The sequence below is a fragment of the Priestia sp. JSM ZJ58 genome (assembly GCF_044383985.1).
Taxonomy (GTDB): Bacteria; Bacillota; Bacilli; order Bacillales; family Bacillaceae_H; genus Priestia; species Priestia zanthoxyli.
Map to the genome: position 1 here is coordinate 1 of NZ_JBISEM010000002.1, position 55,043 is coordinate 55,043.

66 protein-coding genes, 1 rRNA gene and 1 riboswitch (1 of these 68 running past the window's edge) are annotated in these 55,043 nt (G+C 38.0%); of the genes, 28 read left to right on the top strand and 39 right to left on the bottom strand.

Annotated features, from left to right (window positions below):
• Nucleotides 1-219 (bottom strand): 16S ribosomal RNA (locus ACH6EI_RS21340); the annotation flags it as partial.
• A 352-nt stretch (nt 220-571) separates the two neighbouring features.
• On the opposite strand from ACH6EI_RS21340, the gene ACH6EI_RS21345 reads away from it, so the two are divergent.
• The 3 genes from ACH6EI_RS21345 (at nt 572) to ACH6EI_RS21355 (ending at nt 3,393) form a co-directional block, all read left to right on the top strand.
• Nucleotides 572-766, top strand: a complete 195-nt coding sequence (locus tag ACH6EI_RS21345) for a hypothetical protein (protein WP_013059575.1) — start codon at nt 572-574, stop codon at nt 764-766.
• A 243-nt stretch (nt 767-1,009) separates the two neighbouring features.
• Nucleotides 1,010-2,596, top strand: a complete 1,587-nt coding sequence (locus ACH6EI_RS21350; protein WP_033580479.1) for an AMP-binding protein — start codon at nt 1,010-1,012, stop codon at nt 2,594-2,596.
• A gap of 119 nt (nt 2,597-2,715) precedes the next feature.
• Entirely contained in the window at nt 2,716-3,393 is a 678-nt protein-coding gene (locus ACH6EI_RS21355) for an MgtC/SapB family protein (RefSeq protein WP_013059577.1), read from the top strand.
• A gap of 27 nt (nt 3,394-3,420) precedes the next feature.
• Here ACH6EI_RS21355 and ACH6EI_RS21360 read toward each other — a convergent pair whose 3' ends face one another.
• The 7 genes from ACH6EI_RS21360 to ACH6EI_RS21390 all read right to left on the bottom strand — a co-directional run bounded on the left by ACH6EI_RS21360 (nt 3,421) and on the right by ACH6EI_RS21390 (nt 9,290).
• The gene (locus tag ACH6EI_RS21360; RefSeq protein WP_047749626.1) at nt 3,421-4,029 is read right to left on the bottom strand and encodes an NAD(P)-binding protein; all 609 of its coding nucleotides are present in this window, start codon (nt 4,027-4,029) and stop codon (nt 3,421-3,423) included.
• Nucleotides 4,010-4,777, bottom strand: a complete 768-nt coding sequence (locus ACH6EI_RS21365; RefSeq protein ID WP_028412599.1) for a sirohydrochlorin chelatase — start codon at nt 4,775-4,777, stop codon at nt 4,010-4,012. The genes ACH6EI_RS21360 and ACH6EI_RS21365 overlap by 20 nt, the downstream gene beginning before the upstream one ends.
• Nucleotides 4,778-4,790: 13 nt before the next feature.
• The gene (gene cobA / locus ACH6EI_RS21370) at nt 4,791-5,570 is read right to left on the bottom strand and encodes a uroporphyrinogen-III C-methyltransferase (protein WP_028412600.1); all 780 of its coding nucleotides are present in this window, start codon (nt 5,568-5,570) and stop codon (nt 4,791-4,793) included.
• A 91-nt stretch (nt 5,571-5,661) separates the two neighbouring features.
• Nucleotides 5,662-6,261, bottom strand: coding sequence for an adenylyl-sulfate kinase (gene cysC, locus ACH6EI_RS21375; protein WP_028412601.1), 600 nt, complete (start codon nt 6,259-6,261; stop codon nt 5,662-5,664).
• A 12-nt stretch (nt 6,262-6,273) separates the two neighbouring features.
• Complete coding sequence (gene sat, locus ACH6EI_RS21380) at nt 6,274-7,425, bottom strand: sulfate adenylyltransferase (RefSeq protein WP_014457931.1); 1,152 nt, start codon at nt 7,423-7,425, stop codon at nt 6,274-6,276.
• 52 nt (nt 7,426-7,477) lie between these two features.
• Nucleotides 7,478-8,557, bottom strand: a complete 1,080-nt coding sequence (locus ACH6EI_RS21385) for a sulfate permease (RefSeq protein WP_028412603.1) — start codon at nt 8,555-8,557, stop codon at nt 7,478-7,480.
• Between the two features lie 19 nt (nt 8,558-8,576).
• Nucleotides 8,577-9,290: a phosphoadenylyl-sulfate reductase gene (locus ACH6EI_RS21390; protein WP_028412604.1), complete on the bottom strand. Its 714-nt coding sequence runs from the start codon at nt 9,288-9,290 to the stop codon at nt 8,577-8,579.
• Nucleotides 9,291-9,544: 254 nt separating this feature from the next.
• Nucleotides 9,545-9,647, bottom strand: a riboswitch (SAM riboswitch).
• 313 nt (nt 9,648-9,960) lie between these two features.
• On the opposite strand from ACH6EI_RS21390, the gene cdaS reads away from it, so the two are divergent.
• The 3 genes from cdaS (at nt 9,961) to ACH6EI_RS21405 (ending at nt 11,924) form a co-directional block, all read left to right on the top strand.
• Nucleotides 9,961-10,587 carry a sporulation-specific diadenylate cyclase CdaS gene (gene cdaS, locus ACH6EI_RS21395; protein WP_028412605.1) on the top strand — a complete coding sequence of 209 codons (627 nt, stop codon included), beginning with the start codon at nt 9,961-9,963 and terminating at the stop codon, nt 10,585-10,587.
• A 97-nt stretch (nt 10,588-10,684) separates the two neighbouring features.
• Nucleotides 10,685-11,068, top strand: coding sequence for a VOC family protein (locus ACH6EI_RS21400; protein WP_014457927.1), 384 nt, complete (start codon nt 10,685-10,687; stop codon nt 11,066-11,068).
• A 67-nt stretch (nt 11,069-11,135) separates the two neighbouring features.
• A complete protein-coding gene (locus ACH6EI_RS21405; RefSeq protein ID WP_014457926.1) occupies nt 11,136-11,924 on the top strand; it encodes a potassium channel family protein in 789 nt (262 codons plus the stop codon).
• 9 nt (nt 11,925-11,933) lie between these two features.
• Here ACH6EI_RS21405 and ACH6EI_RS21410 read toward each other — a convergent pair whose 3' ends face one another.
• The 3 genes from ACH6EI_RS21410 to ACH6EI_RS21420 all read right to left on the bottom strand — a co-directional run bounded on the left by ACH6EI_RS21410 (nt 11,934) and on the right by ACH6EI_RS21420 (nt 14,282).
• Nucleotides 11,934-12,338 carry a YugN-like family protein gene (locus ACH6EI_RS21410; protein ID WP_099000353.1) on the bottom strand — a complete coding sequence of 135 codons (405 nt, stop codon included), beginning with the start codon at nt 12,336-12,338 and terminating at the stop codon, nt 11,934-11,936.
• A gap of 100 nt (nt 12,339-12,438) precedes the next feature.
• Nucleotides 12,439-13,788: a glucose-6-phosphate isomerase gene (locus ACH6EI_RS21415; RefSeq protein ID WP_028412606.1), complete on the bottom strand. Its 1,350-nt coding sequence runs from the start codon at nt 13,786-13,788 to the stop codon at nt 12,439-12,441.
• A 245-nt stretch (nt 13,789-14,033) separates the two neighbouring features.
• Nucleotides 14,034-14,282 (bottom strand): hypothetical protein, encoded by a 249-nt coding sequence (locus tag ACH6EI_RS21420; protein WP_014457923.1) that lies wholly within the window; start codon nt 14,280-14,282, stop codon nt 14,034-14,036.
• Between the two features lie 214 nt (nt 14,283-14,496).
• On the opposite strand from ACH6EI_RS21420, the gene ACH6EI_RS21425 reads away from it, so the two are divergent.
• From ACH6EI_RS21425 to mnhG, 7 genes are read left to right on the top strand one after another with little or no spacing between them, the layout of a single operon-like run.
• A complete protein-coding gene (locus tag ACH6EI_RS21425) occupies nt 14,497-16,902 on the top strand; it encodes a Na+/H+ antiporter subunit A (protein ID WP_098112215.1) in 2,406 nt (801 codons plus the stop codon).
• Nucleotides 16,899-17,321: a Na(+)/H(+) antiporter subunit B gene (locus ACH6EI_RS21430; protein WP_013085301.1), complete on the top strand. Its 423-nt coding sequence runs from the start codon at nt 16,899-16,901 to the stop codon at nt 17,319-17,321. The genes ACH6EI_RS21425 and ACH6EI_RS21430 overlap by 4 nt, the downstream gene beginning before the upstream one ends.
• Entirely contained in the window at nt 17,321-17,662 is a 342-nt protein-coding gene (locus tag ACH6EI_RS21435; protein ID WP_013059592.1) for a Na(+)/H(+) antiporter subunit C, read from the top strand. Before ACH6EI_RS21430 ends, ACH6EI_RS21435 begins: the two co-directional genes overlap by 1 nt.
• Nucleotides 17,652-19,136, top strand: a complete 1,485-nt coding sequence (locus ACH6EI_RS21440) for a Na+/H+ antiporter subunit D (protein ID WP_098112216.1) — start codon at nt 17,652-17,654, stop codon at nt 19,134-19,136. Before ACH6EI_RS21435 ends, ACH6EI_RS21440 begins: the two co-directional genes overlap by 11 nt.
• Before the next feature lie 6 nt (nt 19,137-19,142).
• Nucleotides 19,143-19,619 carry a Na+/H+ antiporter subunit E gene (locus ACH6EI_RS21445; protein ID WP_013059594.1) on the top strand — a complete coding sequence of 159 codons (477 nt, stop codon included), beginning with the start codon at nt 19,143-19,145 and terminating at the stop codon, nt 19,617-19,619.
• Nucleotides 19,620-19,904 carry a Na(+)/H(+) antiporter subunit F1 gene (locus ACH6EI_RS21450; protein ID WP_013059595.1) on the top strand — a complete coding sequence of 95 codons (285 nt, stop codon included), beginning with the start codon at nt 19,620-19,622 and terminating at the stop codon, nt 19,902-19,904.
• Entirely contained in the window at nt 19,888-20,250 is a 363-nt protein-coding gene (mnhG, locus tag ACH6EI_RS21455) for a monovalent cation/H(+) antiporter subunit G (protein WP_013085304.1), read from the top strand. The genes ACH6EI_RS21450 and mnhG overlap by 17 nt, the downstream gene beginning before the upstream one ends.
• A 44-nt stretch (nt 20,251-20,294) precedes the next feature.
• Here the strand turns inward: mnhG and ACH6EI_RS21460 are convergent, their stop codons facing one another.
• Nucleotides 20,295-21,458 (bottom strand): iron-containing alcohol dehydrogenase, encoded by a 1,164-nt coding sequence (locus ACH6EI_RS21460; RefSeq protein WP_013085305.1) that lies wholly within the window; start codon nt 21,456-21,458, stop codon nt 20,295-20,297.
• Between the two features lie 220 nt (nt 21,459-21,678).
• On the opposite strand from ACH6EI_RS21460, the gene ACH6EI_RS21465 reads away from it, so the two are divergent.
• The gene (locus ACH6EI_RS21465) at nt 21,679-21,909 is read left to right on the top strand and encodes a DUF378 domain-containing protein (protein WP_013059598.1); all 231 of its coding nucleotides are present in this window, start codon (nt 21,679-21,681) and stop codon (nt 21,907-21,909) included.
• Between the two features lie 35 nt (nt 21,910-21,944).
• On the opposite strand, the gene yugI is transcribed toward ACH6EI_RS21465, so the two are convergent.
• From yugI to ACH6EI_RS21480, 3 genes are all read right to left on the bottom strand, one after another.
• The gene (gene yugI, locus ACH6EI_RS21470) at nt 21,945-22,346 is read right to left on the bottom strand and encodes a S1 domain-containing post-transcriptional regulator GSP13 (protein ID WP_013059599.1); all 402 of its coding nucleotides are present in this window, start codon (nt 22,344-22,346) and stop codon (nt 21,945-21,947) included.
• A 207-nt stretch (nt 22,347-22,553) separates the two neighbouring features.
• On the bottom strand, nt 22,554-23,714 hold the full coding sequence (locus tag ACH6EI_RS21475; RefSeq protein WP_013059600.1) for an aminotransferase: 1,161 nt from the start codon (nt 23,712-23,714) through the stop codon (nt 22,554-22,556).
• On the bottom strand, nt 23,714-24,214 hold the full coding sequence (locus ACH6EI_RS21480) for an Lrp/AsnC family transcriptional regulator (RefSeq protein WP_013059601.1): 501 nt from the start codon (nt 24,212-24,214) through the stop codon (nt 23,714-23,716). Before ACH6EI_RS21480 ends, ACH6EI_RS21475 begins: the two co-directional genes overlap by 1 nt.
• Nucleotides 24,215-24,372: 158 nt before the next feature.
• On the opposite strand from ACH6EI_RS21480, the gene ACH6EI_RS21485 reads away from it, so the two are divergent.
• Nucleotides 24,373-25,221 carry an alpha/beta fold hydrolase gene (locus tag ACH6EI_RS21485; protein WP_048021850.1) on the top strand — a complete coding sequence of 283 codons (849 nt, stop codon included), beginning with the start codon at nt 24,373-24,375 and terminating at the stop codon, nt 25,219-25,221.
• A gap of 169 nt (nt 25,222-25,390) precedes the next feature.
• Nucleotides 25,391-26,563: a MalY/PatB family protein gene (locus ACH6EI_RS21490; protein WP_099000355.1), complete on the top strand. Its 1,173-nt coding sequence runs from the start codon at nt 25,391-25,393 to the stop codon at nt 26,561-26,563.
• Between the two features lie 35 nt (nt 26,564-26,598).
• Here ACH6EI_RS21490 and ACH6EI_RS21495 read toward each other — a convergent pair whose 3' ends face one another.
• Nucleotides 26,599-27,123, bottom strand: a complete 525-nt coding sequence (locus ACH6EI_RS21495; RefSeq protein ID WP_033580466.1) for a superoxide dismutase family protein — start codon at nt 27,121-27,123, stop codon at nt 26,599-26,601.
• Nucleotides 27,124-27,226: 103 nt separating this feature from the next.
• Nucleotides 27,227-27,424, bottom strand: a complete 198-nt coding sequence (locus ACH6EI_RS21500; protein ID WP_033580465.1) for a hypothetical protein — start codon at nt 27,422-27,424, stop codon at nt 27,227-27,229.
• Between the two features lie 85 nt (nt 27,425-27,509).
• Here ACH6EI_RS21500 and kapB point away from each other — a divergent pair, with 85 nt between their 5' ends.
• The gene (gene kapB / locus ACH6EI_RS21505; RefSeq protein ID WP_034264171.1) at nt 27,510-27,890 is read left to right on the top strand and encodes a kinase-associated lipoprotein KapB; all 381 of its coding nucleotides are present in this window, start codon (nt 27,510-27,512) and stop codon (nt 27,888-27,890) included.
• A 36-nt stretch (nt 27,891-27,926) separates the two neighbouring features.
• Here the strand turns inward: kapB and kapD are convergent, their stop codons facing one another.
• On the bottom strand, nt 27,927-28,541 hold the full coding sequence (gene kapD, locus ACH6EI_RS21510; protein WP_013085312.1) for a 3'-5' exonuclease KapD: 615 nt from the start codon (nt 28,539-28,541) through the stop codon (nt 27,927-27,929).
• 345 nt (nt 28,542-28,886) lie between these two features.
• Nucleotides 28,887-29,270 carry a hotdog fold thioesterase gene (locus ACH6EI_RS21515; protein ID WP_033580463.1) on the bottom strand — a complete coding sequence of 128 codons (384 nt, stop codon included), beginning with the start codon at nt 29,268-29,270 and terminating at the stop codon, nt 28,887-28,889.
• 106 nt (nt 29,271-29,376) lie between these two features.
• Between ACH6EI_RS21515 and ACH6EI_RS21520 the strand changes: the two genes are divergently transcribed.
• The 3 genes from ACH6EI_RS21520 (at nt 29,377) to ACH6EI_RS21530 (ending at nt 30,766) form a co-directional block, all read left to right on the top strand.
• Complete coding sequence (locus ACH6EI_RS21520; RefSeq protein ID WP_098627019.1) at nt 29,377-29,745, top strand: YuzC family spore coat inner layer protein; 369 nt, start codon at nt 29,377-29,379, stop codon at nt 29,743-29,745.
• A gap of 176 nt (nt 29,746-29,921) precedes the next feature.
• On the top strand, nt 29,922-30,458 hold the full coding sequence (locus ACH6EI_RS21525) for an HD domain-containing protein (protein ID WP_013059610.1): 537 nt from the start codon (nt 29,922-29,924) through the stop codon (nt 30,456-30,458).
• 116 nt (nt 30,459-30,574) lie between these two features.
• Complete coding sequence (locus tag ACH6EI_RS21530) at nt 30,575-30,766, top strand: hypothetical protein (protein WP_033580461.1); 192 nt, start codon at nt 30,575-30,577, stop codon at nt 30,764-30,766.
• Nucleotides 30,767-30,820: 54 nt separating this feature from the next.
• Here the strand turns inward: ACH6EI_RS21530 and ACH6EI_RS21535 are convergent, their stop codons facing one another.
• Complete coding sequence (locus tag ACH6EI_RS21535) at nt 30,821-32,140, bottom strand: Na+/H+ antiporter family protein (RefSeq protein ID WP_033580460.1); 1,320 nt, start codon at nt 32,138-32,140, stop codon at nt 30,821-30,823.
• A 268-nt stretch (nt 32,141-32,408) separates the two neighbouring features.
• The gene (locus tag ACH6EI_RS21540; RefSeq protein WP_033580459.1) at nt 32,409-33,902 is read right to left on the bottom strand and encodes a leucyl aminopeptidase; all 1,494 of its coding nucleotides are present in this window, start codon (nt 33,900-33,902) and stop codon (nt 32,409-32,411) included.
• A gap of 245 nt (nt 33,903-34,147) precedes the next feature.
• On the opposite strand from ACH6EI_RS21540, the gene ACH6EI_RS21545 reads away from it, so the two are divergent.
• Nucleotides 34,148-34,624, top strand: a complete 477-nt coding sequence (locus ACH6EI_RS21545; RefSeq protein ID WP_013085319.1) for a divergent PAP2 family protein — start codon at nt 34,148-34,150, stop codon at nt 34,622-34,624.
• Between the two features lie 42 nt (nt 34,625-34,666).
• Here the strand turns inward: ACH6EI_RS21545 and ACH6EI_RS21550 are convergent, their stop codons facing one another.
• The 3 genes from ACH6EI_RS21550 to ACH6EI_RS21560 form a co-directional block, all read right to left on the bottom strand.
• Nucleotides 34,667-35,314 (bottom strand): 3D domain-containing protein, encoded by a 648-nt coding sequence (locus ACH6EI_RS21550; RefSeq protein WP_034264182.1) that lies wholly within the window; start codon nt 35,312-35,314, stop codon nt 34,667-34,669.
• An 81-nt stretch (nt 35,315-35,395) separates the two neighbouring features.
• Complete coding sequence (locus tag ACH6EI_RS21555) at nt 35,396-35,719, bottom strand: YuiB family protein (protein ID WP_033580457.1); 324 nt, start codon at nt 35,717-35,719, stop codon at nt 35,396-35,398.
• 123 nt (nt 35,720-35,842) lie between these two features.
• The gene (locus tag ACH6EI_RS21560) at nt 35,843-37,057 is read right to left on the bottom strand and encodes an NAD(P)/FAD-dependent oxidoreductase (RefSeq protein WP_033580456.1); all 1,215 of its coding nucleotides are present in this window, start codon (nt 37,055-37,057) and stop codon (nt 35,843-35,845) included.
• A 469-nt stretch (nt 37,058-37,526) separates the two neighbouring features.
• On the opposite strand from ACH6EI_RS21560, the gene ACH6EI_RS21565 reads away from it, so the two are divergent.
• On the top strand, nt 37,527-38,519 hold the full coding sequence (locus tag ACH6EI_RS21565) for an NAD(P)/FAD-dependent oxidoreductase (protein ID WP_013059618.1): 993 nt from the start codon (nt 37,527-37,529) through the stop codon (nt 38,517-38,519).
• A 27-nt stretch (nt 38,520-38,546) separates the two neighbouring features.
• Here the strand turns inward: ACH6EI_RS21565 and ACH6EI_RS21570 are convergent, their stop codons facing one another.
• The 4 genes from ACH6EI_RS21570 to ACH6EI_RS21585 all read right to left on the bottom strand — a co-directional run bounded on the left by ACH6EI_RS21570 (nt 38,547) and on the right by ACH6EI_RS21585 (nt 41,052).
• Nucleotides 38,547-39,065: a hypothetical protein gene (locus ACH6EI_RS21570; RefSeq protein ID WP_033580455.1), complete on the bottom strand. Its 519-nt coding sequence runs from the start codon at nt 39,063-39,065 to the stop codon at nt 38,547-38,549.
• A gap of 149 nt (nt 39,066-39,214) precedes the next feature.
• The gene (locus ACH6EI_RS21575) at nt 39,215-39,580 is read right to left on the bottom strand and encodes a HesB/IscA family protein (protein WP_025752687.1); all 366 of its coding nucleotides are present in this window, start codon (nt 39,578-39,580) and stop codon (nt 39,215-39,217) included.
• A 74-nt stretch (nt 39,581-39,654) separates the two neighbouring features.
• Nucleotides 39,655-40,509, bottom strand: a complete 855-nt coding sequence (gene dapF, locus ACH6EI_RS21580; protein WP_063248452.1) for a diaminopimelate epimerase — start codon at nt 40,507-40,509, stop codon at nt 39,655-39,657.
• A gap of 303 nt (nt 40,510-40,812) precedes the next feature.
• Complete coding sequence (locus tag ACH6EI_RS21585; protein ID WP_033580454.1) at nt 40,813-41,052, bottom strand: YuzB family protein; 240 nt, start codon at nt 41,050-41,052, stop codon at nt 40,813-40,815.
• Nucleotides 41,053-41,433: 381 nt separating this feature from the next.
• Here ACH6EI_RS21585 and ACH6EI_RS21590 point away from each other — a divergent pair, with 381 nt between their 5' ends.
• On the top strand, nt 41,434-42,498 hold the full coding sequence (locus ACH6EI_RS21590; RefSeq protein ID WP_028412619.1) for an NAD(P)/FAD-dependent oxidoreductase: 1,065 nt from the start codon (nt 41,434-41,436) through the stop codon (nt 42,496-42,498).
• A 43-nt stretch (nt 42,499-42,541) separates the two neighbouring features.
• Here the strand turns inward: ACH6EI_RS21590 and ACH6EI_RS21595 are convergent, their stop codons facing one another.
• Nucleotides 42,542-42,868 (bottom strand): YuzD family protein, encoded by a 327-nt coding sequence (locus ACH6EI_RS21595; RefSeq protein WP_028412620.1) that lies wholly within the window; start codon nt 42,866-42,868, stop codon nt 42,542-42,544.
• Nucleotides 42,869-43,061: 193 nt separating this feature from the next.
• Here ACH6EI_RS21595 and ACH6EI_RS21600 point away from each other — a divergent pair, with 193 nt between their 5' ends.
• Nucleotides 43,062-43,292: a NifU family protein gene (locus tag ACH6EI_RS21600; RefSeq protein ID WP_013059625.1), complete on the top strand. Its 231-nt coding sequence runs from the start codon at nt 43,062-43,064 to the stop codon at nt 43,290-43,292.
• Nucleotides 43,293-43,381: 89 nt separating this feature from the next.
• Here the strand turns inward: ACH6EI_RS21600 and thrB are convergent, their stop codons facing one another.
• The 5 genes from thrB to yutH all read right to left on the bottom strand — a co-directional run bounded on the left by thrB (nt 43,382) and on the right by yutH (nt 49,002).
• A complete protein-coding gene (thrB, locus tag ACH6EI_RS21605) occupies nt 43,382-44,296 on the bottom strand; it encodes a homoserine kinase (protein ID WP_251440654.1) in 915 nt (304 codons plus the stop codon).
• On the bottom strand, nt 44,290-45,351 hold the full coding sequence (thrC, locus tag ACH6EI_RS21610; protein ID WP_025752680.1) for a threonine synthase: 1,062 nt from the start codon (nt 45,349-45,351) through the stop codon (nt 44,290-44,292). Before thrC ends, thrB begins: the two co-directional genes overlap by 7 nt.
• Nucleotides 45,351-46,652 (bottom strand): homoserine dehydrogenase, encoded by a 1,302-nt coding sequence (locus tag ACH6EI_RS21615; protein WP_013059628.1) that lies wholly within the window; start codon nt 46,650-46,652, stop codon nt 45,351-45,353. The genes thrC and ACH6EI_RS21615 overlap by 1 nt, the downstream gene beginning before the upstream one ends.
• A gap of 241 nt (nt 46,653-46,893) precedes the next feature.
• Nucleotides 46,894-47,883: a 2-hydroxyacid dehydrogenase gene (locus tag ACH6EI_RS21620; protein WP_251440657.1), complete on the bottom strand. Its 990-nt coding sequence runs from the start codon at nt 47,881-47,883 to the stop codon at nt 46,894-46,896.
• 117 nt (nt 47,884-48,000) lie between these two features.
• Entirely contained in the window at nt 48,001-49,002 is a 1,002-nt protein-coding gene (gene yutH / locus ACH6EI_RS21625) for a spore coat putative kinase YutH (protein ID WP_028412623.1), read from the bottom strand.
• A 176-nt stretch (nt 49,003-49,178) separates the two neighbouring features.
• On the opposite strand from yutH, the gene ACH6EI_RS21630 reads away from it, so the two are divergent.
• Nucleotides 49,179-49,679, top strand: coding sequence for a phosphatidylglycerophosphatase A family protein (locus ACH6EI_RS21630; RefSeq protein ID WP_251440659.1), 501 nt, complete (start codon nt 49,179-49,181; stop codon nt 49,677-49,679).
• 37 nt (nt 49,680-49,716) lie between these two features.
• Here ACH6EI_RS21630 and ACH6EI_RS21635 read toward each other — a convergent pair whose 3' ends face one another.
• Together ACH6EI_RS21635 and ACH6EI_RS21640 are read right to left on the bottom strand one after the other, a co-directional pair.
• A complete protein-coding gene (locus tag ACH6EI_RS21635) occupies nt 49,717-50,487 on the bottom strand; it encodes a TIGR01457 family HAD-type hydrolase (protein ID WP_013059632.1) in 771 nt (256 codons plus the stop codon).
• 74 nt (nt 50,488-50,561) lie between these two features.
• The gene (locus ACH6EI_RS21640) at nt 50,562-50,999 is read right to left on the bottom strand and encodes a DUF86 domain-containing protein (RefSeq protein WP_251440662.1); all 438 of its coding nucleotides are present in this window, start codon (nt 50,997-50,999) and stop codon (nt 50,562-50,564) included.
• Nucleotides 51,000-51,161: 162 nt separating this feature from the next.
• Here ACH6EI_RS21640 and ACH6EI_RS21645 point away from each other — a divergent pair, with 162 nt between their 5' ends.
• Complete coding sequence (locus ACH6EI_RS21645) at nt 51,162-51,428, top strand: DUF3055 domain-containing protein (protein WP_033580450.1); 267 nt, start codon at nt 51,162-51,164, stop codon at nt 51,426-51,428.
• 48 nt (nt 51,429-51,476) lie between these two features.
• Here the strand turns inward: ACH6EI_RS21645 and ACH6EI_RS21650 are convergent, their stop codons facing one another.
• On the bottom strand, nt 51,477-51,752 hold the full coding sequence (locus ACH6EI_RS21650) for a YutD family protein (protein ID WP_013059635.1): 276 nt from the start codon (nt 51,750-51,752) through the stop codon (nt 51,477-51,479).
• A gap of 196 nt (nt 51,753-51,948) precedes the next feature.
• Between ACH6EI_RS21650 and ACH6EI_RS21655 the strand changes: the two genes are divergently transcribed.
• Complete coding sequence (locus ACH6EI_RS21655; RefSeq protein WP_033580449.1) at nt 51,949-52,590, top strand: YhcN/YlaJ family sporulation lipoprotein; 642 nt, start codon at nt 51,949-51,951, stop codon at nt 52,588-52,590.
• A gap of 120 nt (nt 52,591-52,710) precedes the next feature.
• Here ACH6EI_RS21655 and lipA read toward each other — a convergent pair whose 3' ends face one another.
• On the bottom strand, nt 52,711-53,610 hold the full coding sequence (gene lipA / locus ACH6EI_RS21660) for a lipoyl synthase (RefSeq protein ID WP_394530488.1): 900 nt from the start codon (nt 53,608-53,610) through the stop codon (nt 52,711-52,713).
• A gap of 316 nt (nt 53,611-53,926) precedes the next feature.
• Between lipA and ACH6EI_RS21665 the strand changes: the two genes are divergently transcribed.
• Nucleotides 53,927-54,928: a M23 family metallopeptidase gene (locus tag ACH6EI_RS21665; protein WP_394530490.1), complete on the top strand. Its 1,002-nt coding sequence runs from the start codon at nt 53,927-53,929 to the stop codon at nt 54,926-54,928.
• A gap of 30 nt (nt 54,929-54,958) precedes the next feature.
• Here the strand turns inward: ACH6EI_RS21665 and ACH6EI_RS21670 are convergent, their stop codons facing one another.
• On the bottom strand, nt 54,959-55,043 hold the 3' portion of the coding sequence (locus ACH6EI_RS21670) for a methionine/alanine import family NSS transporter small subunit (protein WP_141483520.1). Its footprint extends 32 nt past the window's final position; 85 of the gene's 117 nt are visible here — the last part of the coding sequence; the start codon falls outside the window, past its right edge — the gene reads right to left on this strand; the stop codon is at nt 54,959-54,961.

Sequence of the window (55,043 nt, forward strand, 5' to 3'; positions counted from 1 at the left end):
AAACCATCTTTCAATCATCTCCCATGAAGGAGAAGATCCTATCCGGTATTAGCTTCGGTTTCCCGAAGTTATCCCAGTCTTACAGGCAGGTTGCCCACGTGTTACTCACCCGTCCGCCGCTAACGTCATAGAAGCAAGCTTCTAATCAGTTCGCTCGACTTGCATGTATTAGGCACGCCGCCAGCGTTCATCCTGAGCCAGGATCAAACTCTCCGAAGAAATGTTTGACTTGCTCATTTAAAAAATAAAAATTAACGTTGACGTTTGTCGCTTTGTTCAGTTTTCAAAGTTCAACCGCCGCTCTTAAGCGACTTTACCATCATAACAAGTTGCAATCTAGTTGTCAACAAGTTTTTTATTTGTTTATCACTTCGATGTTTGCTTTAGCAGTTCATCTTAGCGACATTTAATAATATACCATGCCTTCTTTTATTGTGCAATAGTTTTTCGATATATTTTTAAAAACTATTTTCTTGTACACGAAACGTTAGCCAATTAATAGATACTAGCATATCTAGACCTAAGCTAGCATAATGTCTATTAAATCATTATCCGCCAAGGAGGCGTTCACTTGGATACCTTAATTGCAGCTGCACTCTATTTGTCCTTTTGTATGTCTATTCTCTTAATTTCACTTGCTTATTGGGAATCAATTCAAATGTCTAATAAGGAAGGCAAAGTCAACGGCCTTTCATTTATTTCACTTTCAACATTCAGCATGATTTTTTGTTTGTTTACTTCATATTTTTATACCATTCTTTATTAACATGATGTTACGTTGTCTTCTTATAATAAGGAGACATTTCTTTATTTTATTACAATATTCGCATTCGGTATACTTACTTATTGAAATCAATACGATAAACTCAGCTCCCCCCTTCTTCATACGTGCGATGGACAGTGAAGGAATTTGTCGAATGATTTTTTGGAACACTTTCTTTAAATTTGATAAACTACTTTTAGAAAACGCTTTCATATATACTTTAACATTATTCAAGGAGGAAACCAAATGAAACCATTGCTTGAAGTAACGGTTGGAGAACTTTTAAAAGAAAGTACAAAAAAGTTTGGGCATCAAGAAGCGGTTATCTACTCTGAACAAAATATTCGCTATACGTACGCAGAGTTTTATCAAGAAACCTCTCGAGTTGCAAAGGCACTTCTAGCCACCGGTCTCAAAAAAGGCGATCATATCGCTATCTGGGCTACAAATGTGCCGGAATGGTTACTTCTGCAATTCGCAGCAGCTAGAATAGGCGCTGTTTTGGTTACCCTTAATACAAGCTACCAATCCTCTGAATTAGAGTATGTATTGAGGCATTCTGATACAGCAGCGCTATTTTTCATTGATGAATTTAAAAGCACTTCTTATACGTCTATTATCACCGGTATTGAACATAATCTTCCCAATCTAAAACATCTTATAAACTTAAGTGAATCAAGCGAACATACTTCTTGGAACGAGTTCTTAATGAGTAGCTCAATGGTATCGGATGAGGTGCTCGATAAGTATGAGCAATCCCTACATATCCATGAAGTTATCAATATGCAATATACTTCCGGAACAACAGGTTTTCCAAAAGGAGTTATGCTAAGTCACCATAATATAGTAAATAACGGCTTTTTAGTTGCTCAGTCTATGAAACTGACTAACGAAGACCGCTTATGCATCCCAGTTCCTTTCTTTCATTGTTTTGGATGTGTACTGGGCGTTCTAGCATGCGTATCCGTAGGTGCTACTATGCTACCGATTATTGAATTTCAGCCTTCCTCTGTTTTACGCACCGTAGAGAAAGAAAAATGTACAGCGCTTCACGGTGTACCAACTATGTTTATTGCGGAATTAAATGCACTTGAGTTTAATCAATATGACTTATCTACTCTTCGCACAGGAATCATGGCTGGTTCTAATTGTCCAGCAGAAGTAATGAAACGAGTCATAAATGACATGGGTATCAGCGAAATTACCATCGCCTATGGTCAAACCGAAACATCTCCTGTAATCACCCAAACAACCCCAACTGATTCTATCGAGCGGCGAGTACAAACGGTTGGCAAAGTACATGATCATGTACAGATTCAAATTATTAATCCAATTACAGGTAAACAAGCTTCTTTTGGAGAACAAGGAGAACTTTGTGCAAAAGGATATTTAACAATGAAAGGATATTACAAAATGCCGGAAGAAACAGAAAAAACAATTGTAGAGGGCTGGCTACATACAGGAGATTTAGCTACCATCGATAAAGATGGCTATGTAAAAATTACAGGACGTCTAAAAGATATGATTATTAGAGGTGGAGAAAACATTTACCCAAGAGAAATTGAAGAGTTTTTATATAGATTACCCGAGGTAGAAGATGTGCAAATTGTCGGTATTCCTGATCCAAAGTATGGAGAACGAGTTGCTGCATGCATTAAACTCAAGCAAGATTCTTTTCTTACCGCTCAAGAAATCAAAGACTTTTGCAAAGGTAAGCTTGCTCATTTCAAAATTCCCGAACATATTTATTTTATAGACGACTTTCCCATGACGGCATCCGGCAAGATTCAAAAATATAAATTAAAAGAAACGATCGTAGCGCTTTATAAATAATCAGATTTTTTCGAATTTCACCTGTCATTATGAAGAAAAGTTTACTATACTGATACATATCTGTTTTTCTTCTTTCATACAGATATAAACAACAATGTCTATTGAAATAGGTGAAAATAATGGAAAATGAAATGTTGCTCAAATTAGGTATTTCTGCTGTACTTGGTCTTATTATTGGAATTGAAAGGGAACTAAAACGAAAGCCTGTTGGTTTAAAAACATCTCTCGTAATTTCCATTATTAGCTGTTTACTCACGATTGTTTCGATTGAGTCTTCTCAAATTTTTAATAAAGGTGATCATATCACAATGGACCCGCTTCGTCTGGCTGCTCAAATTGTTTCTGGAATTGGTTTTTTAGGAGCGGGTGTTATTTTACGAAAAGAAAATGACAGCATCTCTGGGCTTACAACAGCCGCTATTATCTGGGGGGCAGCAGGTATAGGTATTGCTGTAGGTGCAGGGTTTTATCCCGAAGCTATTACCGGAGTTGTACTGCTCATCATCAGCGTTGAACTTCTCCCTTTCCTTATTACTATTCTAGGGCCTAGGCAACTGCGCGAGAAAGAGCTTATTCTTCAACTTAAGCTGGCTGATAAGCACAATATTTTTGATACAACTAACAGCATTAGAGAAAAGAATATTACAATAAAAAATATTCGAATCAAAGATTTAGACACCAATGAATTATATATACGTATGAAAGTGTCAGTTAATAATCAGCGTCCTACTACAGAAGTGTATTACGAGATTCAAAAAATCAGCGGTATTCGTAGCATTGAAGTTGAAAATGTATAAATGAAAAACGGCCAATTGGCCGTTTTTTTATTTATATTTTTCAATCTGTTGTAAAAATTCCCTCTGTTTTACTAGAGACAGCCGGTATTGATCATCGATAATTTCTGTTAACAACTCATGTTTACGGCTCTTTGACACATTCAATCTGTGGATAAGAACTCTGCATTCGTACAAAAACTGTGTATACTGTGTGTAACTCTCATCATAATTCGAAGATAATTCTTCTTTTATTCGTTTTGTCAACAAAGGACTAGCGCCATCTGTGGATATTGCTAGCGATAATCTCCCTCTAGAAAACTGTGCAGGAATTTGAATATTTCCATCGGAAAAACCGCTGGCCATATTAACCAACTGATCATTTTTAATATGCTGCTTAACGAACTTATTCACAGCTTTATCATTTGTAGCTACAACAATAAAAAAAACATTAAGTAAGTCTTCTTCTCCTACTTTTTTTCTTTTTACACACAGCTGATTCTTAGCTTCCCACTCATTTATTTCAGCTGAAACAGTTGGAGCAACCACTGTAATGGCTGCTCCTTCTTGTAAAAAACCTTTAATTCTACGAGTTGCGATTGTTCCGCCTCCAACTACTAAGACCGAACGATCCTTTAAATCAAGCATAACGGTATACATCGTATTGATTTCCTCTGCTCGATAATAACGTTTTTACTTGATGACTTAAAATGTGTGCAAGTCCATCATGATAACCTAGGTAGTTTGCTAAGATAAACTGCTGGTCATCTGTTGATAACTGCTCCAATTCTTCCTTAATTTCGTTCATTAAAATACCGGTAAACAAAAGGTACGGGAGAACGAATACTTGCTTATACGAAGTTTGTTTAGCAAGGTGCAGCCCTTCTTTTAAATTAGGGTCAGCGGCAGCTAAATAGCATGTGCTCACTTCTTTAAAAGCTCCTTTACCTTTTAGCAGTTGAGCTATTTCGTTAAAATCTTTTTTTACAGCAGGATCACTGCTTCCTCTGCCGACCAGCAATACCATCGAATCTTCATGCTTATCCACATTAGTTTCATTGATTCTCTCTACTAAGATATCAACAATTCGTTCGTCTACGCCGAACGGTTCTCCGTACAGTACTTCTACTTGTGGATAGCGTTCATATACTTTGTGTATTTCTTCAGGTATATCATGTTTTGCATGGGCAGCTGTTAATAACAGCAGCGGCACAATGGCAATACGAGTAGCACCTTGTTCAATACACGCTTCAAATCCTTGTTCAATAGTAGGGTAAGCTAGCTCTAGGAAACAAACTTCTTGAATCGGTACATCTAGATTTTTTTTACATCTTTCAATAAAAGCAACTGCCTGATCAGCGCCTTCTTTTACGCGGCTGCCATGGCAAACATATAAAACTGCATCCATATAATCAACCTCTTTAGTAAGCTTCTTGTGCATACGAATAGTAATGCTGTCCAGTCTTCTCAAACCAATTCAATCGGTCATGAAAATTTACAACTTCACCAACGATAATCATACTGGGATTTTCAATTTGTTCTTCTTTAACAATATCAACAATTGTACCAAGAGTTCCAGTTACAGTGCGCTGGTCCGCACATGTGCCCCAGTGAATCAAGGCAATTGGCGTAGCTGAGGTTTTTCCATGTTCCATTAACTGTTGGCAAATGTACGGTAAGTTCCTCACTCCCATATAAATGGCAAGAGTATCTACACCTTTGGCTAGGCTATCCCATTTGATTGCATCATGCTCGCTGTCTTTACGGTGTCCTGCTACAAAAGCAAAGCTTGCGCTGTATTCCCGGTGAGTGACAGGGATTCCTGCATAAGCAGCAGCTGCGATACCTGATGTAATTCCTGGAACAATTTCAAATGAAATGCCCTGTTGCACGAGAGCTTCTGCTTCTTCCCCTCCGCGTCCGAAAACAAATGGATCTCCGCCTTTTAAGCGCGTTACAATTTTCCCCTTTTTAGCGAATTTCACTAAAAAGTTATTGATTGTTTCTTGCTTGAGGGTATGGTAGTTTGGAAGCTTTCCGCAGTAAATAATATCAGCATTACTTTTAGCATACTCCAGCAGGTCCTTATTCACTAAACGATCATATAAGATAACATCTGCTTGCTGAATTGCTTTCAACCCTTTTAATGTAATTAAATCTGGATCTCCTGGTCCTGCACCGACTAGATATACTTTCCCCATGAATGCCTTTCACCCTTCCATCATTTCCACGTCTCCGCAGCGCTCCCAAATTTTAATTTGAATTAGAACAGCGGACAAAGTCCGCTGTCATTTAGATGAATTTTCGGTTAGATAAATATTCAATAACAGTTTGTACACATTCTTCTACAGACTGTGTGCTTGTATTAATTGTTACTTCAGGATTAGCAGGTGACTCATAGGGAGAATCAATTCCTGTAAAATCACGGATTTCTCCGCTTCTTGCTTTTTTGTAAAGGCCTTTTGGATCTCTTTTTTCACATTCTTCTAACGGACACTCTACGTATACTTCCAAAAATTCATTCCCCTCTAAGATCTCACGCACTTGAGCGCGATCTTCTTGGAATGGAGAGATAAATGCTGTTAGTACCACTTGACCGCTGTCTACGAACAGCTTAGAAACCTCACCGATACGGCGAATATTTTCTGTACGATCTTCAGCAGAAAACCCTAAATTCTTGTTTAAGCCAAAACGAACATTGTCACCATCTAATACATAATTGCGAATATTTTTATCAAAAAGCGCTTTTGCCACTGCGTTTGCTACGGTAGATTTACCTGAACCCGAAAGGCCCGTAAACCATAATACAAAACTGTGATGATTATTTTGCTCGCGTCTTTCCTGTTTTGTAATTCCAGCATCATGCCACGTAATGTTTGTTGATTTACTCACTTCAACCGCTCCTTATTTTGAAGATACTTTTTGTTTTGCTAATCCCTTAATTAACACTTCAATTACTTCTTTACGGCTGAATGTGCTTGGTGGCACTTCTCCGTTACGAAGCATTTCACGTACCTTGGTACCAGATAGAATCATATGATCTTCCTTGCTGTGAGGGCATGTTTTCGTTGATGCCATCGCTTCACACTTCTTGCAGTAGAAGCTGTGTTCAAAAAATAAAGGTGTAATTCCTAATTCATCTGCCGTAAAGTTACTGAAGATTTTTTGTGCATCATATGTTCCGTAGTAGTCACCAACACCAGCGTGGTCACGGCCTACAATGAAATGCGTGCATCCAAAGTTTTTTCGAACCATTGCATGGAAAATAGCTTCTCTAGGTCCAGCATAGCGCATTGCAGCAGGGAAAACTGCCAAAGCTACACGATCGCTAGGATAATAGTTCTCTAAAAGTACTTCATAACTTTCCATACGGATATCTGCTGGGATATCATCTGACTTTGTTTCTCCTACAAGTGGATTTAAAAACAGGCCGTCTACAATTTCTAATGCTGTTTTTTGAATATACTCATGCGCACGGTGAACAGGGTTACGAGTTTGGAATCCAACAACCGTTTTCCAACCGCGCTCTTCAAATGCTGCTCTTGTTTCAGTTGGATCTAGGTAATACTTTTCAAAACGCGTTTTAGGTGTACGTTCTACAAGTACGATTGGACCTGCTACATATACATTTGGGCGTTCCATCATTTTCTTCACACCAGGGTGGGCAAGTTCTGCTGTGCGGTACACATTTTCCGCTTCTTTTTCTTTATTTGGCGTATATACTTCAGAAACTTCTAAAACACCATATGTCACACCGCTTTGAACTAGTTTTACTTTGTCGCCAATGTTTAATTCTTTAGCCTGCTCTTCTGTTACGGGAAGAGTAATAGGAATACTCCATACAGTTCCATCTGCTAGACGCATATTTTCAACAACTGATTGATAATCTTTTTCTCCTAAAAACCCCGTAATTGGGCTGTAAGCACCAATCCCAATTAGTTCTAAATCACTTAGAGCCATGTTGTCTACTTCAATTTCTTTTGTTAGTGAAGTGTAGTCATATGTTGGTTGATATAAATTAATTAATTCTCCACCGTGTGCTTGAATTGTTGTCATTTTGTAAAATCCTCCTTAAGTAATTAACACAATATAATAAAAAGCAATTGAATCACGCAGTCATTTTTTCTTTTTCCGACTGCAAGCTTGCTCTTTTTCTTCTAGTCGTTCTAGCTAAGCTTAGAACACCTGCTGTGGCAATGCAGCCACTAGCTAGCACCACAAATGAATATAAGTCGCTTTCAAGTACTAATTTCACAAGAACATATGAGATTACGAGTGAAAATACAGGGGATACCACCCAAACCTTTAACATTTGAATGACCACTTCGCGCTGTTCTTTCGTAAATCCCGTTTTCGCTGCGCCTATCCCAATAATAGAAGACGTAGTGACCTGTGTAAGCGGTACTGGCAAACCAAACAGTGAAGCTGCTGTAACAAGAGAAGCACCAGTACCTGAAATAATGCAGCCTTCCCCTACAGAATAGCGAGTAATTTTTTTTCCGTTTGTTTCAATAACTCGGCCTCCTAGTAAAAGAGCTCCGAGTGCCACCGCCAATCCTCCTGCTATGACACCCGTTGTAGCATCCATTAACCCAGCTCCTACTAGAGGACCGACAGCATTTGCCACATTATTCATTCCAGCTGAGAAGGCTTCAAAGAATCCCGTCGCTATAACTAAAATCGTTAAAACTCTTTTCCACTTTCCCTCTGCTTCTTTTTTATGCGCTCTGCGTTTTATCACTTTCCCAATCAAAAAAGCAATGACAAATGAAACTAGCGGAACAATAATCCAAAAAGACATGACAATTAAAAGTTTTTCTACATACAGAGATTGATAAGCTACTCCTACTCCAACAACTGAGCCAACTGTTACTTCACTTGTTGATAGAGGGATACCAATCAAATTCGCGAAAAAGAGTGACAGCGTTGCAGCAGCCAGAATGATAATAACTAATTCTACTGACAGCAGTTTTTCAGGTATGATACCTGAACTGATGGTTTTTACCACCTCACCGCCTCCGGTAACAGCTCCGAGCACAATTCCTACAGCACAGATGAACAGGGCCACTCTTCGCTTTTTAATTGCACCGGAGCCGTATGAAACGCCCATAGCAGCTGCTGCACCGCTTGCCCCAATATTCATTGCAAAAAAAAGCGCAATGATAAAGGCAACATATAAAAGCATCATTTATTCAGCTCTTTCGTATTTAAGATTCGTGTAATCCGCACTCAACTTTTTGTGTACCTGCCCATCTTCCTGAACGTAAATCGTCTACATTATAGGCAGGTGCGGTACAGGGCTCACAGCCGATACTTGGGTAGCCTTGATCATGAAGTTTGTTGTACGGCAAATCATGCTTATACACATAGCGCCAAATTTCTTTCCATGACCAATGAATTAACGGACAAACTTTCACCTTCTTGAATTTCTCATCTTTATTAAAATAATTCGTGTTGGCACGAGACTCAGACTGCTCGCGTCTCAAACCAGAAATCCACGCATCATAAGGAGCAAGGGATTCTCTTAGCGGAATGATTTTTCGAATTTGACAGCATAAGTTAGGCTGACTCTTCCAAAGCTCATCTCCATGTTTTTCAGCTTGTTCTGCAAGAGTTAAATCCGGCTTTTTCATATGAATACGTAAATCAGGGAAGCGTTCTTTAATTGCATCAATCACTTCATATGTTTCTTTAAAATGAACGCCTGTATCTAAAAAGACAATTTCAGCGTCTTTTTTCACTTTTGAAATTAAATCAATTAACACGATTCCTTCGATCCCAAAGCTTGACGCATAAATAATTGAATCTCCGTAGGTATCATACGCCCACTGCAATGCTGAAAGGGCTCCTTTTGTTTCATCTTTACTGTCGAACTCTGGAAATGTATCGCTCCAGTTTTCGTACGTATATAAGTCTGCCATTTTCTCCACTCCAATTCTTAGTTATCCGCGTTATCCAATAAAAAAAGACGGTTTTACCCACTAGAATTGGATAAAACCGCCTCTAGTGTGTCTAGTCAGCGAAACTATTTAATTCTTACTTTACTTCGGCGTGTTCAAAAATTTGTTTTAAGTCGGGGTTTACAGTCATTGGTTTCCCTTCTCAAATTATCGCTTGCGCTATATCAAAATAAAAAGTCTTCCGTATTGAAAGACTGGGTAGGCAATAAATTTTCACCTTATCTTTCAAAATGATACACACTTTGCTGGAATTAGCACCTTGCTAAGCAGGTTGCCGGGGTTCAGCGGGCCAGATCCCTCCACCACTCTTGATAAGCATTTTTTAAAAATTTTAGCATATTTAGAATATTTGTCAACATTAAAAATCATATATCCGATAAGAAAACTATACTTTAAATTCACAGAAATATCTATACTTTTATTTAAAACAACATATGTAAATTTAACCCAAATGTGAACATATCAGTTTATAAAACGCTTTCTTTTTTCTCCAACTTTTGATGTTCTCTTGCTAAATAAAACGCAAAATCTCTCTATAAAATTAATAGCGGATTTATAAGCTTTACGGATAATTCACCCACATTAGCACACATTACAGATAACACTGACTGACAGATAGGAGCTATATAAGATGGAGAGACAACCCTTTCAATTAGACGATACAATTAAAAATAATGTACGAACATATTTACAGCAGATTTCAACTGAAGCCTCTAATTTAATTAAACATTTAGACACGAGTGATCATTGTATCCTATGTGATTTTGAGGAGATGAGAAGGTTATTTCAAGATGTTCAAGCTACGGCCGCCTCTTATTACTTGCGTCATTACTTATCGCCTTATACATTTGAATACGCTGCTCTGTCCCTAGCTATTCATAACCTCTCTGAGAAACGTCACGGCGCTTTAATTGTCATTGAACGGGAACAAAATGTTGATCCTCTTATTCAAAAAGGAATGCCTATTCAAGCTCCTGTCAGCGCTACGCTAGTTGAGACACTGTTCTATCCAGGGACACCCTTACATGACGGAGCTGTCCTAATTAGAAATAATCAGCTTATTTCGGCTGCTAATGTTTTACCTCTCTCGTCTATTATTTCAACGAACAAAAAATTGGGAACACGTCACCGTGCAGCCATTGGAATGTCAGAAAAATCGGATGCATTAATTTTAGTTGTATCTGAAGAAACAGGCAAAATTTCGTTTGCGCTTGATGGAAGCCTCTACCCTATTCACTCCAGCAAAAATATGATTTAAGAGCCCTTTCCTAATAAGCAGCCCTATCTTGACTTCTATATCCTTTCTCTTTAATATATTTCATAGTTTTTACATACTATAGATACGGGTGATGCATATGGCAATTTTAAAATTTGAACATGTAGGCGTTCAAGTAAAGGATATAGAAAAATCTATTGAGTTCTATACACAAAAGGTGGGATTAGAGCTCATCGAAACACTACCACATACCGATCCGTCTTTGAAGCTAGCTTTTCTAGGTTTAGAAGGCAATGTAATCGTAGAGTTAATTCAAGGGTATAACTCAAGCTTACCTAATGAAGGTAAAGTTCATCATTTTGCGCTGGCAGTAGATGGAATTGAAGAGGAGTTTGAGCGTTTAAAATCAGCAGGCGTTTCATTTGTGGAAGAAAACATTGTAACTTTGCCAAATGGAGCAAGATACTTATTTTTCTATGGTCCAGACAAAGAATGGATTGAATATTACGAAGTAAAAAGATAAAGATATCTTATACCTTCAGTGAAAAATGGTCATACTGTGGCTATGACTAATCACTGGAGGTTTTTTTATGATGGAATGGCTATTATTTCGACTTTTTCGTCGTTCTATTTTAGTGCGGCTTCTTTTTATTATCGGCTGCCTTGTTTTACTTTTCGGCATGCTTATACATTTCCTAGAGCCGCAAACGTTTGGGAATGTGTTTGAAGGAATTTGGTGGGTTATTATTACAATCTCTACTATAGGGTACGGTGATTTTGCTCCCACCACTACGATTGGAAGGTTAGCTGCAATTATTTTAGTCCTGATTGGAACGGGATTTATTACTACTTATTTTGTCACGCTTTCTAAAATTGCTGTTTCCGCCGAGAGCGCTTATTTGGAAGGAAATTTAAAGTTTTATGGAAAAGATCACTTCATCGTTGTTGGGTGGAATGAGCGCGCCAAACTCGTGCTAGAGTCTTATCGCGACGCATTTCATAAAGAAGACATTGTTCTTATCGACGACTCTCTGACTAAAAATCCCATGATCTGTGATCGCGTTCATTTTATTAAAGGAAGTCCCTCTCACTATGAAGTATTAGAACTTGCCAATGCTCGGTACGCAAAAAAAGTGCTGATTACTGCGGATCAGCATAAGACAGAAGAATATGCAGACATGAATACGATTGTTACGCTAGTCGCTCTGCAAGGATTGAACCCTTCTATTTACAGCATCGTTGAACTGTTAACAAAAAAGCATATTCAAAATGCGCAAAATTTGGGGGTAAATGAAATGATTAAAACAAACGAGTTGATTAGTCAAGTCATGTACGAACATATTTTTGTAAAGAAATTAGAGAGTTTAAGAAAAGAATAATCCTTTCAATTATTGAAGCAGCGCCTCTTCTGCCTCTCTAATTAGCTCTTCTCCTAAACTGATATACTTTTCTGGAAATGAAGCGTCTGGGTCTTGGGGTTCTGCAAACTGATTAAATGAAGCACCCATGTTTCCATTGTGAACATTGTCATCTAAGCCAATTTGATACTTATGTGAAAGTAAAAATGGCGTACCAATCTGTACGGTTGTTCCTTTAGAATCCAGTTCTCCATTCGTAGCTGTAAACGGGATACGTAAAAACTGATAGCCGACTTCATCATTCATCTTATAGTCGAATGAACCATGATCATAATCCCAATTTCCTCCAATGTTATACCCAAGCGGCTTAAGCGTTTTTTCCAATTCATAAAGCTTGAATAATGTGCCGTCTAATCTTGAAGATAATTCAATCATCTTATCCCTCCTCTGTTTTAACATGTCCTTTTTCCAGCTTTTTATCCTTTATCTCAAAAGCAAAAAAGTTCACCTTCTAACAAGAAGGTGAACTTTTTATTTATTTCAAACGCTTTTCTAATTCTGCTTTTTTCTCTTCAAAACCAGGTTTTCCAAGAAGAGCAAACATATTTACTTTATATGCTTCTACTCCAGGCTGATCGAACGGATTTACTCCTAGTAAATAGCCGCTGATTGCGCATGCTTTTTCGAAGAAGTATACAACATATCCAAATGTATACTCATCTAGCGCCGGAATGTTTACAACTAAGTTTGGAACGCCTCCGTCTGTGTGAGCAAGCATTGTACCTTGGAACGCTTTTTTATTTACAAAGTCAACTGTTTCCCCAGCTAAGTAATTTAGTCCATCTAAGTCCGCTGCATCTTCTTCAATTGTTAGCTCATGACGAGAATCTTGAACTTGTACAATTGTTTCAAAAATATCACGACGACCTTCTTGTACATATTGACCTAAAGAATGAAGATCCGTTGAGAAGTTAGCAGATGAAGGGTAAATACCTTTTTGGTCTTTTCCTTCACTTTCACCAAATAACTGTTTCCACCACTCAGCAAAGTATTGAAGAGCTGGCTCATAGTTAATCAGCATTTCAATTGTTTTTCCTTTATTATAAAGAACATTACGAGCTACAGCATATTGATAAGCTGCGTTTTCTTCTAGCTCTGATGATGAAAATGCTTCTTGAGCATCAGCTGCCCCTTTCATCATTTGTTCGATATCAAGACCTGCAGCGGCAATTGGCAATAAGCCAACTGCTGTTAATACTGAATAACGGCCGCCTACATCATCTGGAATAACAAATGTTTCATAGCCTTCTTCGTCCGCTAATGTTTTTAATGCGCCGCGCGCTTTATCTGTTGTTGCATAAATACGCTTGCGTGCTTCTTCTTTGCCGTATTTCTCTTCTAATAATTTACGGAAGATACGGAAAGCAATCGCCGGTTCTGTTGTTGTACCAGATTTTGAAATAACATTAATAGAGAAATCTTTATCTTGTAAAACATCCATTAAGTCTTTCATGTATGTTGAGCTGATGTTGTTACCAGCAAAAATAACTTGCGGAGTTTTACGCTGTTCTTTTGATAATGTGTTATAGAATGAATGCTGAAGCATTTCAATAGCAGCACGAGCACCTAAGTAAGATCCTCCAATACCAATAACAATTAATACATCTGAATCAGATTTAATTTTTTCTGCACTTTTTTGAATGCGTGCAAATTCTTCTTTGTCATACTCCGTAGGAAGGTCTACCCATCCTAAAAAGTCGTTCCCAGCACCTGTTTTTTCATGAATTGAATGGTGAGCTACTTTCACGGCATCACGTAAGTATGTAAGTTCATGTTCACCAAAAAATGATAACGCGTTTGAATAATCAAAACGAACATGTGTCATAGTCTGTTCCTCCATTAAAATATCTTTATTTTCCACTTTATCGAAACTGTTAGCTGAATTCAAGTGAATCCACTTACAATTTGACACAATCATTATAGTTTGTTGAAACTGCAATCATTGTATGTACCCTTTTATTTAACGATAAATTCCGTTATGAAGTCAACTAATGTTCTTTGATTACAGAACGGAATTCATGCACGATGACGCAAATAATAAGCAAATAAAAAACGACTAAAGAGTGGTCTTCAATCGTTTTTTATTTGCTTACCGGATGGTGCAATATAGTTCATTTCACCTATCTTTACATATTGTCTCGGTTTATAAGAGGCTTTTAACAGGGAAGAGTCTATTGATATGGAATTTTCAGCTTCACTTTTAGAAGTGATTAGCATCCTGTTTTCTTCTTTCATTTCCAAGTGATTATTTAGCACAAATCCACTCATACATAGTGCGGTAAAAATGAGAAAACTGATGGCTATTTGTTTCCTATACATTTCCATCACCTCACTCTTAGAGTGACAATTTCGCATGATTTTTATACGTCGAAAAAAATTTTTTTATGTTTTTTTTATGGATTTTGTGACGAGTTTCTATTTATTTAATAAGCCTTGAAAATTCTGCTGATACTAAGAATTAGCATGGATGCATGCATAATTAAATTATTATATAATCGGTTACAGAATTGAATATCACAAGGAGGTTTGTCTTTTGTCGTGGTTGCACTTGGTGATTTTATCGCCTTTTTTATTAGCCTTTTTTGTCCCGCTTCTGTATAGGAAATTCCAGCGTATTCATACAGGGTGGTTCGTTTTACCTCTTCCACTTGTGTTGTTCATTTATTTCACACAATATATCAGTGGTGTTTCTAAGGGGGAAACATATCTACATTCAATGAAATGGATACCTAGTCTGGGCATTAACTTTGATGCTTATGTGGATGGACTCGGTCTTCTATTTTCTCTGTTAATCACCGGAATTGGGACACTTGTTATTCTTTACTCCATTTATTATCTTTCTAAGACAAAAGAAGCGCTGCATTCGTTTTATGTCTATTTGCTTCTTTTTATGGGATCTATGCTAGGAGTTGTATTATCAGACAATTTAATGAGTCTTTACAGCTTTTGGGAATTAACAAGCCTTTCATCTTTTTTATTGATTGGTTATTGGTACAAACGAGAGAAATCTCAATACGGAGCCTTAAAATCTATGCTCATTACCGTATTCGGAGGACTTTCCCTATTAGCAGGAATTGTACTTTTATACGTCATGACAGGTACTTTCAGCATACGCGAAATTATCTCAAACGTAGATGTGGTTACATCAAGTCATCTATTTATTCCAGCTCTAGTCCTCATTTTATTAGGGGCCTTTACAAAATCTGCTCAGTTTCCTTTTCATATTTGGCTGCCAGATGCAATGGAAGCTCCAACCCCAGTGAGTGCATACCTTCATTCAGCTACAATGGTAAAAGCGGGAATTTATCTTTTAGCAAGACTCAGCCCTGTTTTTGCTATAAGCGCCACTTGGTTTTTTGTTATTTCAATCATAGGACTAATTACACTGTTTTGGGGCTCGTTTTCAGCAGTAAAGCAACAAGACTTGAAAGGGATTTTAGCTTTTTCAACAATTAGTCAGCTTGGGATGATTATGTCACTTATAGGAGTAGGTAGCGCAGCTATTCACTATGATTTTTTAGACGATAATATCTACTTAGTGGCTCTTACTGCAGCAGTTTTCCATTTGATTAACCACGCTACCTTCAAAGGCAGCTTATTTATGGTAGTAGGCATTGTCGATCATGAAACAGGCACGCGTGACATTAGAAAGTTAGGCGGGTTAATGAGCTTCATGCCTGTCACATTTACCATTGCTATCATTGGGGGATTTTCAATGGCAGGTCTCCCTCCCTTTAACGGATTTTTAAGTAAAGAGATGTTTTTTACAGGCATGGTAAACGTGACAAAAATGGATATGTATAGCATGCAGACGTGGGGAATTTTGCTGCCTATCATCGCTTGGGTGGGAAGTATTTTTACGTTCGTCTATAGTATGATTCTTGTCTTTAAAACCTTTACAGGCAAATACCAGCCCGAAAAGTTGGAGAAGAAGCCGCATGAAGCACCAGTAGGCATGCTGATTTCACCGGTTATTTTAGCATCATTGGTTGTTATTTTTGGCTTTGCTCCTAATTTATTAGAATCAACCCTTATTGAGCCAACAATGGCCTCTATCGCACCTAGCCTGCTAGCTGAAGGTAAAGAATATCAAGTGCATATTAAATTTTGGCACGGCTTTACGCCAGAATTATTTATGACGCTAGGGGTCATCACATTTGGTATTTTGTTGTTTATGACGCTTCAAAAGTGGTCAAAAATTTATACACGATTCCCTTCTTCTTTAACGCTTAATAACGGATATAATTATGGCATTAAAGGGATGGAAAAAGGCTCAACGCGCATCATGAAAACATTAATGACAGGATTTATTAGAGACTATCTTTTAATCATTTTTACTTTCATAGGCATTTTACTTCTCGTAACGCTCTTTTCTCAGAATGCCTTTGCGATTGATCTAAAAGATACTGCTTCTATCGGCGTTTATGAAGCCATACTAGCAGTTGTAATGGTTGCGGCTACTATTACAACTTTATTGGCAAAATCACGCCTCACAGCCATTATTTCGCTGGGAGTTGTCGGGTATACGCTTTCTTTATTTTTCGTATTATTCCGCGCTCCTGACTTAGCTTTGACTCAATTAGTTATTGAGACTGTATCCGTATCACTGTTTTTACTATGTTTCTACTACTTGCCGGAGTTTCGGAAGCGAAAAGTAAGGGTGAAGTTTCAACTGCCAAATTTACTGGTTGCCCTTCTTGTAGGAACGACCGTTACATTGCTTGGCATATCAGCAAACAGTACAAAACTATTTGAATCGATTTCACATTACTTTATTGAAAACAGCTATGAAAAAGCAGGCGGCGAAAACATGGTGAACGTAATCCTTGTGGACTTCCGCGGATTTGATACATTATTTGAAATTACCGTACTTTGTATAGCAGCTCTTGCTATCTATGGCATGATTCGTCTTCGGTTAACAAAGGAGGAAGAAGAATGAAAAAAAATGATTTGATACTACAAACCACAACGAAAGTAGTCACGTTCATTATTATCATTTTTGCCATTCATCTTTTCTTTGCAGGTCATTATACACCCGGGGGAGGGTTTGTTGGGGGACTTACTACCTCAGCAGCCCTTGTATTACTACTGCTGGCTTTCGATATAAAAACGGTATCGAAAGTCATCCCATTTGACTATAAGAAGGTGGCGGCCTCTGGACTGCTGCTAGCTATTTTAACGGGGCTTGGGTCATTTATTTTCAAAGTCCCATTTCTGACTCACACATATAGCTACTTTAACCTTCCCCTTCTCGGGAAAACATCTTTAGCTACCGTTGTACTGTTTGATTTAGGCGTATATCTAGTAGTTGTTGGTGTTACGATGACCATTATTCAAACGATTGGAGAGAGTGAATAGTGGAAATATTAATGTCCATAGTGGCAGGGATTCTATTCACTGCCGCTGTATATCTCATGTTATCCCGCAGTTTACTGCGAATTATTATTGGAACAGGCTTATTAAGCCACGGTGTTCACCTGTTGATTTTAACGATGGGCGGATTAAAAGGGGGGAGTGTTCCCCTTTTGGGAGAAAAGGCTTCTTCTTATACAGATCCTTTACCTCAAGCCCTTATTTTAACTGCCATTGTCATAAGCTTTGGTGTCACTTCTTTTTTCCTTGTACTAGCTTACAGGGCTTATCAAGAACTCGGAACAGACGATATGGACAAGTTAAGGGGAAATGAACATGACGAGTAATTTTGTAATCATCCCACTGCTTATCCCGTTTGTTGTAGGTGTTGTGCTCATTTTTTTCAAAGACAATATTAAACTTCAAAGGATAATCAGTGTTTTATCATTAATCACCACCACTGCTTTTGCTGCATATTTGGTACAGTTGGTTCAATCAAAAGGTGTTTTAACTCATGAGCTTGGGAACTGGAAACCTCCTTTTGGAATTATTCTAGTAGCGGACATGTTCGCTTCCCTTCTCGTACTTACTGCTAGTATCGTAACACTATGCTGCGTTCTTTTTGCTTTTCATACAATTGGCGAAAGACGTGAACGCTTTTACTTTTATTCGTTTGTACAGTTTTTATTAGTAGGCGTATTTGGCGCTTTCTTGACAGGTGATATCTTTAACTTATTTGTCTTTTTTGAAGTCATGCTTATGTCTTCGTACGCTCTTATTGTAATTGGCGGTACAAAAGAACAGCTTCGAGAGTCTCTTAAGTATATTTTAGTCAATGTCATTTCATCTGCTTTGTTTGTAATTGCTGTTGCTTATTTGTACGCCGTAACAGGAACTCTCAACATGGCAGACCTTTCGCAGCGAATTGCAGAGGCTAATCAGCCGGGAATTTTAACAACCATTGGCATGCTTTTATTTATTGTATTTGCATTAAAAGCAGCTTTATTCCCAATGTATTTTTGGCTTCCAGGTTCGTACAGTGCGCCTCCACCCGTTATTATCGGATTGTTTGGTGCGTTGCTCACAAAAGTAGGCGTTTATTCGATTTTCAGGACTTTCACTTTACTGTTTTACCATCATCCTGAATTCACTCATCAAATTATCGGCTACGTTGCGCTTTTGACTATCGTTGTTGGTGCAGTAGGCGCCATTGCTTATTCGGATGTGAATAAAATTTTAATTTATAATATTATTATTGCTGTGGGAGTCATTGTCTACGGTGTAACTTTAACAACAAAAGCAGGTTTTGAAGGAGCCATTTATTATTTAATTCACGACATGATTATTAAAGCAGCTCTCTTCCTTCTTGCTGGAAGCATCATTCGAATAACTGGAACAACAAAATTAAAGAAAATGGGTGGGTTAATTAAAGACTATCCGCTGCTTGGCTGGATGTTTTTTATCGCTACTATTTCGTTGGCAGGAATTCCTCCCCTAAGCGGCTTTATTGGAAAATTCCTTTTAGTTCAAGGCGGTTTAGAATCAGAGAGCTACACGTTTGTAGGAGTTTTACTCGTTTCAAGCCTGCTCGTTTTATATTCTGCCATTAAGATTTTCATGAGCTGCTTCTGGGGTGAACCTACGCTTTCTTCTGAGCATGAAAAAGTATCCCTTAAAGGTATTCTATACCCATCCGCTATCTTACTTGCTGTTTCTGTCTTTTTAGGACTAGGTGCAGAAGCTGTTATTCCTTATGTGTCGACAGCCGCTCAAACGCTTATGGATCCTTCAATTTATATCCAATCGGTGTTAAAGGAGTAGATCTGCATGTCATTTCAACTATTATTAAACGTAATCATTGCATTCACATGGATGTTTTTGAGAGGGATTTGGACACTACCTTCTTTTATTATAGGATTTTTCTGGGGAGCGGTACTGCTGTTTGTTTTCCGCCGTTTTTTTCACAGACGTTTTTACCTGCATAAAGTGTATGCGATCATTAAGCTGCTGTTTATTTTCATACGAGAATTATTCAAAGCCAATATTGCAGTGACGAAAGACGTATTGCGCCCTAAATTAAATATTCAGCCAGCCATCTTTGCAATGCCAACCCGTCTGGAGAGTGAATGGGAAATTACCATTCTTTCTCTTTTAATTACGCTAACGCCAGGCACACTGGTAATGGATGTGTCAGATGACAATTCTACTATCTATATTCATGCAATCAATACCGACGATATTGATGACATTATTACAGATATTCAGCAAACATTCGAAAAAGCTATTATGGAGGTGAGTCGTTAAATGCTCGATATTTTTCTAAACGTTTCGCTCATTCTCATTTCTGCTTCAACTATTGGGTTTGTTTACCGAGTGGTAAAAGGTCCGTCAACTGCTGACCGAGCAATGGCCCTTGATGCTATTGGAATTAACATCATTGCTATCACGGCCATCATCTCGATTATTTTTCGAACTCAGGCTTTTTTCGAAGTCATTTTACTGCTAGGCATCATAGCCTTTGTAGGTACCGTTGCTTTTTCTAAGTTTTTAGAGAAAGGAGAAGTGATTGAATATGAACGTGATCAGTGAAATCATTGTAGGAGCTTTGGTACTCATAGGGTCTCTTCTGACAGTTGTAACCATGATTGGGCTTATTCGTTTGCCTGATACGTACACAAGAAGTCATGCTGCCTCCAAAAGTGCTACCTTAGGCGTCCTGTTTATATTAGTGGGCTGCTTACTCTACTTTTGGATTGACACTGGCCATATTAGTGCACGGTTAATTTTAGCGATTGTCTTTGTGTTTATCACCTCTCCTATTGCTGGGCATTTACTAGGAAGAGCAGCTTATTACAGCGGAGTTCCTCTTTCTGATAAAACCGTTCGGGATGATTTGAAAACCAAACAGCAGAAAAAGCTTACCCATCATGAATAAAAAAAAACGCCGTGCGGTTTGCACGGCGTTTTTTATCGAGAATCTTATAAAGAAGCGCGTAGGATTGCTAGTACATCTTCTTTGTTTAATTTTTTAAATTTACCAAATTCACCTTTGGCCATCGCACGATCAGCCATAAGATCTAATTTGTCTTCGCCAATATCATAATCAGCTAAGCGAGTTGGTGCACCTAGGCTTGACCAGAATTCACGAAGCTTATCCACACCTTCAAGTGCTACTTCTTTATCTGTCTTACCTTCCGTATCTACGTTAAATACGCGTACAGCTACTTGCTTGAAGCGATCTACGTTCTCATCCATTACGTGTTTCATCCAGTTCGGGAATAAAATTGCGAGTCCACCCGCATGTGGAATATCATATACAGCTGATACCGCATGCTCAATATTATGAGTAGCCCAATCGCCTTGGTGTCCCATTTGTAACATACCGTTTAATGCGATGGTACCATTATATAAAATCGTTTCACGTAACTCGTAGTTTTCTAAGTCGTTTAATAATTTTGGTCCCGTTTCAATAACCGTTTGTAGCACACCTTCACACATGCGATCTTGAAGCGGCGTATTTGTTGCAGCATGGAAATATTGTTCAAATACGTGGCTCATCATGTCAACCATGCCATAAACTGTTTGATTTTTTGGTACAGTAAATGTATTAACCGGATCTAAAATAGAGAATTGAGGGAATGTTGCCGGACTGCCCCAGCCGTATTTTTCTTGTGTTTCCCAATTTGTAATAACAGAACCAGCATTCATTTCTGAACCTGTTGCTGCTAATGTTAGCACTGTTCCAAATGGAAGAGCTTCAGCTGCGAATACGTCGCGGTTAATGATGTCCCATACGTCGCCATCATATTTTGCGCCAGCTGCGATTGCTTTTGTACAATCGATTACGCTTCCTCCACCTACTGCAAGTAAAAATTCAATACCGTTTTCTTTACAAATATCGATTCCTTTGCGAACAGTTGTCAGACGAGGATTCGGTTCTACTCCCGCTAACTCATGTACTTCTGCATTCATGTCATTCAGTACATCCATTACTTGATCGTATAAACCGCTGCGTTTTACACTTCCTCCGCCGTATACTAATAATATCTTTTTACCAAAGCGACTTGCTTCTGTTTTTAATTGCTCTAATTGACCTTTACCAAAAATTAATTTTGTAGGATTATAAAATGTAAAATTGTTCACTATAAACTCCTCCTTACGAGCTTGATTACATGCATCATTATGAAGAACAACTTTTTGATTGTAAAGAAAATTGACTTCCTAAAGATTATTCCCTGTTGGCTAGATGCTCACCCCATCCAAATGAACGTTTATTTGTCTGTATCTTCCAAAAGCAAATATGCATATTTCCCTCTAAAAAAAGCAGGCTAATAAGTGAACTACAAAACAAGGAGGGTTCATCATGAGTGGTATTCAACGTATTGCGCTCGTATTAACGATTATTGGAGCAATTAACTGGGGACTTATTGGCTTTTTTCAATTTGATTTAGTAGCAGCAATCTTCGGCGGTCAAACATCTGCTTTCTCCCGCATTATTTATGGATTGGTTGGAATCGCAGGACTGATTAACCTAGGTCTATTATTTAAACCTTCTGCTGAAGTAGAGCGTACAGAACCTAGAACGGAACATTAAAAAAGAAGGATAGCTAAGCTATCCTTCTTTTTTTCTTATTTCTTAATTAGATCTTCGCGGTTTGATTGCTCAATCCACTCTTCTAATTTTTCTTTTAATGTGTTGAATCCTTGAGTAGATTCAGTATGAACTGTTGCTTGACCTTGACGCTTTTTAGCAGGTTTTTTAGGTGCAGAAGCTTCAGTTTTTTCTGGAGCTGGCTCAGTTGCACGAATAGATAAACCAATTTTACCAGTTGACTCATCAACAGATAAAACTTTAACGTTTACTTCGTCTCCTACTGATAAATGTTCGTTAATATCTTTAACGAAGCCATGTTTTACTTCTGAGATATGAACTAATCCTTGAGTTTCTTCATTTAATGCAACGAATGCACCGTATGGTTGAATTCCTGTTACTTTACCTTTTGTAACAGTACCGATTTCAAATTTTGACATATAAACACTCCTAGATACCTTATTATTTTCACCATTATAGCCAATTTAAAATTATAGCACAGTTCATAGATTGAATCAAAAAGTAGTTATACTATATTTATTATTTACCAATTTCGTCACAAATATAAACTAACACTACATTTCATCATAGCAAAAAAGATATTATATCAAACCGTCTATACGATATGACATAATATCTTATTTTTATTATAACTTATTTTCAACAAAACGGCTAATCCGTTTTATGGATTCTTCTAATGATTCCATTGAAGAGGCGTATGAACAGCGAATATGTCCCTCTCCACCTTTTCCAAATACATTGCCTGGCACGACGGCTACTCGTTCTTCAAGCAAAAGCTGCTCAGCGAATTCTTCCGATGACAATCCCGTTTTCTTGATAGACGGGAACACATAAAACGCTCCTCCGGGAGAATGGCATTCCAGACCAATTTGATTTAATGACTTCACCATATAGTTCCGTCTTCTGCGATAGCTTTTTCTCATCTCTTCTACGTCATGCTGCCCGTTTTGTAGTGCTTCAATTGCTCCATACTGGGCCATGGTAGGCGCGCACATCATTGTATACTGATGAATTTTCAGCATTGCTTTAGCAATCTCAGTTGGTGCACATATGTACCCAAGACGCCATCCAGTCATAGCAAACCCTTTAGAAAAGCCTGAAATAATAATAGTTCGTTCTTTCATTCCTTCTAAAGAAGCAATAGATGTAAATTCTTCATCATATGTTAATTCTGCATATATTTCATCCGTGATAACAAGCAAGTCATGCTTGATTACAATATCTGCAATAGCCTGCAACTCTTCTTTAGATAGCGAACTTCCTGTTGGATTATTAGGAGAACATAAAAGAAGGGCTTTCGTGTTGCTTGTAATGACTTCTTCAATCTGTCTAGGCTGTAGTTTAAACTCTGTTTCCGCCGTTGTTTCAATTGCCACAGGAACTCCTCCTGCTAGAGAAATTAACGGACTGTAAGACACAAAGTTTGGCTCCACGACAATAATCTCATCTTCAGGATTAATCAAAGCTCGCATTGTAATGTCTAAAGCCTGACTTCCTCCAACGGTCACAATAATATCATCTTTATAATCATACGAGACGTTAAAATTTCTTTTCATATACTTCATAATTTCAAAGCGGAGCTCTAAAAGCCCCGCATTTGCTGTATAAGAGGTATATCCTCTTTCCAACGATAAAATACTCGCTTCTCGAACAGCCCAAGATGTGACAAAATCAGGTTCACCTACTCCAAGAGAGATGACGTTATCCATACTTGCTGCTAAATCAAAAAAGCGGCGAATACCTGAAGGTTTCAGCTGTTGTACAGTTGTTGACAAGCGCTCTTTCATTACGGAGACACCACGATTCTGCGATCTTCATCGCCTTGATCGTAGATGGTACCATCGTGCTTGTATTTTTTCATAATAAAGTGAGTCGTTGTAGATAAAACAGAGTCTAGCGTAGAAAGCTTTTCAGAAACGAAAAATGCTACTTCAGACATTGATTTTTCTTCAATAATAACAGACAAATCATATGCTCCTGACATTAGGTACACGGATTTTACTTCTTGAAAACGATAGATGCGCTCCGCAATCTCGTCAAAGCCTACTCCTCGCTTTGGTGCAACTTTTACATCTATCATAGCTGTGACGCCCTCATGTCCATCTACTCGTCTCCAGTTAATATCAGCTGAATATTGCACAATTACTTTTTCTCTCTCTAACTTTTTAACAATATTAGAGGTTTCTTCAAACGTTAAATCCACCATTTTTGAAATACTATCTATTGAAATACGGCTATTTTTTTCTAGAATTTCTAAAATTTCTAACTCTTTTTCTTCTAAGAACACCGCGTTCCCCTCCTACACCGATTAAATTTTTTCACTTTTTCCATTATATCAAATTTAAACACATCTTTAATGTGAAATCTATACCGGTAATTGAGTTTCATTTTATAGATTGCTGGAAATTAGGACAGACTAGAAAGAAAAAGATGGAGTGAAACAAATTGACTGACTCTAAAATTACTTGCCACCAGCGTACTTTTAATGGCGTCAATGTTTACTACGAATGCCATAACTATCACCCTGATAAACCAGCTATTGTATTTATTCACGGCTTTTTATCATCCAGTTTTAGCTTTCGGCGTTTAATTCCTTTATTTGAAGATACGTTTTCTATCATTACGCTGGACCTTCCGCCATTTGGGCGAAGTGAAAAATCGTTAACCTTTCAATACTCGTATAAAAACTTAGCCAAAATTGTCATCGAGTTGATTGAATACTTAAAATTGAAAGATGTTGTACTATCGGGACACTCAATGGGAGGACAGGTTTGTTTAAACGTAGCAAAATTAAAGCCTTCTTGTGTATCAAAACTCGTTCTTCTGTGCAGCTCAGCTTATTTAGGCCCTTCACATTATGGGTTGGTCATGTCTTCTTATGTTCCCTTCTTTTATCTGTGGGTAAAAACGTGGCTGTCTCGCAAAGGTGTATTAGGTAACTTGCAAAATGTCGTATTTGATCATCAGTTAATCGACGAAGAAATGATTGATGGCTATACTGAACCCTTTTTGGATGACCGTACGTTTATGGCTTTGACAAGAATGATTCGTGATCGAGAAGGAGACCTCTCCTCAAAGGATTTGCAGCACATAAAAAAACCAAGTTTACTCATTTGGGGAGAAGAAGACCGAGTTGTCCCTTTACATCTCGGACGTAAATTAAAAGATGATTTGACAGACTCTACCTTTATCTCGTTAAAGGAAATTGGACATCTTTTACCAGAAGAGTGTCCCGACATTGTGCAGTCTCATATGGTCGATTTCTTGTACGGTGAAAAAGCCCTGTCTCAATAATGACGGAGCGAGTTCATATATTTCACACGAGGCGCTAACTTTAATAAAAAATTTATTAGTGGTGCTTCAGCCAATTTTCCCACTTTCTTTATTGACTTCACAAGTTAACTTCGTTGACAAACGTATTAAAAATAAGCAAACTATTATATTAAAAAAGGGGGTACTTTTATTGTCTACTTTTTCTTTTGATCAATTAATTAATCGTACAGGTACGCAGTCCGTAAAGTGGGACAAAACGGATCTCGTTTTTGGAGCAAAAGATGTTCTGCCTTTTTGGGTAGCTGATATGGATTTCCAAGCGCCGCCTAATGTTCTTCAAACCATTAATGAGCGTGTCAAACACGGTATTTTCGGCTACACTTCCCCTACTGAATCTACGGCAAATGCTTTATCATCTTGGGTAAAAAACAAGCATCAGTGGACCATTGATCATGAATGGATTACATACAGTCCAGGAGTTGTATTTGCCCTGAGTATGGCTATTCAAGCATTTACGGAACCTGGAGATTCAATTTTAATTCAACCTCCAGTTTATACTCCGTTTTTCAACATGATAGAGGTAAATGATCGAGAAGTTGTTGAAAATCCGTTAAAACTTGCGGGCGATAAATACGAAATTGATTTTGCAGATTTAGAGAAAAAATTTGCAGAAGGCGTAAAATTAATGATTCTTTGCAGTCCTCATAATCCAGTAGGACGCGTGTGGACAAAAGAAGAACTGAAAAAACTTGCCGATCTTTGTCAAAAATACAATGTATTAATTGTTTCAGATGAAATTCATTCTGATCTAATTTACCATTCTTATAAACACATTCCCATCAGCATGGTGAGTGAAGATGCAGCCAATCGAACCATTACGTGTATGGCCCCTAGCAAAACATTCAATATACCAGGACTTCAAGCTTCAGCTATTATTATTCCAAATGAGAAGCTGCGCACACAGTATGTTCAGCAGCAGCAAAAACAAGGTTTCTCTAATTTAAATACATTTGGAATCATTGGTTTAGAAGCAGCTTACAGCGAAGGTGGCGAATGGCTAGAAGCACTGCTTGTGTATCTGAAGAAAAATGTAGATCTCGTGACAGGGTTTATAAGTGAACACTTACCTGAACTGCGAGTCATTCAGCCGGAAGGAACTTATCTACTATGGATTGACTGCAACAAGCTGCACTTATCAGAAGAAGAATTACATGAACGTTTATTAGAAAAAGGCAAAATCGCCGTAGAAAAAGGCGAAAAATACAGTTCCACATATGGAAAAGGTTTTATTCGCTTGAACATTGGCTGTTCACATGAACAACTTCAAGAAGGATTAAATCGCTTAAAAATAGCTTTAACGTAAAAAACAGCGTTCTTTCTCACGAAAGAACGCTGTTTTTAATGTTTTTTTGAAATAACTCCGCACGCGATTCGCTTGCCAGAATTACCTGATGGCTCTGTCATTCCATCATCACCTTGTTCAGTAATTACAAGAGAGGAACCATCCATACGCTTAACGAGAGACGTCTTTCCTTCTTTTAACGTGACTTGAGGAACCATATCCGTTCCTTTATACGTCTGATCGTCTTCTACCACAATATTTTTCATATCGCCTAAATGTGGTCCTTTTGGATTTAACAGTCCGTGTTTCTTTTTATCAGGATCAAGGTGATTTCCTGCACTTTTAAAGTTAGGAGCTTTGCAAATCCCCATTTCATGAATATGTACGCCGTGTTCGCCAGGTGGAAGTCCGCTTAAATCGTACGTAAACTCAATTCCATCAGCCTGCTCTTTCAATTTGACTGTACCGATGCTATCTCCATCTGCGTTATAGACTTTGACTTCTTTATTGGATATTTCTTTTTCCATACACCCCGTTAACAAGAAAAAAGGCACGGTTCCAATGAGTAGTAGTTTTTTCATGTTGCCCTCCAATCGCATACGCACTAGCGAAAGTTTTAGATGTCTTTCCATAGATTGTCCAGCAACATATCATTTTAAACGCTTACATTTTATTTGCATTTCATTAGAGTGACTTCTTATTTTCTTGTTCTTTCAGCTTTGCTTCTAATTCCTTCGTTTTTTCTTCTTCTTTTTTAGACACCTTGATGATGAACCGCCAGACTGCAACTGCTGCTAGTACAAAAATCGCCATTGTAGCAAAAGCAGGAATATATTCTGTTTTATCTTCCGGAAAATAAAGCAAAAACATTAAATACATCATGTACAACATCCTTTCATAGAAACGGTAGTAGGTTTTGATTTATACTGTTTATAACAAACACTTTACTTAAAGGAGATCTGGCAATATGACATTTACAATTGGTCAAACCGTTACAGCACTTTATAAAACCGGGAAATACATCGGTGAAATTACACAAGTTCGAGATCTGCATTATGTTGTACGAATTCAAGCTGTGTTGAAGCATCCAGAACAAGGTGACTTACATAATCCTGGACAAGTGGACGTACCTTTTTTTCACGAGCGAAAAGCACTTGCGTTTCGAGAGCAGGCCAACATTCCTCAAAAAATGGTTCATCTCTATGAAGACAGCGTTCCTGATTATAAGCATTCACTAAAAAAAGCCCTTGAATTAAAGATAGCTGAACAACAAGCCAAAGATAGCGCTTTTGCTCAAGCAAGTATTGCCTGTTTAGAAGAGTTAAAAAAAGAGTACGGTATTCATTAAACAAAAAGCCAAATTCACATAGAAGTGATTTGGCTTTTATAATGCAAATTTATTTAATACTTTTGAAAAATCGATTCGATCTCCTATGGTCGTCGGCTCCGGTTTTTGAAGGTACCGCTTATCTTTTTCTACAAGCTTAAAGATGTTGAGTGTCGTCATCGCATCATCAAGCGCGCAGTGGTGCTTTCCAGTTCCTTCTTTACCATACTCTTGCACAGCTTTCCAAAGGCCGGTTTGATTTTGATCTCCAAAAAAGCGCTTATACTCCATCGAAAGATCAATTTCTTTACCTGTAAAAGGAAACGGCACCTTATTTTTTTGACAGCACTGCCTTAATACTTTCATATCCATGTTTCCCCATGTAATAATCGTGCTGTTTTTATACATGCCCAGTCGCTGTACAAGCTGCTCTAGCGTAATTCCTTCATTTACTTGATTTTGTTCGATATGGAGAAATGATTTACAGCGCTCAGTTAATTTTGTGAAGTGTGTAGGCTGTACGTAAGAGGAGAAACGATCAATGATTTCTTGATTTTTAACAAACACCAAACCAACTTCAATGATTTCCGGAAAAAAGCCTTTTGGAAAACCTTTATACTCTGGCATTGTAAATTCAAAATCAATGAATAAATACTGAGAGTTCTTATCCAATATTATCACCCCTTTGTAAAATAAACCGCCCTACTATATTAATGCTATTATAGCACGATTGAACAATCGGAAGGTCTATTTTCTGTTCTTATTTTTAATATTATGAATATTCTAGTTGCTGAATAAAAAGAATACTTTACTACTACTATATTCTAGAGCATGTCTCTATGCGCAGGGTAACTGTCACGAATAGACATAATTTCGCTTCTTTTTTTTACCTATTTTTTCACTTTTTTATGTATCCGCTCTTCCAAATTCTCTTTAAGCTCTCACATCAGTGTGTGAGGTGCTCCTCCTGACTTCAAAAGCATACCTCACACCTTTTAGACTAAGCCTTTCTTATATTTAAGCTTTAGGCAGAATAGCAAGCGTGCACCGGGATATACAGATTAAATTCTCTTCTTCATCTTGAATTTTCACTTCCCAAACCGCTGTTTTTTTTCCTTTATGTAAAGGAACGCCTATAGCTGTAACTGTTCCATCTTTTTTCCCTTTGATGTGATTAGCATTAATCTCTAAACCCACACAGATTTCTTTTTCAATATCTACACTTTTAATAGCACCTAGACTAGCCACAGTTTCGGCTAACGCCACCGATGCTCCTCCGTGCAAAAGCCCGAATGGCTGACGCGTTCGCTCATCAACAGGCATCGTCGCTTCCACTCTTTGTTCACTTGCGCTAATAATCTCAATTCCTAATGCTTCTAACAGCGTATCTTTTGTTTTCATATACATACCTCCCTTTGTATCTAGTATACAATAACGGTTTTGCTACAACATATACGAACCCTCTACATATACATAATAAAAATCCGTTTTTTAGGAGGATTCTTATATGAAACCATTTGCTCCCTTGTCTTACTACTGGCCATCGTACTACATGCCTCACCCTTATACATACAGGGTACCTAGCTTACCTGAGGCGGACATAGCGACTTTCCAGCAATCTCTTAAAGTGATTCCCTCTACCATGCAAAGCGCTACCATATTTATTCAAAGAGCTAACGCTTCGCCAGCTTTAATAAAAAAAATAAAAGCTGCTGCTCAAGAATCTAAAGTGAGTGAAGTAAAAAGACTCATTCTTTCAACAGGCGTTAAGGCCAAAATTGATGTTTTTTATACGCCAGACTATATTAAAATTACGTTTATTCATCCCGATAACCAATTTGACTGCTGTCACGTTTCGTTAAATATTAAATGGTAAAACACAAGGAAAAAAGTCTTATTTTCTTTTGAAAAAGATGTACATGTTGTTTTGTTTCGAATATTATAATATATGCCGTTTTTGGATGTAAAAACAAATTACACGATAATTGTATTTAGGAAATAAATATGATATTGTATTTGGAAATATATTTTTTCTTTAGGAGGGATGACATGATGAGACATGTTACGCTAGTAGAAATTTTCACGCATCCTATCGCTCAAAAATATTTAACACGATCTGGCGTTGCGCATGCTGTATCGGTCGCCTATCATGCGTTTCGTCTATCTGTACAGCATAATGTAAACCCTGATTTAGCTACAAAAGCAGCGCTGCTTCATGATATTGGCCACTACGAATGGTACACAAATGGTCAGTGGGATTATGAGAAGTATCGTCAAAATGATATTCACGCTATTAAAGGTGCTGAACGTGCACATAAATTACTCATTCGTTTAGGCGAGGAACCTCAGGCGGCAAAAGAAATTGCCTTAGCTATTTTACTACACACAGACTCCTATTTGCCTGAAGGAACCATTCAGCAACGCCCTCTTCAAAAAGTAGTCAAACTAGCTGATGAAGCTGATGAAGAGCCAGGCGGCAAACATCATTACCGTGAAATGGAATACAATTTGGCTGTAAAGAAAATTAAGGAGCTTGATAAGAAAGTGCTTGAACTTCTACATTCCAACCAATTTAAACAGTTAGGCTGACAGGATTAACTCCTTTCATAAGAGTTAATCCTTTTTATTATTTCTCCTCATAATTCCCTGCAAATTACTCATACTACTTATTGATTCTCATTTTTGGTTAGTTAGGAGGAAGAAGAATGTCTAAAAACGCTAGAGGTTACGTGCAGGATTCTTGTACGTCATTAAATCAGGCAAAAGCAAGCCTTGAACAAGCTCTTCAAACAGTAGAGAAAGATTCAAATCGCGAACATATTGAACAATCTCTTCAGGCTGTAGAGCAAGCATTAGGAGCTTGTGACAGCACTGCTTCTACTCTTTCTCAAGCATGAAAAAAAAGCAGCCGGTTTTGATCGGCTGCTTTTTTTTCATTAGAGACCCTCTATTTACAAGATAACTGAGGCAACCCACCCAAAAATAATGAGTGGAATGTTATAGTGAAGAAAAGTTGGTACACACGTATCCCAGATATGATCATGTTGACGATCGACTGCTAGTCCAGATGTTGGTCCAAGCGTACTGTCTGAAGCTGGTGAACCAGCGTCTCCAAGCGCTCCTGCTGTACCAACAATACAAATCGTTGCCATTGGACTCATACCAAGTTCTAAGCAAAGAGGAACAAAAATCGTCGCGATAATTGGAATGGTAGAGAAAGAAGAACCAATGCCCATTGTGACTAAAAGCCCGATGACAAGCATAAGAAATGCACCCAGCATTTGGTTTCCGCCAATAAGAGCAACAGAGCCTTTTACAAGTGCTTCTACATCTCCAGTTTCTTGAAGAACTTTTGCAAAACCAGAGGCTGACAGCATAACAAATCCGATGAAAGCCATCATTCTCATTCCGTTCGTTAATACTGGATCTGCTTCATTCCACTTCAAAGCCCCGCTGAAATAAACGACCACAATTCCTGCAAGCGCTCCGAAAATCATAGAATCTACTAAGAGCTGCACAGTTAAAGCCGCTACAATCGCAAGTAACGCTACTATAATCCCTCTTGTTGTGTAACCTGTACGCTCCTCTGCGCCTTGATCAATGTCAATGTCTTTATAACTGCGCGGCTTACGGTACGAAATAAACACAGCAAACAATAAGCCCGCTACCATTCCTAAAGCTGGAAGAGCCATCGCCGTGGTAATATCTCCTTTATCAATCGTTAATCCACTTTCTTTGATGTTAGTAAATAAAATGTCGTGATAAATCTTACCGAATCCTGCCGGCAAATACATATAAGGTGTAACTAATCCAAATGTAATAACTGTTGCGACTAATCGGCGATCTATTTTCAACTGATTAAATACTTTTAATAGCGGTGGAATTAAAAGCGGAATAAATGCAATGTGAACCGGAATAACATTTTGAGAAAAACACGAAATAATAAGGATGATCAATAAAATTAGTACTTTTGACAGTGACTTCTTTTTCGTTTCTCCTTCTTTTCCTACTATTTTCAACGCTAGCTGAACAACGGCATCAGGCAGCCCTGTCCGCGAAACAGCCATTGCAAATCCTCCAAGCAAAGCATAGCTTAATGCAACAGAAGCACTGTTTCCAAGACCATCTGTGTATATACTTACTGTATCTGTGAGGCTGATACCGCCAACAAGTCCTCCAATTAGCGCTCCGACCGCTAAAGAAAAGACAACGTTGATACGCAATAAGCTCAAAATCAGCATCACGAGCACAGCTATTAATACTGCATTCATTTTGAAACCTCCATTTTTCTTTTTACTTTATCTCATTAAAACATTAGAGAGATAAACAACATGTTCATTATATTAGGTATAGAAAAAAAGTCAATCATCTTACTAAATAAACGTTTGTTTAACTTCTCTACATCCTTAACAATATAAGGATTTTTTTAAACAATCTTTTCTTCCTAAAAAGAAAAAAATGTTATGTAAACATATTAAAAAAGAAGCATCTTCGATGCTTCTTTTTACGTTTCTTTCTATCACTGCTATGTTCTTTTTATTAATTGGCTTCAAATGAACAAACCATCGCAGCTAGGGTTCGCACCATCACGCCTGTTGCACCTGAAGGTCCTAACTCATGAGAAGCAGCGGATGTTGCAGTTCCAGCAATATCCAAGTGAACCCATGGTGTTTGCTCTGCAAACTCACCAATAAAGGTTCCTGCCATAATTGCGTGCCCCTCCCGTCCAGGAGAGTTATTTAAATCTGCTACTTTACTTCCCCGAACACGCTTTTTGTCTCGTTCTGTAATAGGCAGCTCCCAAATCGGTTCGCCTGTCTCAATGCTCGCTTTCGCTATTTGCTGCAATAAAGCAGAATCATTCGTCATTGCCCCAGTTGTGTGTGTACCAAGAGCTACAATTACACCACCCGTTAATGTCGCCACGTCTACTAAATAATTTGCTCCATGATGCTTGGCATATGAAATACCATCAGCTAGTGCTAAACGCCCTTCAGCATCTGTGTTCAGCACTTCTATTGTCTTTCCATTCATTGCTGTAATAACATCATCTGGTTTAAAGGCACGCGCGCTAATAACGTTGTCAGTTGATGGAATGACCGCTACTACGTTTTGATGAGGTTTTAATTCTCCAATCGCTTCCATTGCACCAAGAACAGATGCAGCTCCACCCATATCTGTTTTCATGCCTACAATCCCGTCTTTAGATTTGATAGAGTAACCACCTGTGTCAAAGGTAATCCCTTTTCCTACCAACCCAATAACGTCTTCCCATTTTTCTTTACCTTGATATTTCAGTACAATCATTTTAGGAGGCTCTGCGGAACCTTGATTGACTGCGAGCAACGCGCCCATTCCTAGCGTTTCCATCTCTTCTTTTTCTAAAATTTCATATTCAAAACCATATGTATGTGCCATTTCTACTGCATAATTAGCTAAATCTGTAGCCGTTAGCATATTGCTTGGTAAGTTAACGAGGGTGCGGGCTGAGTTTGTTGCTTTCCCGTACGTATATCCAACCAACGCAGATTGTAAAACGTCTTTATAACAAGAAAACAGTTCAATTTTCTCAAGCTGCTTGTCAGGCTCATTTGATTTCTTTTTGTAGTTTTCAAACTCATACATAGCAAGCTGTTGAGCTTCTCCTAGTAAAGCTGCAGTTTCTTGCTCTGACCACTCTCCTGTATCAAATGTAGGAAGGACGACCGATGCGTTTGAAATTTTTGCTTCTTTTAACTTTTTAAATAAAAGGCCAAAGCTTTCTTTGAGCCCATTTTTAGTTAACGCTTGCTTTCGTCCGAGCCCTACAAAATAAAGACGTTTTGCTCCTAATTTTCCTAGTGTATGAATCGTTGATATCCGCTTTTCCTGTACGCGAATATCTCCTTCCTTAATCAAATGAATGAGCTGTCCACCTAAAGCATCATCAATTTCTTTTAGAAAGCCTTCAAACTGTTGGTTTTGATTAAATAACCCGATTACGAGCGCTTCTGTTTGATGATCAACACCATATGTTTCTACGTGCGAAAACATAAAATTCCTCCCTTTTACGTATAGATATTTTATTTTTATTTATCATCTGCTTTGTTTAATCTATTCAGCAAGTGGAATATATATCATATTCACCACTGTTTTCATCTATATACATATGATAGCAGAAATACAATTTTTAATCACAGTTCAAAAACCTTAGTTTCACACATATACTTTCATCTACCACTGTTTTCATCATACGGATTTATCTTTTTAGACATTTTAAGTTGAGGGAGGACATCTCAATGGAGTTATTCTCAAATTTTCCACTTTGGAGTTCATTAATCGCTATTTTCTTTGCTCAATTTATTAAGATTCCCCTTTCTTTTGTAGCTACTAAAAAAATAGACGGCAGCTTATTTTTTAGTACGGGGGGCATGCCAAGCTCTCACTCCGCAGCCGTAACTTCCTTAGCAACTGCCATTGGGCTAGCAGAAGGTCTTAAATCCCCTATTTTTGCTCTATCCGCTATTTTTGCCATCATTGTCATGTTTGATGCTAAAGGAGTAAGAAGACACGCAGGAGAGCAAGCAACAGTTTTAAATCGTTTGGTTGAAGACTTTCAGCGCGCAGTAAAAGAGGCAAAGCTGTGGACGACCAATGAAGAGGACGAAAAACAAGTGAAGCTAAAAGAACTGCTTGGACATAAGCCTATTGAAGTTTTCTTTGGAGCCTTAACAGGAATAGCAGTTGCTTTTGTAACGTATTATGTATGGCCATAAAACATAAGAAAACACATGAAGAATGCTTCATGTGTTTCTCGTTTATTTCACCTGCTGACGAAAAACTTGCATCGATTTCTTTTCATTCAGCATTGTTAACTCTTCTTCAGTTAAACGGCCGTCTCCTGATTTGACTACATAGACGTTTAATTCTTTCTTACCCCATATGTTATACACATCAGAAACAGTTTCAAAGTATAAATCAAGATGATTGCCTTTAATAGCCCCACCTTTATCTGCTACCACTCCGTACCCATAGCCCGGAATGAACAAGATCGTGCCGATTGGAAATATAGTTAAATCAGCAGCGATGGTTGAATACAAGTCACGTTTTACTTTAACGCCCGAATATGTAATACCATACCCTGGATGATTGGGATTTTTCCCAGTTGATTCGTAACCAGCTGTGTAACCCGTAGCCAATACATTCTTAGTTGGATAACGCGACCAATCAAATGCTTCTTCAATTGTCAGACGCTCTCTGTCATTGCTAGCTGCTTCAGCTCTTAGTGGTTTTAGAAATGATGGTAAGAGCCTTTCATTCATTAGAGGATGCCCTGTACTGTTTATAAAAGGCATATATTTGATGACCGTGTTTATTGGGACGCCAGTAATTGCTTCATATGTTGTAAACAGCGCTCCGACCAGTAGTAGGCACATAATGAATCGCTTTGCTATTTTTCCAATCATTGTGATTTCCACAACTCCTCTCACGAATCTATTTGTTTCCAACATAAAAACAAATTATTCGTTCGCGAGAAGAATTTACATTCAAAACATTTGGTACCCTCTTGTTCGTAAAGATTTAATGGTAATACCTGAAGCTAGTGCACCTATAAAACCAGCCATTAAAATCGCAATGTCAGCTGTGGCTAAAGATAGCACTTTTGTACCTAGCTGCTGAAAGGAGTGAGCGGGATGTTGAATGTAATCAACCGCTCTTACATCATCAATAATAAGAATAAAAATTACGGGATAAATAATGGCCATAATCCAAGACATGCGAAGCAGCATATTCAACAAGAAACCGATTCCAAAAAACAACACAAAAAACAACAAGATGGAGATAATTAGGACAGGCACACTCATTTCCATTGCTTTTCGCCTCCGTTACTCTTTATACTTTCAGTTTACTTAAGAGTAATCAAGGCGTCAATCACAGAAAAGTAAGTTAATACCAAAAAAAGCAAAAGGTTTGAAGACCTTTTGCTTTTTGTTTTAAAAGAAATTAAATTTTCCCTTTTTCAATACAAGACCTGCTCCGCCTTGAAGGAAAAGCGAGCGATTATCAACAACTTTTTTCATAAAAGATGCGCTTGAACCAAATAGTTTTCGACCGTATACAACGCCAATTGCGTCATCATGCCCTAACGAACATACCGTTCCTTTAATATCTGGTTTGAACTCGCTTAATTCTTTTTGCCCTTTCATCAAACGGCTAATATTTTCAGCGCAGGTACCGCCTTGTTGCATAGCAATTTGAGCTGTTGGCGGATAAGGACGTTCTGTTTCTGGGTTAATCATTAGTGAACAATCTCCAATAACAAACACATCTTCATGCCCTGGTGCCAGCAAGCTATTGCTTACTTTTACACGTCCGCGCATGTTCTCAAATCCAGCTTTTTCAATTAAATGACTGCCTCGAACACCTGCAGCCCATACAACTGTTGCTGATTTGATTTCTTCCACTTGGTCATCTTTTGATACAATAATTCCTTCTTCTGTACACTCTTTAATCGCTGTTCCGATCTTGAACTCGATTCCTTTTCGTTCTAGCTGTGTTACCGCATATTCTACAAGTTCCGGATCAAAACCTGGCAAGGCCGTAGGCGCTGCTTCTACACAAATAACGCGTACTTTTTCACGCGGGATATCAAACTCTTTGCAAAGCTGAGGGACTCGATTTGCTAATTCTCCCACAAATTCAATGCCGGTAAAGCCAGCACCTCCAACAATGATTGTCAGAAGTTCGTCTCTTTTTTCCACTTCATTGTTGTACGTCGCAAACACATAATCAATATGCTCACGAATTTGACGTGCTGCATTAATGCTCGTAATGGTAAATGCATGTTCTTTTAAACCTTTAATTCCGAAAGTTTCTGCTTCATACCCTAAAGCAACAACTAAATAATCGTACGTTAGCTCACTGTTTTCAAGAAGAACACGCTTTTCATCTAACTTAATATCTACGACCGTGTCTTTAATAAATGTAACCTTATTCGTGTTAATTAAATTTTTAACAGGAACACGAGAGCGATCTTGATGAATTGTACCTGCCGATACTTCATGAAGCCATGTCGTTTCGTAATGGTAATCGTTTTTATTTACCAAAACAATTTCCGCATCACTAGCACCCAGTTTCTTTTGTAAATTAACAATTGTCATAATGCCGCCATACCCGGCACCCAAAATGACGATTTTAGGCTTTTTCATAGGAATGTCATCCACCTTTTTTAGTTATAGTCACAAGTATGTCTTACAAATATAATGATAAGAGCAATTTTATTTGGTTTGCTTTTTTATGTTAGTTTGAGCAAGAACGATCATCGCTATCCATTTATTATTCATATACGAAAAATAATGTGAATCACTTCACGTTCTTTTTTAAAAAAATGTAAGCATAAGTCCTAGCTTGATTTACACCAACATCTTATGCTTTTTTCATCGGTTTTTCAACCCTTCACTTTGTATTTACAAGCTTTTAAATTTTCAATTACTTTCCTGTATACCCAGTTTTATATTTGACCAAAACGTGTGGTTATGTTAATGATTGCAAATACTGATCTTTAAGTTGAGAAAGTTTCTCAAACATTCCAGCGTGTTTTAATGATATTTTATAATTTACTATGCTATCATAAAGTAGAATATGCATTGGCACAGAACAATCTAGAGGTGATTATAAATGAAAGAAGATAAACAAGTATACGATATTACCATCATCGGAGGCGGCCCTACAGGCTTATTTACAGCATTTTATGGCGGTATGCGTCAGGCGAGCGTAAAAATTATTGAAAGCTTACCACAGCTCGGTGGACAGCTTTCTGCTTTATATCCTGAAAAATATATTTATGACGTAGCTGGGTTTCCAAAAGTACGTGCTCAAGAATTAGTCAATAACCTAAAAGAGCAAATGGATCAATTTAAACCTGCAGTTGCACTAGAGCAAGCAGTAGAAAAGGTAGAAAAACAAGCGGACGGTGTATTCCGATTAACTACTAATTCTGAAGTCCACTATTCAAAAACAATTATTATTACGGCTGGAAACGGTGCATTTAAGCCCCGTAAAATTGAGCTAGAAAACGCAGAACAGTTCGAGCAAACGAACCTTCACTATTTTGTGGATGATATGAATAAATTCAAAGGCCGCAAAGTATTAGTATGCGGGGGTGGGGATTCTGCTGTAGACTGGTCTCTTATGTTAGAGCCGATCGCAGAAAAAGTAACGTTAACGCATCGCCGAGACAAGTTCCGCGCTCATGAACATAGCGTAGAAAACTTGCATAATTCATCAGTTGATATTAAAACACCATATGTACCGGTTGAATTTATTGGAGATGACCGTATTACACAAGTTGTGTTAGAAAATACAAAAGGTGAAGAAAAGACAGTAGTAGACGTAGATGATGTTATTGTAAACTTTGGATTTGTTTCTTCTCTAGGTCCAATTAAAGAATGGGACTTAGATTTAGAGAAAAATGCAATTGTTGTTAATTCAAAGCAAGAAACAAATATTCCTGGCATCTATGCAGCAGGTGATGTCTGCACATATGATGGAAAAGTAAAACTCATCGTGGCAGGATTTGGCGAAGGTCCGACTGCCGTTAATAACGCTAAAGCATACATTGACCCAAAGGCTCGCTTACAGCCTATGCACAGTACGTCAATGTTCTCATAAAAAAAGCAGGCTCTCGCCTGCTTTTTTTCATTGCTGGATTGGTGTAACCATTCGATGAATGATTTCACTCATCATTTCTGCATCACTGCTTATTAAACAGATTTCATAAAAGGAATGGTTTCCTTCTTGACTAGTTACGCTCATTCTGTAGGCCTTCAAGCCTTCGAGCTTGCTTAAATATTTTACTACCTCTGATTGACCGACAATACGTTCAATCAGCAGAATATGCTCTCCTTCCACTGCTCCATAGCTTTCGGCCAGAGATGCATTAGCATTTTCATAATAGCGAATGTAAGGTTCAGAATGGTTAAGAGGCGCAGAGGACGAGTTTTGATGACAGACTTCACCTGAGGAAAAAGGCAAATGTTGAACAAATAAATGCGATTCACTGAAGTGAATACTTTTTGCATCCTTAGACTCCATTTTCCTATTTTCAAGTTTTAACCAGTTTATAAACCCCTTCCATAGAATAGGCAGGGTATTTTTTTTACGAAAACTGCCATAACCTCCTACTTGTTCTGCGTCGTAACGAGTCGCATCTATCAAATCCGTTCATCTCCTCTTTTTTATTGAGTATAAAAAAGACTGATTATTCGGTCAATAAGTTTGGTAGATGATGTAACATACAAAAATTTCTCACTAAAAAAGCTTTCTTCACCAGATGAGGTGAAGAAAGCTTTTTTATAAAAATATACTTAGCACTCTTCAGGAGCACCTGCGTTGCTTGCTGTACGGAAAGAAGAGCCGCAGCCGCATGCTGCAATGGCGTTCGGGTTATCAATTGTAAACCCTCCGCCTAGCATAGATTGCTTGTAATCAATTTTTACATCTTTTAAAATTGGAGCACTTTCGCTATCTACAAGAATCTTAATGCCATGTTGTTCAAACAGCGTATCGTTTTCATTTACTTCGTGTGCAAAACCCATGCCGTAAGAAAGACCTGAGCAGCCTCCTCCGTTTACAGTAACACGTAAATAAGCATTTTCTTCTTCATGTTCTTTCATCATATCTTTTATTTGAAAGCTTGCAGCTTCTGTAATTGTTAGGATATCTTGACTCATTTTTAAACAGACCTCCTTTTTTGTTTAGTATACGACGAAATGTCTGTGACGACAAATCGTCTGCTTCTTCATTTTTAATAATAATACATGCCGTCGCAAATCACATTGGCTGGACCTGTCATTAACACATTGCCTTTATTTTGCCAAACAATCGTTAAATCTCCTCCAGCGAGGTGTACAACAGTAGGCACATCTTTTTTCGTCTTCTCATTTAACACAGAAGAAACAACAGCAGCGCATGCTCCTGTCCCGCATGCTTGAGTGATACCCGAACCTCTTTCCCATACGCGAAAGTTCAGCTCTCTTTCGTTCACTACCTCGACAAATTCAACGTTCACTCCTTCTGGAAAACGCGCATCTTTTTCAACTACCGGACCTAGTGTAGTAAGAGGCGCTTGTTCAATATCATTTACATAAAAGACGACGTGAGGATTTCCCATTGATACAGCCGTCCCTTTTAACCGTTCTTTTCCAAATTCCATCTCTTCATCAACAACTTGGTATTGGCTTGCTCCCGTCATTGGAATTTGTTCTCTAGCTAAAATAGGCTCTCCCATATCGATTGTTACTTCTGGAACTTCATTTCCCTGCGGATGCACCGTTGCTTCTACAACTCCAGAAAGCGTTTCGATAAAAAATCTTTCGCTTGTTACTAAATTATGTTCGTATGCATATTTAGCTACACATCTTAAACCGTTTCCGCAGTTTTTTGCTTCCGAGCCGTCATTATTAAATACGCGCATTTTCACATCTGCGCGTTCAGATGGACAAATAAGAATCATTCCATCCGATCCGATTCCCGTATAAACATTTGAGACTTTTACAGCAAGCGGTGCTAACTCTTGCTCTTCTATATGTTCTTCAAACATATTTACGTAGATATAGTTGTTGCCAAGTGCATGCATTTTTGTAAACTGAAATTTTTTCATATTATCACCCATTATTTTTTTATGTAGCTCTAGTATAAAGTGATTCTCTTTTGTACACAATAATATCATCCCCCGTTTTTTTAGCTCCTTAATCATAAAGATTAAGGGGTTTTTTTATTTTGTTCTCCTTTAGAGTATTAAAAAACAAAAGAAGCTTTATGATTACAAAAAGGATGGTTAAAGCGCATATATTTGCGCAAAAACGCATAAAAAAGCACGGCAAGACTAGCCATGCTTACATCATCTATTCTATTAGCCTCATGTCCCTCTCCTGCTAAAAAGAGATACGACAGCGGGGATAGTTTAAAACATTGGGTTTTCTTCTAAATGAATGTAGATATTATCTACTAACTGTTCAGGTGTTTCCGCCGTAACAATCTCTCCATTTACCAAGGCAAATAAAGATTGTGAACATTTCCCGCAATAACCTAAACATCCGTATTCAATAATATCTAGATTTGGATCTTTTTCAAGCTTTTCTAAAGCTGCTTGAGAACCGCTGGCTAAATTGCTAACGCAAAATTCAATAATTGGCTGTATCACGTTTTTTCACCTCTCTACTATTAGTTTATCCTATCTCCTTTCATTTTCAACGTCAACTTTAGAAATTCACGTTCATTTCGCGCGCGTTTTTTAGCTTTATAGACTTTTTTCAAAAACGCATAAATAAGCTTTATTACGTGGATAGCTTGAAATTATGTTGAAACATATTGTGGTTTTTTATTAATTTAGTTATACTTTTATGTATAGAAAACCAAACGAGGTTATATTAAATTATTATTTAAGTAAAATATGTTATCTTATATAGCCTTTCATATCTTTTTGGCAACCATCCTTATTAACGGTAATTTGTACCCTCCTATTCTTAAAAGCAAGAATAATAGAGAGAAAACAAAAATGCATGAAGCTAAAGGGGAAATTCACATGAAGAACCTTGTCATACTGGGCGGCGGATACGGTGGTATGCGCATTTTGCAGCGCCTTTTTCCGAATCAATTGCCTAACGATGTAGAAGTAACGCTTATTGACAAAGCACCTTATCACTCACTAAAAACTGAATTCTATGCACTTGCAGCTGGAACAATCTCTGATCAACATGTCCGTGTTGCTTTTCCTGAACACCCTCGCTTAAAAATCCGCTACGGCTGTGTAAAACGAATAGACCTGAAAGAGAAATGCGTCTATGTGGATGATCAAATGATCGCTTACGATGACCTGATTGTAGGACTCGGATGCGAAGATAAATATCATGGAGTTCCCGGAGCTCTTGAGCATACATACAGCATTCAATCCATTGATGCTTCACGAGCAACTTATCAGACATTAAACAACTTACCGGCCCACGCTACTGTTTCAATTGTCGGAGCTGGATTAAGCGGAGTAGAACTGGCAAGTGAGCTAAGAGAAAGCCGCCCGGATTTAAAAATCATCTTATTTGACCGCGGTAAATTAATTTTATCTGCTTTCCCAGAACGTTTAAGCAATTACGTTCAAACTTGGTTTACTTCAAACGGTGTCGAAATTGTAAATAGTGCTAATATTACAAAAGTAGAACCGAACATTCTTTATAATCATGATGAGCCCGTTCAAAGCGATGCAATCGTGTGGACAGCAGGCATTCAGCCAAATAAAGTGGTACGCGATTTAGACGTGGAAAAAGATCCTCAAGGACGCGTCGTATTGACAAAATACCATAACTTGCCTGACGATGAAAATGTCTACATTTTGGGTGACTGTGCAAGCCTACCGCACGCCCCAAGTGCTCAGCTTGCAGAAGGTCAGGCTGAACAAATTGTGCAAGTGCTTCTTCACCGCTGGAAAGGCGAAGCGCTTCCTGATGAATTGCCAACTATTAAATTAAAAGGCATACTTGGTTCATTAGGCAAAAAGCATGGGTTTGGCTTAGTTGCCGAACGTCCGATTACAGGACGCGTAGCTCGATTATTGAAATCAGGTATTCTTTGGATGTATAAACACCACAGTGGATAAAACAAAAGCCGTTAGATGACTGACAATCTAACGGCTTTTTTCGTTATGATGCGCGGAAACCATACTTCTCCATTTCCTCAAATACGCGCTTTAATTTCGGATTGCCTTCCCCAACAATTTCTCCATTAATGACCACTACAGGATAGAATAAATCTTCTTCAATCACACGCTTGGCAAAAGCTGCTTTTTCCGGATCCGTATGCGGCTCGTTTATATCTACATACGTGATAGCAAACGGTTGGTTCGGATATTTACGAGAAATAGCTGCCTCTAGCCAATCATAGGTGTCTTTTGAAGACGGCAGGTTAACACAGCTTGCACAAACAATTTCAGCTCCATAAATACACACTTCTACCTCAGTTGACTGCATAGCACATCCCCCTTGAATCTTTACATATAAACTGTACGATTATTCACACTTTTACTTCATTATGAATACTATTTTACACAAAACTGATTCATTGCACATCTTTTTCTTTTAAGGTAACATTACGATGTATACTCCAATAGATTTTTCATGAAAGACCGTTTATAATAAGAGTAGAAGAAAGGAGTCGATAGTTATGTCAGAAATGCACGAGCAAGTTCAAGAAGTATTAGAAAAACTTCGTCCGTTTTTACTTCGCGACGGTGGAGACTGTGAGCTAGTAGACGTAGAGGATGGTATTGTAAAATTACGTCTTTTAGGCGCTTGCGGAAGCTGCCCAAGTTCAACAATTACGCTAAAAGCTGGTATCGAACGTGCCCTTTTAGAAGAAGTACCTGGTGTAGTTGAAGTAGAACAAGTATTCTAATCTCTTTGATTTTATTATAAAAGCAACCTCCCATTTTATTGGGGCTTGCAAATAAAAAATCCTCATTCAAATGAATGAGGATTTTTTTATTAGCTCGTTGTGACTTCAGCTTCTACAAATACACCTTTGCGGTCAATTTGTAAAACATCTATTTCACAGTTCGGCAGTAAAGCATACATATGTTCAGCAATCGCTTTTCCTTTTCCTTTTGGTGCTAAACATAATACACTCGGACCGGCTCCGCTTAGTGACACACCGTATGCGCCGAGAGCTTTTGCTTCTTTTCGCACAAGAGAAAGTTCTGGCACGAGTCTCATGCGATATGGTTCGTGATATAAATCTTTCTCCATAAATTCGCCTACCAGAGGCAAATCTTTATTTAACAAGGCTGCTACTAGCATGTTGCCTATTGCTCCAGCTTCTACTGCATGGCGATAATTAATATCGGAAGGCAGCACATCACGGGCATCCGTTGTTTTTAATTCATATTCTGGAATAGCCATCACAATATCGACATCAAATTCAGGTATTTGAGCAATATATGTTTCATCTTCATGATGGTAACCAACAACGATGCCGCCGTAAATAGACGGGCTGACGTTATCAGGATGTCCTTCCATTAAGCTGCTGATGCGAAGCTTTTCTCTTTTTGATAAACGCAAGTCACACAGTACATTGGCCAGCTCGATTCCAGCTACGATAGCCGATGCACTGCTTCCAAGTCCCCTTGCTAATGGAATGTTGCTCCAAACATTGACCTTCGCACTTGGAAGATCAATGTTAAATTGACGAGCCACGTCTTGTGCCACTTCATACATTAAGTTATCTGTACCTGTAGGAATACTTTGCACTTCTTTCGTTTCAGGGATAAAAACCCATTCGTCATGACGCTCTACTGTTAATCTTAAGTAGCGGGATAAAGCCACTCCAATGGAATCAAATCCTGGCCCTAAATTAGCAGAGCTAGCTGGAACCGTAATGACAAAACGCTCATTTTCTAGCATGAAGCAACGACACCTTGGATATACTCAAATACCTTTTCTTCATCATTTGGTAAAACCACTGGCTTTACGTTATGAGCATCGATTGCTACATTTGGATCTTTTAATCCATTACCTGTTAGTACAGCTACAACCGTTGAACCTTTTGCAATTTTACCAGAAGCTACATCTTTAAACACACCAGCAATTGAAGCGCAAGAACCTGGCTCTGCAAATACGCCTTCTTTGCGTGCAATTGTACGATATGCTTCTAAGATTTGTTCATCTGTCACTTCATCAATTTTTCCGTTTGATTCTTTTGCTGCGTTTACAGCATAATCCCAGCTTGCTGGATTTCCGATTCGAATAGCCGTTGCAATTGTTTCTGGATTTTCGATAACTTGATTACGCACGATCGCCGCTGCACCCTCTGCTTCAAAACCATGCATGTGAGGAAGAGACGTTTGGTGACGCTCACTGTATTCTTTGAATCCTTTCCAGTAAGCTGTAATATTCCCTGCATTCCCCACTGGGATAGCTAAAACGTCCGGCGCTTTTCCAAGCTGTTCACAAATCTCGAAAGAAGCTGTTTTTTGCCCTTCAATACGGTATGGGTTCACAGAGTTTACAAGTGCAACCGGTGATGTTTCACTTAGCTTACGAACCATAGAAAGCGCTTGGTCAAAGTTTCCTTCAATTGCTACAATTTCTGCACCATACATAACAGCTTGAGCTAATTTCCCCATCGCAATTTTTCCATTTGGAATAACAACGATACAGCGCATGCCAGCGCGTGATGCATAAGCTGCGGCAGCTGCGGATGTGTTACCTGTAGATGCACAAATAACCGTATTGCTTCCTTCTTCTTTTGCTTTTGCTACAGCCATTACCATTCCGCGGTCTTTAAATGACCCCGTTGGATTTAACCCTTCTACTTTCACATGTAAATCAATGCCTAGCTCTTTTGATAAATGAGCAAGATGAATTAAAGGCGTATTTCCTTCATGTAGCGTAAGCATAGGTGTTTTCTCTGTTACAGGTAAAAATTCTTTATATTCAGCTAATAGACCTTTCCACATCATACTGTGCCAACTCCCTCTACGCGGTAACTGCTTTTTACATTTTCTACAATTGGTAAATCCCGAAGCTGCTGAAGGATTTCCTCATAATCTTTTTGAGACGTTTTGTGTGTAACAACAACAATCTCAGCTAATTCGCTTCCTTTCACAGGAAGTTGGATAATTTTTTCGAAGCTCACGCCACGCTCTGAAAACAGTGTTGTTAATTTTGCAAATGCGCCAACTTGATCTTTAACGTGAATACGTAAGAAATGTTTTGAAAACATTTCATCTTCTGCTTTTAACTGTTTTGGATACTGAGGTGTTACCGCACTTTTACCATTTACACCTAAACGCATGTTTTTCATAACGCCTACTAAATCGGATACGACAGCAGTGGCAGTTGGCAGGCTTCCTGCCCCCGGTCCATAAAACATCGTCTCTCCGACAGCTTCTCCGTATACATACACAGCATTGTACTCATCGCTTACTGAAGCAAGAGGATGTGTATCTGCTAAAAGAGTTGGCTGAACACTCACTTCTACATTGTCACCGTCACGATGTGCATATCCAATCAGTTTCATCGTATAACCTAGTTGTTTACTATATTGCAAGTCTTCTTCCGTTACTTCTGTAATACCTTGAACACGAACATCATCCAAATCAATTTTCATTGAAAACCCTAGTGTAGCCAAGATTGCCATTTTACGAGCAGCATCTAAACCACCTACGTCAGAAGTTGGATCCGCTTCAGCATATCCTAAATCCTGCGCTTCTTTTAACACTTCATCATAGGCGCTTCCTTCTTTTGTCATTTTCGTTAAAATGAAGTTTGTTGTTCCATTGACAATTCCCATCATCTTCGTAATACGATCAGATGCTAACCCATCTGCTAATCCGCGAAGGATTGGAATACCGCCAGCTACACTTGCTTCATAAAATAAATCACAATTATTTTCAGAAGCTACTGTTAACAATTCTGAGCCGTAAACCGCCATTAAATCTTTGTTTGCCGTTACCACATGCTTTTTATTACGAAGGGCTGTTAAGATATAGTCTCTTGTTTCTTCAACGCCACCCATTACTTCAATGACAACGTCAATCTCCGCGTTATGTAAAACGTCTTCAACATTCGTTGTTAATTTATCTTCACTGATCTCCACGTCACGTTTCTTATCAATATCTTTAACTACTACTTTTTTAACTTCTACAGGACATCCGACTTGATGACTTAATTTATCCTGATGATTTTCAATAATTTTGACTACTCCGCTTCCCACCGTTCCTAACCCTAATAATCCTACTGAAATACTTTTTGTCATATTCCTCACCTCTGTGTTCTTTCTGTGTATACATTTGTTCTCTTATAGAGGACATTATAGACCTTATTTTTCTTTTTTACAAGGTTTACTGGCCATCTTTTCTCGTAAACTTGTTAAAAAAATTGGTATATAAAGATAAATGTAAATTTTTAAAATATTTCATTTTATTATCATAACATGGCTACCACTGTTTTTTAATAAAAAAAAGACAATTTCACTGAAATGAAATTGCCTTTTTCCATTATGATTTTTTCGCAAACGCTTCTTTATTTACAATTGTAATAGGAGACTCGTTTGTGAGCACTGCTTTAATGTTTTTTACGCATAAAGAAATCATTTCCGTGCGCGTTTCGATACTCGCACTGCCGATGTGAGGAAGCGCTACAACATTAGGCAATTGAAGAAGAGGGTGAGAAGCAGAAATAGGCTCTTGATCGAATACATCCAAGCCAGCTCCGGCAATTTCACCTGATTGAATTGCATGTAACAGTGCTTGCTCATCAACCACTGCTCCTCTTGAAGCATTAATAAAAATCGCTGTTGTTTTCATCTGTTTAAATGCTTCAGCATTAAATAAATGTTTGGTTTCGTCCGTTAACGGTGTTAAACAAACAATAAAATCAGATCGCTCAAGCAGCTCATTTAACTCACAGTAAACTGCATCGAGCTTTTGTTCTGCTTGGAGGTTGCGGCTCCGATTGTGATACAAGATTTCCATATCAAAACCTGTAGCACGTTTCGCAAGCGTCTCTCCAATTTTCCCCATTCCAACAATACCTAATGTTTTATGATGAACATCTCTACCCGCTAACAAAAATGGGCTCCAGCTTTTCCACTGATTTTCTTTCACGTATTCAGCAGCTTCTACTAAACGTCTAGCTACACTCATTAACAAACCAAACGTTAAATCCGCTGTTGTATCAGATAAAACATCGGGTGTATTAGAAACGATAACTCCGCGTTCAGTTGCCGCTTCTATGTCAATATTATCGAATCCGACCGCTAAGTTAGCTACAAGCTTTAAATGAGGAGCTTGCGTAAGCAATTCACTGTCAATACGGTCTGAAAGCATTGTTAATAGAGCATGTGCGTGCTTAGCTTTTTCACAAAGCAGCTCATGAGGAACTGCCTCATCTTCTTTATCCCACATTTCCACATTCGCTACTGCTTTTAAAAGTTCAATTAATTCATTCGGTATTTTTCTCGTAATAAATACAAACGGCTTGTCCATATGTACGCCACCTCTTTATCCTTTTTAAACTGCATGCACAAAAACAAAATAGAAAAACGGGTTTGGATTATCCAACACCTATTTTTCTATTTTATCATATTCTATAGTAATCGCTTTTTAATGAATCCATGTTAATTCAGGAATGTGATAACGAGACGTTGAAATGCCTACCGACTGGTAAAAGCGCTTCAGAAAAGCTTCGTAGTGAGAAGAATGAGCTAATACTCCTTCAAGCTTCTCATAATACTTTTGTTTTTCCCGCTCATCTTGTACACTGTAGTATCCTTCAATGACCTCAAAATAATGAACGGGAAAAAGAAGTCTAGCATATAACAGTCTCCATGAAAAAGAAGAAAGTGGATTTACCTTTTCGTATTCACTTAAAAACTGATGCATGTGCCTTTCATCGACAGCGTATGTTAATAAATATTGTTCCCTTATATATTCAGCTATATCTCTGCTAGGGTGATCGAAAACCCAGTCTGCCGGGAGCTTGTAAACGTGGTCTTCCCCCCATGTTTTTTGGCCGAACCGATGATGACAAATCGTCGCAGCGTCAACTGACCGGGGCAAATCGTCAATTTCCGTGTCTACTAGGTATTGAATAGCATTTTCCGTTAATCCTAGGTAATAAGGAAAAGTTTCTAAAAAACGTTTTTCCATCTCTTGATTAGGTAAAGCACGTAATCTTCCATACCAAAATTGCTCCATCTGGTCGAGACGCTTCTCCCACATGGACTTCCATTGCCCTAGCCGGTTTGCTTTTTCCACTTCATAAGGAAACAGCCTCCCTTTTTGATGAAAAACAGCTAGCTCGTGCCCAGGTGAAAAATTGGGGTTTTTCTCTTCCGCAAGACATCGGCAAATGATAAATTTTTCAGTTTCAGTTTCTGTAATCATTTCTCCATTTAAATTAGGCATAAATGTTGCCACATGGCGATCACCTTGGCCCATCAGAAATTGACTCATTTGATATAGTTCATTTAACTCGTCTTGTTCCATTTGCTTTACATTAATGATTGTATATAAAATATCTCGATACTGAAAACCTTCAAATTTACCAACGGGCATAAATTCATTTGGACGTAATCCGTAATGCTCATAAATGGTTTGTATCATTTTAATCCCTCTCTTCATTCATTCAAGAAATTATATGATGGAAAACAACATTACTTGTCATAATATTTACGGAGGAATGAATAGATTAGAAATACACCATTTATAGTTATTTACTCCGGGTTAGTAGTATGAAACAACTTTAGACTTAAAAATATATAGAAAACAGGTGATGATACTTGGAGAAAAAACATACACAAAGTGAATTAGAAAAAAAAGCAAGAGAATGGTTAATAGAACGCGGCGTGGCTCTTACAGACATTGCTGAACTGGTCTATTACTTGCAAAAAAAGTATCACCCAAACTTAACAATCGAAGACTGTTTATATAACGTTGAGCGCGTCATTTCTAAACGAGAAGTTCAAAATGCTATTTTAACGGGTATTCAACTAGATGTCCTCACGGAAAAAAAAATGATTGAGCCGCCTCTGTTGGATATTCTTGAGAAAGATGAAGGTTTATACGGTATCGACGAAATTTTAGCATTATCGATTGTAAATGTGTACGGATCAATCGGCTTTACCAATTACGGGTATATTGATAAACAAAAGCCGGGTATTTTAGAAAGATTAAACGATAAATCTACTGGAGAGTGCCACACTTTCTTAGATGATTTAGTAGGCGCAATTGCTGCCGCTGCTTCTAGCCGGTTAGCGCATCGGGCTGCCAGTCAAGAATAGGTTTTAAAAACAAAAAAAGCTGTCAATTGACAGCTTTTTAAATTCGCTCCATCCACTCTTTTAGTGAATCTACCGTATAAGTTGGCTTTTTCTCATATCCTTCTAGTAACTCTCTTGTTGTTACCCCTGTATGGACTAATAATGTATCTAAGCCTGCATTCATCCCTGCTAAAATATCTGTATCATAGTAATCACCAATCATGATTGTTTCTTCTTTTGGCGTACCGATGACTTCAAGGGCTTGCTCCATAATAATACTTTCTGGTTTACCAATAAATACTGGATTTGTTTGAGTAGAAACCGTAATAACGGACGTGATAGATCCATTACCAGGCAGTAAGCCTCTTTCAGTAGGAATCGCAATATCTCCGTTCGTCGAAACAAAAAAGGCGCCGTTTCGAACGTTTAAACATGCTTTTGCTAATTTTTCATATGTAATTTCCTGATCCAAACCAACAACTACGAAATCCGTATCTTCCTCTTCAATGGTAAATCCTTTTTCAAGCAACGCATGTCGGATTCCTTCTCCACCAATTACATAAGCTGAAGCGTTTGCTTTGCGTTCATGCAAATAATTAGCTGTTGCCTGGCTTGTTGTAAAAACTTGCTCTTCTGTTGCAGGAATGCCAAATGCCTCTAGCTTTTCAGCTACTTTATCGGGCGTTTTTGTTGAGTTGTTTGTTACAAATAAATAAGGAATTCCTTTTTCCTTTAATTTAATAACAAAATCACGCGCCTCGGCAATTAGCTCTGTTCCTTTGTACATGGTTCCATCTAAATCAATCAAATATCCTTTATATTCCTTCATGTTGTGTGATCTCCTTTCAAGTCTCATACTTGAAATCATAGCTTATTTTTTATACAACTACAAATTGCTTGCCTTTAGTTACGAAAAGCAGACACAGGTCCTAACTCTGTCTCTAGATATGTCCTTACGCGCTCTGAAAATGCTGCCAGTACGCCTTTATGCTGCATCACTTTTTGATAAATATCCTGATGATTAACATCCACATATTCTTGAACAAGGCTTTTACGCAATTGAACAATCTCTTTTAATGGTGTTTCTTCCTCTTTTTTAACCACTTTCTCATCAACTAAAATGTCAATGATATCATCGTAACTGCCTGGGTCTCTCATAATAAAACCATCAATCATTGCATTTCCTACATCTAAAACGTTTTCAATTAAAAGATGTACAATTCTCTCTAATGCCTTTTTCTCTATTTCTGTGTTCCAGCTCGAATACTCAGCAAACAAACGAACGTGTTCATCAAAAAAAACAAGCGTGGCTTCTATTTTTTCACGATCTACAAAGTACATATTATTTCCTCCCTAGTTGTCAGCTCTGTATAAATCTTCTTTCATAAACAAACGGGGTTCCTGTTCTATTTTATCATGACCCATTATCCATTTGATAAATTCATTTTTGTTTTTGACCTTATTTGATATGATACAAATACAACCTATGAAAGGAGTATACCTATGAGCGAACGCTTTTATCTATATGACGATGTCGTCTCTACAAAGACCCGGTTTGTCAGCTTTATGGGCGAAAATCAACGATTTGATTTAGCTATTATCCAAACCGACCGTTATTATGGCAAACAAGTTGTTCTTGATATTCAAGGAGGACGCTTTGCCATTATTGGACAAGATGACCTTGAAGAACCCCACTATCTTGAAGAAGTATTCAAACTAAACAGCGAAGATGGTCAGGAACTTCGCGAATTTTTATATGAAATCATCTAAAAAAAAAGGCAGCGTGAAGGACAATTAGTGTCTTCGGCTTGCCTTTTTTTACTTATGGACTTTTTTTAAGACAAAATACGCACAGCCAAAATTACAATATTCATGTAAATAGTCTTGAAGCGTACTAATCTTCGTATCGTACGTTGCCTTCTGGTTACGATCATCAAAAAAGCCTCGCAGTCGAAGCTGATTGTATCCCCAATCTCCCACAATATAGTCATAGCGGCTCAGCACGTCAATAAAGCGACCTCTAAACGCCTCTTCATTAAATGCCTCGCGCTCATCTTTTAATACTTCATAACAAATATTATTGATACAGACCATTGCTCACACCTCTTCTCTTAAAATTTACCATACCATAATTATGATGATGAAACCATCAATTAACATGAAATTTTTCACGTATAAGCAGCACTCTAATCCTGTAGGAGTTTTATCGGTATACCTACTGATCTTTTATGCTCCACATGAAGGTTCGCCGGTTTACCTGGCGTACGATATTTAACTACAGGAGGTGGAAATGGTGAAGAAATCTATTCTTGGAATCGCTTTGATAACAAGTATTTTAACCATTGGCTGTCAAAATAAAAACACAGCTGAAAATGAAAATTTATCACCAAACAACCCAGATGCCATTAATGTAAACGAGCCTAATCATTATTATAATCCAAATAATAATAGCGGCACAAATTATGGATATGTCCGATACACTAAAAACACAAATGAACAAAGTTCCAATATGAACCAAGTAGGAACATTTAACCGAGAGGAAGCAGCCGACAATATTAGTAAACTGAGCACCGCTATCCCAAATATTAAACAAGCCGCTACGCTAGTAACGGATAAAGATGTGCTTGTTGCTTATAAAACAGATGCTAAAAACAGGAATAATGCAGCCGATCAGGTAAAACGTACAGCTATGTCTGTAGTCCCTCGTTATTATCATGTATACGTCTCAGATAATCCGAAACAGATGGACCAAATCGAAAATATCAGTGAAATGAATACACAAACAAATGATGCTAGAAAACGAATCGATGCTGTTATTCAACAAATGCTAAAATCTCCCCAAGGGCGTAAAATGAACGGCGGAGAAGATGCAAATGGAAGAGAGAAAAACGAATTGAATGAACCGATGACGGACAAAGATATGGTGGAATAAACAACACAGATAAATTTTACGTTAACCGTAACAAAAAAAACGAACCACTAATCAAACAATTTGATTAATGGTTCGTTTTTCACTTCGGCTAAACTACTTTCGTCCCAGCCTCTTTATACCTTATTTACTTTCTTGTGCTTTATTTTTGGTAGCAGCGTTAACTTGCTCATCTGCATGGTAAGAAGAACGTACAAGAGGACCTGCTTCGACATGGCTGAATCCTTTTGATAATGCAATTTCTTTTAGCTCTTCAAACTCATTTGGATGGTAATATTTCTGAACTTTTATGTGCTTTTTAGTTGGCTGTAGATATTGGCCTAGCGTCATAATATCTACATTGTTCGCACGCAAATCATCCATCGTTTCAATAATTTCTTCTTTTGTTTCTCCTAGACCAAGCATGATACTTGATTTTGTAGGGATATCCGGCTGCATTTCTTTTGCACGGCGAAGGAACTCAAGAGAACGCTCATATTTAGCACGAGCACGAACACGAGGCGTAAGGCTGCGTACTGTTTCAATATTATGGTTTAAAATATCAGGACGTGCGTCCATTACAATACGTAAGTTCTCTTCCACACCGCCCATATCAGAAGGCAATACTTCAATTGTTGTGAATGGATTTTTACGACGAATCGCACGAATTGTTTCAGCTAATACGCTTGCTCCTCCGTCTTTTAAATCATCGCGAGCTACTACTGTGATAACCGCATGTTTTAAGTTCATTAGCTGAACAGAATCTGCTACGCGTTCTGGCTCTTCTAAATCTAATTCTGTTGGTAAACCTGTCTTAACCGCGCAAAAACGACAGGCACGTGTACATACTTCTCCTAAAATCATAAAAGTTGCCGTACGACGAACAGCCCAACACTCATGAATATTCGGACATCTTGCTTCTTCACAAACTGTATGAAGGTTTTTCTCACGCATCATTTTCTTTAAGCCTGTGTAATTTTCGTTTGTGTTTAGCTTAATCTTCAGCCACTCGGGTTTGCGGACATGCTCTTCTTTTGTTGCCATATTATCAACTCCACCAATCTAGAAAATGTCTATAACCTATATGCTTAATTTTAACTACATATTAAAAACATAACTATATGTCACTTTATCATAAAAAAGTGAGATTCGACAAGTTGTCTGCTCTTTATTTTCCTCAGTTTTCTTCTATTTTCCATCCAAATGTGTGCGTTTTCATCCTCCGTATAATTTCCATTTATCTTCTGAATAAAATTCTTTTAAAAAGTTTTGAAGCGATTTCCATTAATTAATATTTATGAAATCTTTTTTCTCGCTGCAAACTAGTGTTACACACTATTTTTAGAAAGGGGGAAACACGATGCGCAAAACGATTATCTTACTTTTTATGTTCATGTCTATATTCACAGGATGGCACCACGTAACAGCTGAATCTTCAGCAGATCAAGAAAAAATGCTTATTCAAAAGAGATTAGAGCTGTATAACCAAATGGAAGCCGCTACTACAATTCCTTGGTATTACTTTGCTGGGATTGACCAGTATGAACGAAATATTCGACGCTCTCATAAAGATATTCCAAGAGAAAAAGGTGCGATCGCCATTTATTATCCTCCAGAAAAATGGTCAGGTTCTTTAAATCCAAATTTGGAAGATACAAACCCACTTACTATTTCTCTTCTCGGGGGAATGGGTAAAGATGGGAACGGAGACAAAAAAGCAGACCAATTTAATGATGAAGATATGCTTTTTACCATGGCAGATTATATTCGGACGTTCGGGGTGTCCGAAGACTATATTAAAATTGCGCTTTGGAACTATTATCACCGGGCTAAAGCGGTTGATATTATTTTAGGGAATGCTAAAATTTTTCGCCATTACGGTCGCATTGATTTAAAAGGTTCTTCATTTCCTGTCCCTCTCCGTGCGAACTACAGTTATCGCAGTACATGGGGAGATGCGCGCGGCTGGGGTGGAAAACGAATCCATGAAGGAACAGACATTTTTGCAGATTATGGAGTTCCAGTAAAATCCCCTTGCTATGGCATTATTGAGCTTAAAGGATGGAATAAATATGGAGGCTGGCGAATCGGTATTCGTGACCTTCATAATAACTATCACTATTTAGCTCATTTAAGCGGATTTGCAAAAAATTTAAAAGTAGGACAAATTGTAGAACCAGGAACACTTATTGGCGGAGTAGGAAGTTCAGGTTATGGACCTCCTGGAACTTCTGGGAAATTCCCTCCTCACTTGCATTACGGAATGTATAAAGATAACGGCAAAAATGAGTGGTCGTTTGACCCATATCCTCAGTTAAGAACGTGGGAAAAAAATGATCGTTTAGAACTAAAGAAAAAATAAAAAAACAGGAAGCTAATGCTTCCTGTTTTTTTATCCTGATGGTTTACTTTCTTTTGCTTTTTTCACAGCATGAGCAATACTCGCGGCCAAGCCGCCCCATATGATGACCATCCCT

Excerpts from the sequence above, each read along its gene's own strand:
- ACH6EI_RS21350 (WP_033580479.1), top strand. The coding sequence starts at position 1,010 with ATGAAACCATTGCTTGAAGTAACGGTTGGAGAACTTTTAAAAGAAAGT.
- ACH6EI_RS21355 (WP_013059577.1), top strand. The coding sequence starts at position 2,716 with ATGGAAAATGAAATGTTGCTCAAATTAGGTATTTCTGCTGTACTTGGT.
- ACH6EI_RS21360 (WP_047749626.1), bottom strand. The coding sequence starts at position 4,029 with ATGTATACCGTTATGCTTGATTTAAAGGATCGTTCGGTCTTAGTAGTT.
- ACH6EI_RS21365 (WP_028412599.1), bottom strand. The coding sequence starts at position 4,777 with ATGGATGCAGTTTTATATGTTTGCCATGGCAGCCGCGTAAAAGAAGGC.
- cobA (WP_028412600.1), bottom strand. The coding sequence starts at position 5,570 with ATGGGGAAAGTATATCTAGTCGGTGCAGGACCAGGAGATCCAGATTTA.
- sat (WP_014457931.1), bottom strand. The coding sequence starts at position 7,425 with ATGACAACAATTCAAGCACACGGTGGAGAATTAATTAATTTATATCAA.
- ACH6EI_RS21385 (WP_028412603.1), bottom strand. The coding sequence starts at position 8,557 with ATGATGCTTTTATATGTTGCCTTTATCATTGCGCTTTTTTTTGCAATG.
- ACH6EI_RS21390 (WP_028412604.1), bottom strand. The coding sequence starts at position 9,290 with ATGGCAGACTTATATACGTACGAAAACTGGAGCGATACATTTCCAGAG.
- cdaS (WP_028412605.1), top strand. The coding sequence starts at position 9,961 with ATGGAGAGACAACCCTTTCAATTAGACGATACAATTAAAAATAATGTA.
- ACH6EI_RS21400 (WP_014457927.1), top strand. The coding sequence starts at position 10,685 with ATGGCAATTTTAAAATTTGAACATGTAGGCGTTCAAGTAAAGGATATA.
- ACH6EI_RS21405 (WP_014457926.1), top strand. The coding sequence starts at position 11,136 with ATGATGGAATGGCTATTATTTCGACTTTTTCGTCGTTCTATTTTAGTG.
- ACH6EI_RS21410 (WP_099000353.1), bottom strand. The coding sequence starts at position 12,338 with ATGATTGAATTATCTTCAAGATTAGACGGCACATTATTCAAGCTTTAT.
- ACH6EI_RS21415 (WP_028412606.1), bottom strand. The coding sequence starts at position 13,788 with ATGACACATGTTCGTTTTGATTATTCAAACGCGTTATCATTTTTTGGT.
- ACH6EI_RS21420 (WP_014457923.1), bottom strand. The coding sequence starts at position 14,282 with ATGTATAGGAAACAAATAGCCATCAGTTTTCTCATTTTTACCGCACTA.
- ACH6EI_RS21430 (WP_013085301.1), top strand. The coding sequence starts at position 16,899 with ATGAAAAAAAATGATTTGATACTACAAACCACAACGAAAGTAGTCACG.
- ACH6EI_RS21440 (WP_098112216.1), top strand. The coding sequence starts at position 17,652 with ATGACGAGTAATTTTGTAATCATCCCACTGCTTATCCCGTTTGTTGTA.
- ACH6EI_RS21445 (WP_013059594.1), top strand. The coding sequence starts at position 19,143 with ATGTCATTTCAACTATTATTAAACGTAATCATTGCATTCACATGGATG.
- ACH6EI_RS21450 (WP_013059595.1), top strand. The coding sequence starts at position 19,620 with ATGCTCGATATTTTTCTAAACGTTTCGCTCATTCTCATTTCTGCTTCA.
- mnhG (WP_013085304.1), top strand. The coding sequence starts at position 19,888 with ATGAACGTGATCAGTGAAATCATTGTAGGAGCTTTGGTACTCATAGGG.
- ACH6EI_RS21465 (WP_013059598.1), top strand. The coding sequence starts at position 21,679 with ATGAGTGGTATTCAACGTATTGCGCTCGTATTAACGATTATTGGAGCA.
- yugI (WP_013059599.1), bottom strand. The coding sequence starts at position 22,346 with ATGTCAAAATTTGAAATCGGTACTGTTACAAAAGGTAAAGTAACAGGA.
- ACH6EI_RS21475 (WP_013059600.1), bottom strand. The coding sequence starts at position 23,714 with ATGAAAGAGCGCTTGTCAACAACTGTACAACAGCTGAAACCTTCAGGT.
- ACH6EI_RS21495 (WP_033580466.1), bottom strand. The coding sequence starts at position 27,123 with ATGAAAAAACTACTACTCATTGGAACCGTGCCTTTTTTCTTGTTAACG.
- ACH6EI_RS21500 (WP_033580465.1), bottom strand. The coding sequence starts at position 27,424 with ATGATGTATTTAATGTTTTTGCTTTATTTTCCGGAAGATAAAACAGAA.
- kapB (WP_034264171.1), top strand. The coding sequence starts at position 27,510 with ATGACATTTACAATTGGTCAAACCGTTACAGCACTTTATAAAACCGGG.
- ACH6EI_RS21515 (WP_033580463.1), bottom strand. The coding sequence starts at position 29,270 with ATGAAAACAAAAGATACGCTGTTAGAAGCATTAGGAATTGAGATTATT.
- ACH6EI_RS21520 (WP_098627019.1), top strand. The coding sequence starts at position 29,377 with ATGAAACCATTTGCTCCCTTGTCTTACTACTGGCCATCGTACTACATG.
- ACH6EI_RS21525 (WP_013059610.1), top strand. The coding sequence starts at position 29,922 with ATGAGACATGTTACGCTAGTAGAAATTTTCACGCATCCTATCGCTCAA.
- ACH6EI_RS21530 (WP_033580461.1), top strand. The coding sequence starts at position 30,575 with ATGTCTAAAAACGCTAGAGGTTACGTGCAGGATTCTTGTACGTCATTA.
- ACH6EI_RS21535 (WP_033580460.1), bottom strand. The coding sequence starts at position 32,140 with ATGAATGCAGTATTAATAGCTGTGCTCGTGATGCTGATTTTGAGCTTA.
- ACH6EI_RS21540 (WP_033580459.1), bottom strand. The coding sequence starts at position 33,902 with ATGTTTTCGCACGTAGAAACATATGGTGTTGATCATCAAACAGAAGCG.
- ACH6EI_RS21545 (WP_013085319.1), top strand. The coding sequence starts at position 34,148 with ATGGAGTTATTCTCAAATTTTCCACTTTGGAGTTCATTAATCGCTATT.
- ACH6EI_RS21550 (WP_034264182.1), bottom strand. The coding sequence starts at position 35,314 with ATGATTGGAAAAATAGCAAAGCGATTCATTATGTGCCTACTACTGGTC.
- ACH6EI_RS21555 (WP_033580457.1), bottom strand. The coding sequence starts at position 35,719 with ATGGAAATGAGTGTGCCTGTCCTAATTATCTCCATCTTGTTGTTTTTT.
- ACH6EI_RS21560 (WP_033580456.1), bottom strand. The coding sequence starts at position 37,057 with ATGAAAAAGCCTAAAATCGTCATTTTGGGTGCCGGGTATGGCGGCATT.
- ACH6EI_RS21565 (WP_013059618.1), top strand. The coding sequence starts at position 37,527 with ATGAAAGAAGATAAACAAGTATACGATATTACCATCATCGGAGGCGGC.
- ACH6EI_RS21575 (WP_025752687.1), bottom strand. The coding sequence starts at position 39,580 with ATGAGTCAAGATATCCTAACAATTACAGAAGCTGCAAGCTTTCAAATA.
- dapF (WP_063248452.1), bottom strand. The coding sequence starts at position 40,509 with ATGAAAAAATTTCAGTTTACAAAAATGCATGCACTTGGCAACAACTAT.
- ACH6EI_RS21590 (WP_028412619.1), top strand. The coding sequence starts at position 41,434 with ATGAAGAACCTTGTCATACTGGGCGGCGGATACGGTGGTATGCGCATT.
- ACH6EI_RS21595 (WP_028412620.1), bottom strand. The coding sequence starts at position 42,868 with ATGCAGTCAACTGAGGTAGAAGTGTGTATTTATGGAGCTGAAATTGTT.
- ACH6EI_RS21600 (WP_013059625.1), top strand. The coding sequence starts at position 43,062 with ATGTCAGAAATGCACGAGCAAGTTCAAGAAGTATTAGAAAAACTTCGT.
- thrB (WP_251440654.1), bottom strand. The coding sequence starts at position 44,296 with ATGCTAGAAAATGAGCGTTTTGTCATTACGGTTCCAGCTAGCTCTGCT.
- thrC (WP_025752680.1), bottom strand. The coding sequence starts at position 45,351 with ATGTGGAAAGGTCTATTAGCTGAATATAAAGAATTTTTACCTGTAACA.
- ACH6EI_RS21615 (WP_013059628.1), bottom strand. The coding sequence starts at position 46,652 with ATGACAAAAAGTATTTCAGTAGGATTATTAGGGTTAGGAACGGTGGGA.
- ACH6EI_RS21620 (WP_251440657.1), bottom strand. The coding sequence starts at position 47,883 with ATGGACAAGCCGTTTGTATTTATTACGAGAAAAATACCGAATGAATTA.
- yutH (WP_028412623.1), bottom strand. The coding sequence starts at position 49,002 with ATGATACAAACCATTTATGAGCATTACGGATTACGTCCAAATGAATTT.
- ACH6EI_RS21635 (WP_013059632.1), bottom strand. The coding sequence starts at position 50,487 with ATGAAGGAATATAAAGGATATTTGATTGATTTAGATGGAACCATGTAC.
- ACH6EI_RS21640 (WP_251440662.1), bottom strand. The coding sequence starts at position 50,999 with ATGTACTTTGTAGATCGTGAAAAAATAGAAGCCACGCTTGTTTTTTTT.
- ACH6EI_RS21645 (WP_033580450.1), top strand. The coding sequence starts at position 51,162 with ATGAGCGAACGCTTTTATCTATATGACGATGTCGTCTCTACAAAGACC.
- ACH6EI_RS21650 (WP_013059635.1), bottom strand. The coding sequence starts at position 51,752 with ATGGTCTGTATCAATAATATTTGTTATGAAGTATTAAAAGATGAGCGC.
- ACH6EI_RS21655 (WP_033580449.1), top strand. The coding sequence starts at position 51,949 with ATGGTGAAGAAATCTATTCTTGGAATCGCTTTGATAACAAGTATTTTA.
- lipA (WP_394530488.1), bottom strand. The coding sequence starts at position 53,610 with ATGGCAACAAAAGAAGAGCATGTCCGCAAACCCGAGTGGCTGAAGATT.
- ACH6EI_RS21665 (WP_394530490.1), top strand. The coding sequence starts at position 53,927 with ATGCGCAAAACGATTATCTTACTTTTTATGTTCATGTCTATATTCACA.